General features: G+C 65.0%; 55 protein-coding genes and 1 riboswitch (1 of these 56 running past the window's edge). Of the genes, 32 read left to right on the top strand and 23 right to left on the bottom strand.

Annotated features, from left to right (window positions below):
- Positions 1–864, bottom strand: the 5' portion of a protein-coding gene (mltG, locus tag Q8O35_RS06235) for an endolytic transglycosylase MltG (RefSeq protein WP_305571770.1). It extends 345 nt beyond the left edge of the window; the window shows 864 of its 1,209 coding nt (coding positions 1–864); it begins with the start codon at positions 862–864; its stop codon lies off the left edge, out of view.
- A gap of 11 nt (positions 865–875) precedes the next feature.
- The gene (gene ruvX, locus Q8O35_RS06230; RefSeq protein ID WP_305571768.1) at positions 876–1,289 is read right to left on the bottom strand and encodes a Holliday junction resolvase RuvX; all 414 of its coding nucleotides are present in this window, start codon (positions 1,287–1,289) and stop codon (positions 876–878) included.
- 183 nt (positions 1,290–1,472) lie between these two features.
- Here ruvX and lepB point away from each other — a divergent pair, with 183 nt between their 5' ends.
- Positions 1,473–2,360 carry a signal peptidase I gene (gene lepB / locus Q8O35_RS06225; RefSeq protein ID WP_305571766.1) on the top strand — a complete coding sequence of 296 codons (888 nt, stop codon included), beginning with the start codon at positions 1,473–1,475 and terminating at the stop codon, positions 2,358–2,360.
- Positions 2,361–2,572: 212 nt separating this feature from the next.
- Here the strand turns inward: lepB and Q8O35_RS06220 are convergent, their stop codons facing one another.
- The 4 genes from Q8O35_RS06220 to malQ all read right to left on the bottom strand — a co-directional run bounded on the left by Q8O35_RS06220 (position 2,573) and on the right by malQ (position 8,460).
- Positions 2,573–4,486, bottom strand: coding sequence for an ATP-binding protein (locus Q8O35_RS06220; RefSeq protein ID WP_305571763.1), 1,914 nt, complete (start codon positions 4,484–4,486; stop codon positions 2,573–2,575).
- Positions 4,487–4,650: 164 nt separating this feature from the next.
- The gene (gene groL / locus Q8O35_RS06215; protein WP_305571761.1) at positions 4,651–6,303 is read right to left on the bottom strand and encodes a chaperonin GroEL; all 1,653 of its coding nucleotides are present in this window, start codon (positions 6,301–6,303) and stop codon (positions 4,651–4,653) included.
- Positions 6,304–6,410: 107 nt separating this feature from the next.
- Complete coding sequence (gene groES / locus Q8O35_RS06210) at positions 6,411–6,701, bottom strand: co-chaperone GroES (RefSeq protein ID WP_305571759.1); 291 nt, start codon at positions 6,699–6,701, stop codon at positions 6,411–6,413.
- A gap of 190 nt (positions 6,702–6,891) precedes the next feature.
- Positions 6,892–8,460 carry a 4-alpha-glucanotransferase gene (gene malQ, locus Q8O35_RS06205; RefSeq protein WP_305571757.1) on the bottom strand — a complete coding sequence of 523 codons (1,569 nt, stop codon included), beginning with the start codon at positions 8,458–8,460 and terminating at the stop codon, positions 6,892–6,894.
- A 100-nt stretch (positions 8,461–8,560) separates the two neighbouring features.
- Here malQ and Q8O35_RS06200 point away from each other — a divergent pair, with 100 nt between their 5' ends.
- The gene (locus Q8O35_RS06200; protein WP_305571755.1) at positions 8,561–8,848 is read left to right on the top strand and encodes a hypothetical protein; all 288 of its coding nucleotides are present in this window, start codon (positions 8,561–8,563) and stop codon (positions 8,846–8,848) included.
- 51 nt (positions 8,849–8,899) lie between these two features.
- Here Q8O35_RS06200 and Q8O35_RS06195 read toward each other — a convergent pair whose 3' ends face one another.
- The 4 genes from Q8O35_RS06195 to Q8O35_RS06180 form a co-directional block, all read right to left on the bottom strand.
- Positions 8,900–9,199, bottom strand: coding sequence for an isoamylase early set domain-containing protein (locus Q8O35_RS06195; RefSeq protein ID WP_305571753.1), 300 nt, complete (start codon positions 9,197–9,199; stop codon positions 8,900–8,902).
- 51 nt (positions 9,200–9,250) lie between these two features.
- On the bottom strand, positions 9,251–10,705 hold the full coding sequence (glgA, locus tag Q8O35_RS06190; protein WP_305571804.1) for a glycogen synthase GlgA: 1,455 nt from the start codon (positions 10,703–10,705) through the stop codon (positions 9,251–9,253).
- A gap of 68 nt (positions 10,706–10,773) precedes the next feature.
- On the bottom strand, positions 10,774–11,199 hold the full coding sequence (locus Q8O35_RS06185; protein WP_305571751.1) for an NUDIX hydrolase: 426 nt from the start codon (positions 11,197–11,199) through the stop codon (positions 10,774–10,776).
- A gap of 687 nt (positions 11,200–11,886) precedes the next feature.
- Positions 11,887–12,510, bottom strand: a complete 624-nt coding sequence (locus Q8O35_RS06180; RefSeq protein WP_305571749.1) for an L-threonylcarbamoyladenylate synthase — start codon at positions 12,508–12,510, stop codon at positions 11,887–11,889.
- Positions 12,511–12,595: 85 nt separating this feature from the next.
- Here Q8O35_RS06180 and Q8O35_RS06175 point away from each other — a divergent pair, with 85 nt between their 5' ends.
- The 4 genes from Q8O35_RS06175 to Q8O35_RS06160 all read left to right on the top strand — a co-directional run bounded on the left by Q8O35_RS06175 (position 12,596) and on the right by Q8O35_RS06160 (position 17,100).
- Positions 12,596–14,254 carry a glycosyltransferase gene (locus tag Q8O35_RS06175; RefSeq protein WP_305571747.1) on the top strand — a complete coding sequence of 553 codons (1,659 nt, stop codon included), beginning with the start codon at positions 12,596–12,598 and terminating at the stop codon, positions 14,252–14,254.
- A gap of 55 nt (positions 14,255–14,309) precedes the next feature.
- Positions 14,310–14,819: a hypothetical protein gene (locus tag Q8O35_RS06170; RefSeq protein WP_305571745.1), complete on the top strand. Its 510-nt coding sequence runs from the start codon at positions 14,310–14,312 to the stop codon at positions 14,817–14,819.
- 3 nt (positions 14,820–14,822) lie between these two features.
- On the top strand, positions 14,823–15,518 hold the full coding sequence (locus tag Q8O35_RS06165) for a cyclic nucleotide-binding domain-containing protein (protein WP_305571743.1): 696 nt from the start codon (positions 14,823–14,825) through the stop codon (positions 15,516–15,518).
- 190 nt (positions 15,519–15,708) lie between these two features.
- Positions 15,709–17,100: a glycerate kinase gene (locus Q8O35_RS06160; RefSeq protein WP_305571741.1), complete on the top strand. Its 1,392-nt coding sequence runs from the start codon at positions 15,709–15,711 to the stop codon at positions 17,098–17,100.
- Positions 17,101–17,131: 31 nt separating this feature from the next.
- Here the strand turns inward: Q8O35_RS06160 and cobI are convergent, their stop codons facing one another.
- The 8 genes from cobI to Q8O35_RS06120 all read right to left on the bottom strand — a co-directional run bounded on the left by cobI (position 17,132) and on the right by Q8O35_RS06120 (position 24,685).
- Entirely contained in the window at positions 17,132–17,842 is a 711-nt protein-coding gene (gene cobI, locus Q8O35_RS06155) for a precorrin-2 C(20)-methyltransferase (RefSeq protein WP_305571739.1), read from the bottom strand.
- Positions 17,839–18,834 carry an ABC transporter substrate-binding protein gene (locus Q8O35_RS06150; RefSeq protein WP_305571737.1) on the bottom strand — a complete coding sequence of 332 codons (996 nt, stop codon included), beginning with the start codon at positions 18,832–18,834 and terminating at the stop codon, positions 17,839–17,841. The genes cobI and Q8O35_RS06150 overlap by 4 nt, the downstream gene beginning before the upstream one ends.
- Positions 18,737–19,534, bottom strand: a complete 798-nt coding sequence (locus Q8O35_RS06145; RefSeq protein ID WP_305571735.1) for an ABC transporter ATP-binding protein — start codon at positions 19,532–19,534, stop codon at positions 18,737–18,739. Before Q8O35_RS06145 ends, Q8O35_RS06150 begins: the two co-directional genes overlap by 98 nt.
- Positions 19,531–20,652 carry an iron ABC transporter permease gene (locus Q8O35_RS06140; RefSeq protein ID WP_305571733.1) on the bottom strand — a complete coding sequence of 374 codons (1,122 nt, stop codon included), beginning with the start codon at positions 20,650–20,652 and terminating at the stop codon, positions 19,531–19,533. The genes Q8O35_RS06145 and Q8O35_RS06140 overlap by 4 nt, the downstream gene beginning before the upstream one ends.
- Complete coding sequence (locus Q8O35_RS06135) at positions 20,652–21,548, bottom strand: sirohydrochlorin cobaltochelatase (RefSeq protein WP_305571731.1); 897 nt, start codon at positions 21,546–21,548, stop codon at positions 20,652–20,654. Before Q8O35_RS06135 ends, Q8O35_RS06140 begins: the two co-directional genes overlap by 1 nt.
- A 130-nt stretch (positions 21,549–21,678) precedes the next feature.
- Positions 21,679–21,867, bottom strand: a riboswitch (cobalamin riboswitch).
- A 33-nt stretch (positions 21,868–21,900) separates the two neighbouring features.
- Positions 21,901–23,544: a chemotaxis protein CheA gene (locus Q8O35_RS06130; RefSeq protein ID WP_305571729.1), complete on the bottom strand. Its 1,644-nt coding sequence runs from the start codon at positions 23,542–23,544 to the stop codon at positions 21,901–21,903.
- Positions 23,541–24,272, bottom strand: coding sequence for a histidine kinase (locus Q8O35_RS06125; protein ID WP_305571727.1), 732 nt, complete (start codon positions 24,270–24,272; stop codon positions 23,541–23,543). The genes Q8O35_RS06130 and Q8O35_RS06125 overlap by 4 nt, the downstream gene beginning before the upstream one ends.
- 17 nt (positions 24,273–24,289) lie before the next feature.
- Positions 24,290–24,685, bottom strand: a complete 396-nt coding sequence (locus Q8O35_RS06120; RefSeq protein ID WP_305571724.1) for a response regulator — start codon at positions 24,683–24,685, stop codon at positions 24,290–24,292.
- Between the two features lie 135 nt (positions 24,686–24,820).
- Between Q8O35_RS06120 and Q8O35_RS06115 the strand changes: the two genes are divergently transcribed.
- On the top strand, positions 24,821–25,411 hold the full coding sequence (locus Q8O35_RS06115) for an RNA methyltransferase (RefSeq protein WP_305571722.1): 591 nt from the start codon (positions 24,821–24,823) through the stop codon (positions 25,409–25,411).
- 343 nt (positions 25,412–25,754) lie between these two features.
- Here the strand turns inward: Q8O35_RS06115 and Q8O35_RS06110 are convergent, their stop codons facing one another.
- Positions 25,755–25,898 carry a hypothetical protein gene (locus tag Q8O35_RS06110; protein WP_305571720.1) on the bottom strand — a complete coding sequence of 48 codons (144 nt, stop codon included), beginning with the start codon at positions 25,896–25,898 and terminating at the stop codon, positions 25,755–25,757.
- Between the two features lie 188 nt (positions 25,899–26,086).
- Between Q8O35_RS06110 and Q8O35_RS06105 the strand changes: the two genes are divergently transcribed.
- The 4 genes from Q8O35_RS06105 (at position 26,087) to Q8O35_RS06090 (ending at position 29,480) form a co-directional block, all read left to right on the top strand.
- Positions 26,087–27,061 (top strand): D-2-hydroxyacid dehydrogenase, encoded by a 975-nt coding sequence (locus Q8O35_RS06105; RefSeq protein ID WP_305571718.1) that lies wholly within the window; start codon positions 26,087–26,089, stop codon positions 27,059–27,061.
- A gap of 134 nt (positions 27,062–27,195) precedes the next feature.
- Positions 27,196–28,011, top strand: a complete 816-nt coding sequence (locus tag Q8O35_RS06100; protein WP_305571716.1) for a substrate-binding domain-containing protein — start codon at positions 27,196–27,198, stop codon at positions 28,009–28,011.
- Between the two features lie 18 nt (positions 28,012–28,029).
- Positions 28,030–28,743 (top strand): ABC transporter permease, encoded by a 714-nt coding sequence (locus Q8O35_RS06095; protein ID WP_305571714.1) that lies wholly within the window; start codon positions 28,030–28,032, stop codon positions 28,741–28,743.
- Positions 28,740–29,480, top strand: coding sequence for an energy-coupling factor ABC transporter ATP-binding protein (locus Q8O35_RS06090; RefSeq protein ID WP_305571712.1), 741 nt, complete (start codon positions 28,740–28,742; stop codon positions 29,478–29,480). The genes Q8O35_RS06095 and Q8O35_RS06090 overlap by 4 nt, the downstream gene beginning before the upstream one ends.
- Here Q8O35_RS06090 and Q8O35_RS06085 read toward each other — a convergent pair.
- A complete protein-coding gene (locus Q8O35_RS06085) occupies positions 29,454–29,951 on the bottom strand; it encodes a CBS domain-containing protein (protein ID WP_305571710.1) in 498 nt (165 codons plus the stop codon). The two genes, Q8O35_RS06090 and Q8O35_RS06085, sit on opposite strands and share 27 nt — an antisense overlap.
- A gap of 174 nt (positions 29,952–30,125) precedes the next feature.
- On the opposite strand from Q8O35_RS06085, the gene Q8O35_RS06080 reads away from it, so the two are divergent.
- The 21 genes from Q8O35_RS06080 to Q8O35_RS05980 all read left to right on the top strand — a co-directional run bounded on the left by Q8O35_RS06080 (position 30,126) and on the right by Q8O35_RS05980 (position 52,525).
- Positions 30,126–30,890: a DUF3108 domain-containing protein gene (locus tag Q8O35_RS06080; RefSeq protein ID WP_305571708.1), complete on the top strand. Its 765-nt coding sequence runs from the start codon at positions 30,126–30,128 to the stop codon at positions 30,888–30,890.
- The gene (rlmD, locus tag Q8O35_RS06075; protein ID WP_305571706.1) at positions 30,887–32,431 is read left to right on the top strand and encodes a 23S rRNA (uracil(1939)-C(5))-methyltransferase RlmD; all 1,545 of its coding nucleotides are present in this window, start codon (positions 30,887–30,889) and stop codon (positions 32,429–32,431) included. Before Q8O35_RS06080 ends, rlmD begins: the two co-directional genes overlap by 4 nt.
- Positions 32,432–32,532: 101 nt before the next feature.
- Complete coding sequence (locus Q8O35_RS06070; RefSeq protein ID WP_305571704.1) at positions 32,533–33,777, top strand: HD domain-containing protein; 1,245 nt, start codon at positions 32,533–32,535, stop codon at positions 33,775–33,777.
- A gap of 2 nt (positions 33,778–33,779) precedes the next feature.
- Positions 33,780–34,733 carry a ribosomal RNA small subunit methyltransferase I gene (locus tag Q8O35_RS06065; RefSeq protein WP_305571702.1) on the top strand — a complete coding sequence of 318 codons (954 nt, stop codon included), beginning with the start codon at positions 33,780–33,782 and terminating at the stop codon, positions 34,731–34,733.
- Positions 34,714–35,745, top strand: a complete 1,032-nt coding sequence (gene bioB, locus Q8O35_RS06060) for a biotin synthase BioB (protein WP_305571701.1) — start codon at positions 34,714–34,716, stop codon at positions 35,743–35,745. The genes Q8O35_RS06065 and bioB overlap by 20 nt, the downstream gene beginning before the upstream one ends.
- 3 nt (positions 35,746–35,748) lie before the next feature.
- Positions 35,749–36,540, top strand: coding sequence for a PTS system mannose/fructose/sorbose family transporter subunit IID (locus tag Q8O35_RS06055; RefSeq protein WP_305571699.1), 792 nt, complete (start codon positions 35,749–35,751; stop codon positions 36,538–36,540).
- Positions 36,541–36,581: 41 nt separating this feature from the next.
- The gene (locus Q8O35_RS06050; RefSeq protein WP_305571697.1) at positions 36,582–36,896 is read left to right on the top strand and encodes an HPr family phosphocarrier protein; all 315 of its coding nucleotides are present in this window, start codon (positions 36,582–36,584) and stop codon (positions 36,894–36,896) included.
- Positions 36,896–38,680 (top strand): phosphoenolpyruvate--protein phosphotransferase, encoded by a 1,785-nt coding sequence (ptsP, locus tag Q8O35_RS06045; protein WP_305571695.1) that lies wholly within the window; start codon positions 36,896–36,898, stop codon positions 38,678–38,680. The genes Q8O35_RS06050 and ptsP overlap by 1 nt, the downstream gene beginning before the upstream one ends.
- Positions 38,681–38,685: 5 nt before the next feature.
- The gene (smpB, locus tag Q8O35_RS06040; protein ID WP_305571693.1) at positions 38,686–39,165 is read left to right on the top strand and encodes an SsrA-binding protein SmpB; all 480 of its coding nucleotides are present in this window, start codon (positions 38,686–38,688) and stop codon (positions 39,163–39,165) included.
- Between the two features lie 42 nt (positions 39,166–39,207).
- The gene (locus tag Q8O35_RS06035; protein ID WP_305571691.1) at positions 39,208–40,611 is read left to right on the top strand and encodes an FAD-binding oxidoreductase; all 1,404 of its coding nucleotides are present in this window, start codon (positions 39,208–39,210) and stop codon (positions 40,609–40,611) included.
- Positions 40,611–41,822: a (Fe-S)-binding protein gene (locus tag Q8O35_RS06030; RefSeq protein WP_305571689.1), complete on the top strand. Its 1,212-nt coding sequence runs from the start codon at positions 40,611–40,613 to the stop codon at positions 41,820–41,822. The genes Q8O35_RS06035 and Q8O35_RS06030 overlap by 1 nt, the downstream gene beginning before the upstream one ends.
- Before the next feature lie 265 nt (positions 41,823–42,087).
- Complete coding sequence (secA, locus tag Q8O35_RS06025; protein ID WP_305571687.1) at positions 42,088–44,634, top strand: preprotein translocase subunit SecA; 2,547 nt, start codon at positions 42,088–42,090, stop codon at positions 44,632–44,634.
- Positions 44,635–44,777: 143 nt separating this feature from the next.
- The gene (locus tag Q8O35_RS06020) at positions 44,778–46,034 is read left to right on the top strand and encodes a response regulator (protein ID WP_305571684.1); all 1,257 of its coding nucleotides are present in this window, start codon (positions 44,778–44,780) and stop codon (positions 46,032–46,034) included.
- A gap of 116 nt (positions 46,035–46,150) precedes the next feature.
- A complete protein-coding gene (gene argJ / locus Q8O35_RS06015) occupies positions 46,151–47,335 on the top strand; it encodes a bifunctional glutamate N-acetyltransferase/amino-acid acetyltransferase ArgJ (protein WP_305571682.1) in 1,185 nt (394 codons plus the stop codon).
- Positions 47,336–47,469: 134 nt separating this feature from the next.
- Positions 47,470–48,153: an HD domain-containing protein gene (locus Q8O35_RS06010; RefSeq protein ID WP_305571679.1), complete on the top strand. Its 684-nt coding sequence runs from the start codon at positions 47,470–47,472 to the stop codon at positions 48,151–48,153.
- A gap of 195 nt (positions 48,154–48,348) precedes the next feature.
- A complete protein-coding gene (locus tag Q8O35_RS06005; protein WP_305571677.1) occupies positions 48,349–49,155 on the top strand; it encodes an ABC transporter permease in 807 nt (268 codons plus the stop codon).
- 12 nt (positions 49,156–49,167) lie between these two features.
- Positions 49,168–49,998 carry an ABC transporter ATP-binding protein gene (locus tag Q8O35_RS06000; protein ID WP_305571675.1) on the top strand — a complete coding sequence of 277 codons (831 nt, stop codon included), beginning with the start codon at positions 49,168–49,170 and terminating at the stop codon, positions 49,996–49,998.
- Positions 49,999–50,049: 51 nt separating this feature from the next.
- Entirely contained in the window at positions 50,050–50,493 is a 444-nt protein-coding gene (gene mlaD, locus Q8O35_RS05995; RefSeq protein WP_305571673.1) for an outer membrane lipid asymmetry maintenance protein MlaD, read from the top strand.
- Positions 50,494–50,528: 35 nt separating this feature from the next.
- On the top strand, positions 50,529–51,161 hold the full coding sequence (locus Q8O35_RS05990; RefSeq protein WP_305571671.1) for a phospholipid-binding protein MlaC: 633 nt from the start codon (positions 50,529–50,531) through the stop codon (positions 51,159–51,161).
- Positions 51,162–51,170: 9 nt separating this feature from the next.
- Positions 51,171–52,013 (top strand): VacJ family lipoprotein, encoded by an 843-nt coding sequence (locus tag Q8O35_RS05985; protein WP_305571669.1) that lies wholly within the window; start codon positions 51,171–51,173, stop codon positions 52,011–52,013.
- A gap of 32 nt (positions 52,014–52,045) precedes the next feature.
- Complete coding sequence (locus Q8O35_RS05980) at positions 52,046–52,525, top strand: metallophosphoesterase family protein (protein WP_305571667.1); 480 nt, start codon at positions 52,046–52,048, stop codon at positions 52,523–52,525.
- 30 nt (positions 52,526–52,555) lie between these two features.
- Here the strand turns inward: Q8O35_RS05980 and Q8O35_RS05975 are convergent, their stop codons facing one another.
- The 3 genes from Q8O35_RS05975 to Q8O35_RS05965 all read right to left on the bottom strand — a co-directional run.
- Positions 52,556–53,740 carry a murein transglycosylase domain-containing protein gene (locus Q8O35_RS05975; RefSeq protein WP_305571665.1) on the bottom strand — a complete coding sequence of 395 codons (1,185 nt, stop codon included), beginning with the start codon at positions 53,738–53,740 and terminating at the stop codon, positions 52,556–52,558.
- A gap of 4 nt (positions 53,741–53,744) precedes the next feature.
- Entirely contained in the window at positions 53,745–54,752 is a 1,008-nt protein-coding gene (locus tag Q8O35_RS05970; RefSeq protein ID WP_305571663.1) for a glycosyltransferase, read from the bottom strand.
- A gap of 9 nt (positions 54,753–54,761) precedes the next feature.
- On the bottom strand, positions 54,762–55,196 hold a 435-nt coding region (locus Q8O35_RS05965; RefSeq protein WP_305571660.1), incomplete at its 5' end, for a WcbI family polysaccharide biosynthesis putative acetyltransferase.

Raw genomic sequence — 55,196 nt, 5'->3', positions numbered from 1 at the left:
GGCCTTGATGGCCTCCAAGCCGGGGGAGCAGATGGGGCCTGGCGGCAGCCCTGCGCGGGCGTAGGTGTTGTACGGGTTGGCCGCGTCCTCCAGGTGAACGCGCTTGAGGTCGCCGTCAAAGGCCGGGCCCAGGCCGTAGATGGTGGTGGGGTCGCATTGCAGGCGCATGCCCAGGCGCAGGCGGTTCACGAACACCCCGGCGATGCGCGGACGCTCGGTGGCGTCGCCGGTTTCGCGCTCCACCAGTGAGGCCAGGATGACCAGGCGCTTGAGTTCCTCCGCCGGGGGCGGGCCCTGGGGCCAGAGTTTTTTTACCTGGCGGTCGAATTCCTTGAGCATGGCCTCCACGGCCACTGTGCCGTTGTCGGCCTGAGTGCGCGGCAGTTGGTAGGTTTCCGGGAACAGGTAGCCTTCGGCCGAGTCGCTGGGGATGGAATATTTCGAGAGCAGGGTGGCGTTCTTCATGGCCTGCTCAAAGCTGGCCTGATCGGTGAGTCCCTCAGCCTCGAAGAGTTTTGCCGCCGTCCACCAGGGAAGCCCCTCGCGCACGGAAACGCGGTGCTGGATGCCGCTGGTGGTGGTGATGACGCGCAGGATCTCCTGCGGTGGCCAGCCGGAGCTCAGGAGGAACTCGCCCGCCTTGGCCGATGTCAGGTTGCCGTGCACCTTGGCCAGCAGCACCATGGCCTGGGCGTTTCTGATGAGCCCCTGGGTTTCCAGCTCGCGGGCGATTGCAGGCAGCGTCATGCCTGGTCGGATGAGCACGATGGCTTCGCGGCCTGGCGCATCCGCCGGACCGAGGAAATAGATTGTGGCTCCGGCGAGAGCCGTCGCAACGGTTGCGACGAATCCAAGCAGGATCAACAGCAGGGGTTTTACGCGGGATTTTGGGCGATCCAGGTTTCCAGGATCTGCACCGCCGCCTGGCTGTCCAGGCGCACTTTTCTCTTCCGGCTGCACAGACCGGCCTCCTTGAGCTGAGCATCCGCCGCTGCGGAGCTCAAGCGTTCGTCCATGAGATGCACGGGCGCGGTGATGCGCCGGGCAAGGCTTTCGGCGAAGTTCCGGGTCTGCCGGGTGGTCAGGGAGTCGCCGCCGTCCATGGTCAGGGGCAGGCCCACAACCACGGCCTCCACTCCCTCGGCCTCAATGAGCGCCTTGAGCGCTTCGAAGAGTCCGTCGCGGGTGGTGCGCGTCAATGCGGGCCGGGGGAAGGCCATGCGGCCTTCGGGGTCCGTAAGGGCCAGGCCCACGCGGACCTGTCCGTAATCAATTCCGAGCACGCGCATGGTGGTGTCCTTTCGCCCCGGCGCAGACCATGCGGCACAGAGGCGCATGCGAAGCCGGAGCGGGCGGAGTGTGGGGCAAAGGCCGGGTTTGTGTCAAGGGCGCGGACGGCGCGAGCAGGCGGCCCGTGGCATATTTCGCCCCCTTGCAACCCTTTGCCTCCTGGGGCGTCATCTGCTAAAGACATGAAGAGAGCAACCAACGAGGCGCGAGCCATGCATCTGAACGTCCTGCCCCGAAACTCCGGCGTGTCCGCCGGACCTCCAGCCAGTCCGCGAAAGCCCTGGCTGGCGGCCTTGCTTTCCTTTTTGTGGCCTGGCCTTGGCCAGGTGTATAATGGCCGATTCCGCAAGGGCATGGTGCTGCTCGCCTTTGCCGCCGCTTGGCAGCTGCTGGGCATCGGCGCGGCGGAGACCTTCCGCTGGTGGGTATCGTCCCTGGCCGGCTACCTGCTGCTCTCTCTCTACGCCGCCTGGGACGCACGGCGCGTGGCCAAACTCCTGCACGACTTCATCCCCGGCCCGCGGAACACCCCGGTGGTCTACCTGGGCATCATCGTCGTCATGGCGACGGTATCTGTCGTCGCGGGCCAGGCCGAGCGCTGGGCTTTTCCCATCTATAGCGTGGCCCAGACCTCAATGCGCCCCACCTTGCGCTCCGGCGACCGCTTGCGCTGCGCCGCCCTGCGCCCGCGCGACATCATCCGGCGCGGCCAGCTGGTGGTGTTCCAGTATCCGTCCGAGCACTCGCTGATCTTCGTCAAGCGCGTGGTGGGCCTGCCGGGCGAGGTGGTGGAGGTGGAGGACGGTCTGGTGTACATCAACGGCGATCCCATCGACGAGGGCTATTACGCATCGCGCTGGCCGGGGGGCAAGAGCCTGGACATGTCGCCCGCACGCCTGGCGCCGGATGAGTATTATGTCATGGGAGACAACCGCCACGCCTCGTTCGACTCGCGCAGCTACGGGCCGGTGAATCGCGCGCGCATGCTGGCCACGCCGCTTTACGTCATCATGTCAATGGACGAGCGCGGAAGGTTGCACCTGGACCGCACGGGCCTGCCCGCCAGATAGCTGCGCGGGCGCAATGCCCTTTGTGAGGCTGGTCTGCGGCGTGGGGAAGTATTGCAGAGCGCGCTTTTCTTCATTCCAGCAGCACACTCTTGGAGCCGACGTGGCAACGCGTCGGCTTTGTGGTTTGAGGGCTGAAAGAGCTTCCGCCGGGCCGATTGGGGGGCAGGTTGCATGGATAGCATTGCCTCGCCACAGAAAGCCGATCTTCGGGACTAGGTTTTGGACAGAGGCTCCAGCGCGGGAAGGCCAGCGGCTTTGGCCCTGCGCAGGGCCATGAGCAGGGCCTCTGGCTGCACCGGCTTGGTCACGTAGTCGTCCATGCCGGAGGCTATGAAGTGCTCGCGGTCGCCGGGCAAGGCGTAGGCGGTGAGGGCGATGATGCGCACGCGCGGCCTGCCCTCCTGCTCCTCCAGGGCTCGGATGGTCTTGGTTGCCTCCACTCCGTTCATGATCGGCATCTGAATGTCCATGAGGATGCAGTGATAGCGCCCCTGCCGGAAAGCCTCCACCCCGGCAAGACCGTCCTGGGCGCTGGTCACATCGTGCCCCATCCGCGTGAGCAACACCTGGACTGAGATTCTGCTCACCTCTTCGTCTTCCACCAGCAGCAGGCGCAGGGGCTCCGAGGCCGCACCAGGCCCAGGGCGTTGGGACCCGGCGGGTTGTTCAGAAAGCGGCGCCTGCGGCAGCGCAAGGGGAATCTGAAGTAAAAAGGTGGTGCCCGTCCCTGGCTCGCTGTCCACGTCGATGCTGCCGCCCATGAGATCCATGAGGCGCTTGACGATGGCCAAGCCCAGCCCCACGCCCTGGTAGCGCCGGGTGTAGGAGCCGTCTACCTGGGTGAACCGTTCGAACACATGCCCGAGCTTGTCCTCTGGAATGCCGATGCCCGTGTCGCTGATGGATAGGAAGAAGCGCACCTCGGCGGAGTTCTTCACGCTGGAACTGGCCCAGGCTTCGATCGTCACCGAGCCCTTTGGGGTGAACTTTACGGCGTTGCCCACAAGGTTGAAGAGCACCTGACGCAGGCGGGCCTCATCGCCCACCAGAATCTCAGGCAGAAGGGGATCCGGGGTCACGATGAGCTTCAGGCCGTGCTTGGCGCATGCGCTCTGGAACATGGTTGCCACGGTATCGAGCAGGTCGCGGGGGTTGAAGGGCTGGCGCTCCAGCTTCAGTTGACCAGCCTCCACGCGGGAGATGTCGAGGATGTCGTTCAAAAGGGCCAAGAGCCTGGTGCCGGAGTCATAGGCCATGCCTATGTAATTGGACCGTTCCTTGGGCGCGTTTTCTTCCTTGAGCAGTTGCAGCATGCCCAGCACGCCGTTCAACGGGGTCCGGATCTCATGGCTCATGTTGGCCAGGAATTCGCTCTTGGCCATGTTGGCTGCTTCCGCTTCTTTGCGGGCTTGGTGCTCCTTCTGGATGCTTTGCATGAGCTTCCTTCCGCCAAAGATGGCCAGCCCGATGCCGAAGGCCCAAACGAGAAGATGCCCAACGGCGGTTTTGGCGGCGTATGAGCGAAACGCCATGACCTGCGCCTCAACCGGCAGGGCCACGCTGATGCCCCCTCTGATGTCACCCTCGGCGTATCCCTGCTTGGCGTGACACTTGAGGCAGGGCTTTTCGGTGATCATGGGTCGCATGAATCGGAACTGGTTTTGCCCTTCAACCTCCACAAGTGCGTATGCTTCTGTCGCGCCGCGTTCAAAGGACTCCAATGCCGCGCGTTCCCAGGGGGTCGGGGCATTCTGCGGGCGTATGGGCTTCAGGCTGGTGATGTGTCCTTGCACGCCTGAGCCGTCCTGTTGAATTTCGTGGGCCTGACGTGTCATGTAGGCCGGGTTGATCATTGTCAGGTGCTTGCCCGTATCGGTCCGCAGGTCGCGGTCAGGAACATCAAGGTAGGGATTCGGCTGGTTGTTTTCGTTCACTTCCACGTAGACGCCGCCGTGAAAAGCGTTCCAGAGTCGGAAGGTGATGTCCTTTTCAAAGGCCATTTGCGCTGCTGCGCGGAACTGCTCCTGCATTTGCCGGTGGTTCCCGCTGATGATCAGTCCGGCAGACAGGACGGCGAGCAGAGTCCAAACCAGGCAGGCGATTATGATGTGCTTGGGTTTGGGCATGGCGGGTTTTCTCCTGCTCTGTGAGATCCGAGGAGCTGGCTCCCGATAATTCTCAGGAGATAGTTAAAGGTAAGCCATTGTTGACGGTGATGTAAAGCGGCAAGAAAAAAGGCCGGAGCCCTTGCGGACTCCGGCCTTGGTGAAGCTGGGATTGTGAGCTTGGGCTAGTACATTCCGCCCATTCCGCCCATGCCGCCCATGCCGCCCATGCCGCCGGGCATGGCCGGAGCGGAGCCCTTGGGCTCGGGCTTGTCGGCGATGGCGCACTCGGTGGTGAGCAGAAGCCCCGCAACGGAGGCGGCGTTCTGCAGGGCGATGCGGGTCACCTTCTTGGGATCGATGACGCCGGCCTTGATCAGGTCCTCGTACACGCCGGTGCCGGCGTTGAAGCCGTAGCCGTCCTTGCCGCCCTTGACCTTCTCGACCACGATGGAGCCTTCGAAGCCCGCGTTGGCGGAGATGCAGCGCAGGGGCACTTCAATGGCGCGGCGGATGATGTCCACACCGGCCTGCTCGTCGTCGTCCACAACCTTGATGCCTTCCAGAGAGTTCTGGCAACGCACCAGGGCCACGCCGCCGCCGGGGACGATGCCCTCTTCGACAGCCGCGCGGGTGGCGTTCAGGGCGTCTTCGACGCGGGCTTTCTTTTCCTTCATCTCGGTCTCGGTAGAGGCGCCCACGTGGATGACGGCGACGCCGCCCACGATCTTGGCCAGGCGCTCCTGGAGCTTCTCCTGGTCGTAGCTGGAGCTGGTTTCGGCGATCTCGGCGCGGATCTGCTTCACGCGGGCGGTGATGTCGGCCTTTTTGCCCTTGCCGTCCACGATGGTGCAGGATTCCTTGTCGATGACGATGCGCTTGGCCTGGCCCAGCTCGTTGACGGTGATGGACTCAAGACGCACGCCCATGTCCTCGGACACGCAGGTGCCGCCGGTCAGGATGGCGATGTCCTGGAGCATGGCCTTGCGGCGGTCGCCGAAGCCGGGAGCCTTGACTGCGACCACGTTCAGGGTGCCGCGCAGCTTGTTCACCACCAGGGTGGCCAGGGCCTCGCCCTCGATGTCCTCGGAGATGATGACGAGCGGCTTGCTCATCTTGGCCACCTGCTCAAGCACGGGCAGCATGTCCTTCATGGAGGAGATCTTCTTCTCGCAGATGAGGATGAGCGGATCGCTCATCTCGCAGGTCATCTTCTCCGGGTTGGTGACGAAGTAGGGGGAGAGGTAGCCGCGGTCGAACTGCATGCCTTCGACGACGTCCAGCGTGGTCTCCAGACCCTTGGCTTCCTCAACGGTGATGACGCCTTCTTTGCCGACCTTGTTCATGGCCTCGGCGATGATGCCGCCGATGGTGGGGTCGTTGTTGGCGGAGATGGTGCCGACCTGGGCGATTTCTTTCTGGTCGCGGGTGGGCTTGGTCATCTTGCCAAGCTCGGCCACAATGGCCTCAACAGCCTTGTCGACGCCGCGCTTGATGGCCATGGGGTTGCGGCCAGCGGCCACGAGCTTCACGCCCTCGGCGAAGATGCCCTGAGCCAGGATGGTGGCGGTGGTGGTGCCGTCGCCAGCCACGTCAGAGGTCTTGGAAGCGACTTCCTTGACCATCTGGGCGCCCATGTTCTCGAACTTGTCCTCAAGCTCGATCTCCTTGGCGACGGTGACGCCGTCCTTGGTGATGAGCGGGGAGCCAAAGCTGCGGTCGATGACCACGTTGCGGCCCTTGGGTCCCAGGGTGACCTTCACGGCATTGGCCAGCTTGTCCACGCCGATCTTCAGCTTCTCACGCGCCTTGGCGTCGAAAATGATTTCTTTGGCCATGTGTCGGACTCCTTGAAATTTATGCCCTGTGGCGTTTTTGTCAGGTGGCGGGCGCTCGCGGAGATGCTCCTTGCGCCCGGTTCAAAGGCAAGTTTTGGCGTCGGCCCTTACTTCTCGACGATGGCGAGGATGTCGTCCTCGCGCAGCACCAGGTGCTCGTCGCCGTCGATCTTGATCTCGGTTCCCGCGTACTTGGTGAAAAGCACCACGTCGCCAGCCTTCACGGCCATCTTGACCAGCTTGCCGGCTTCGTCCAGCTTGCCGGGGCCTGCGGCCACGACTTTGCCCTTCTGGGGCTTCTCTTTGGCGCTGTCGGGGATGATGATTCCGCCGGAGGTCACTTCCTCGGACTCCAGACGCTTCACCAGAACACGGTCATTGAGGGGCTTCAACTTCATCTTGTACGTCCTCCGCAGGTGTTATGTGTGTTTCTTGCAGCGGCCAGCGCGGGTTTTCCGCGTTAGAGCGGCCGCCGCCATTGTACGATGGAAAAGCCCCGCTGGCGAAGGCGGGGCGTTCGTAGCATTGCATACATAAACATGGACGGCCCTGTGTCAACACGGGGCTGGAAAAAAATGCGGGCTAGCTTCAAGGGGCGTCTTGCGCCTCCGGCTCCATTTGCGGAGTTCTGCCGTAAAGCTCGCACTGGCCGCGCAGGTTCTCGGCCAGGGCGTGGCCGCCGCCGCACAGGCACAGGGCGTTCTCGGGCGCACGCCAGCCCCAGTTGCCTTCGGACAGGCCCGGAGTGTTCATGCGCGCGCCTGCGCCCAGGTCCAGCAGGTCCTGCGCCGTGAGCACGGCGTCCTTGGCCGGGCTTGAGAGCGCCACGCGGATGAGTTCGCGCACGATGGTGTCTTCCGTCATTCTGCGGCCCAGGTAGCGGGACAGCGCCCGACGCGCCGGGGGCGTGGCCTCGGCCTCGAACCAGCCGCGCGTGGTGTTGTTGTCGTGGGTGCCGGTGTAGACCACGCAGTTCATCTCGTGGTTGTGCGGCGAGTCCGGGCTGGCTGGCGTGTGCGGCCCAAAGGCGAACTGCAGGATCTTCATGCCCGGCAAGCCGAAGCGCTCCTTCAAGGCCACCACGTCCTCGGTGATGATGCCCAGGTCCTCGGCGATGATGGGCAGCGAGCCATGGGCGGCTTTGACCGCCTCAAGCAGCTTTTCTCCCGGCGCGGGCGCCCAGCGGCCCTTTACGGCGGTCTCTTCTGCTGCCTCGATTTCCCAGTAGGCGCAGAAGCCCCGGAAATGATCCAGGCGCACGAGGTCGAAGAGCCCGAAATTGTGCCGCAGGCGGCGAATCCACCACTGGAAGCCGTCTTGCTCCGCAGCCTCCCAGTCGAACACAGGGTTGCCCCAGTGCTGGCCGGTCTTGCTGAAGTAGTCGGGCGGCACCCCGGCCACGAAGAGCGGCTGGCCCGCCTCGTCCAGCTTGAACAAGCTGCGGTTGGCCCAAACCTCCGCCGAGTCGTGGGTGACGTAGATGGGAACGTCGCCCACCAGTTCGATGTCGAGCTTGGAAAGCTCCCACCTGAGCCGCCCCCACTGGCGGAAGAACAGCCACTGGCAGAACTGATGGTAGGTGATTTCGCGGTGGAGCCGGGCGCCGTACTCGCGCAGGGCCTCCTCGCGCCGGTCGCGGATTTCCTTCGGCCACGCGGTCCAGGCCGCGCCGCCAAGGCTCTCCTTCACGGCCATGAACAGGGCGTAGTCCGGCAGCCAGGCGGCGTTGTGCCCCCGGAAGGTGGCGAAGGACGCGTCGTTCTCCAGGGTGCCTCCGCCGTTTATCGGCATAAGGCGGTCGAAAATTTGTCTCAGCAGGGCCGCGCGCGCGCGCTCCACTGCGGGGAAGTCCACGCGGTCGCTCCAGGGCACGGCCAGGCGGTCCAGTTCCCGGCGCGGCAGCAGGTTGTCCTCGCACAGCCCCTCCGGGCTGATGCACAGGGTGTTGCCTGCGAAGGCGGAAAAGCTGGAGTAGGGCGAGTTGCCAAGGCTGGACGCCGTGGGGTTCAGGGGCAGCATTTGCCAGCGGCTTTGCCCCGCCAGGGTCAGGAATTCGGCGAAGCGCAGGGCCTCCGGCCCCAGATCGCCGATGCCGAAACGCGAGGGCAGGGAGGTGAGGTGGAGAAGTACGCCGCTGGTGCGTCTATGCGGGGGCATGGGGCCTCCTGTGAGCTGTCAAGGGTTGGCCGGAGGAGATCACTCTATACGTCTTTGCGCCGCGGCGGAAGGGTGTAGCGGCGCAGGTTCCCACCAGGAAATGGCACGCAAGGCGCATCACAGGGCTCCGGCGGCGCTTGATGCGGCTGGCGGCGCTCTGCCCGAGCTGGATTACGAGGACTTGGCGCTCACGGCTGCGGGCATGCGCCTGGTGCGCAGGGCGGCCCTGGACCTGTTGCGGCGCTTCGGCGCGGTGGACGAGGGCGAGGTGACCTTGGCGCTGGCCCTTGGGCTGTTCCTGCTTCACGTGTTTTGGGAGGAGCGCAGCGGGGGGCATCCTGTGTGCGGGCTTCCCGGGCCAGAGCTTCTACCTGCCCATTCCTCGTGACTGGTGGGGCCTCAAGGTCCGTGCCGGTCCGCGCAGTGGGCCGATCGTTCTCTACAGCAGCACCACGGAGTTGTCGGCGTCTGCGAAGGTGTTGAACACGTAGCAGTCGGCCTCGGTGTCGTTGAGCCACACGCCTTCGCCGGTGATATAGCGGTACTGGTAGCTTGCACCAGCGGGGAGTTCGAGGCTCAAGGAGAAGGCCCCCTTGGACTTGCGCATGGGCGCTGGCGCCCAGGCGTTGAATTCTCCGGCCAGGAACAGCTTGCTGGCGTTGCCCGCGAATTCCTCCGGCAGGGAAAATCCCACCTTGCACATGGCCTTGTCGCTCGAATACTTCTTGGTCAGCGGCATGTCATCCCCCTTGATGGTTCCCCTGCCCAGGGCGGCGCGTGACAAGGTTCCCTAGACCTGGGCTCCCAGGGAACGGTACAGCTCGATATACTTCGCGGCGGAGTGCTCCCAGCTGAAGTCCTGGGCCATGGCCCGTTCCACCATGCCCTTCCAGTAGGGCTTGTTGTCGCGCCACAGGTCAAGGGCCTGGCATATGGTTGCGTGGAACTCCTCGGCGGTGGCGTTCTGGAAGGTGAAGCCCGTGGCGCGTGGATCCGGGTAGGGCACGATGGTGTCGCGCAGGCCGCCCACCGCCGTGGCCACTGGCGGCGTTCCGAACCGCAGGGCGTACATCTGCGTCAGCCCGCAGGGCTCGTAGCGCGAGGGCATGAGGAAAATGTCCGACCCGGCCTGGATGCGGTGGGCCAGATCCTCGGAGTAGCCTACGATGACGCGCAGGCGGTCCTGGTGAACTTCGGCCAGCTCCTGCAGCCGGGCCTCGTGCTCAAGCTTGCCCTCGCCCAGCACGATGAGCCCCACCTCCTGCTCCATGAGCTTCGGTATGATGTCGATGAGCATGTCCACGCCCTTCTGCCCGCGGAAACGGCCGATGAAGCTGAGCACCGGCTTGTCCTCCAGCTGGTCGGGCAGGTGCATTTCCTTCAAGAGGGCGTTCTTGCAGTCCTGCTTGCCGTCGGCGCAGCCCGCCCGGTAGATGCAGGGCAGGTACTTGTCGTCGCGGGGGTCCCACACGGTGTAGTCGGCCCCGTTCAGGATGCCGCGCAGCACGCCGCGCCTGCGGCCCAGCATGCCCTCCAGCCCGCAGCCGAACTGGGGTGTGAGGATTTCCTCGGCGTACGATGGGCTCACCGTGGTGACGGAATCGGCGTAGGCGATGCCGGTCTTGAGCAGGTTGAAGTCGCCGTAGAATTCGGCCCCGTCCATGTTCCAGGCCTCTGCCGGCAGGCCCGATTCAAAGAAAAGACGCGAGGCGAAGCGGCCCTGGAAGGCCAGGTTGTGGATGGTGAGCACGGTCTTCGTGTCGCGCCAGAAGGGGTCGTTGCGTCGCCAGAAGTGCAGGTAGGCGGGCACAAGCGCGCTTTGCCAATCGTGGGCGTGAATGACCGCCGGGGCCCAGTCGAGGCGTCTTGCCCATTCGAGGGTGGCGCGGCAGAAGAAGTTGAAGCGTTCGCAGTTGTCGAAATAGTCGCCCGAATGAGTATTGTAGAGGTTCCTGCGGTCGAAGTATTCGCCGCGGCCCACGAAGTACACTGGCATGCCGTAATAGTCGGCCTGATAGATCTCCGCCGTGATGGGCGCCCAGGGGTAGCCCACGGGGCAGCGCTCGGTGAGCAGGCGCAGGCCGAACTCCGAGGTGTTGAAGCGGCCATATAGCGGCGTCACCACAGCGGTGTTCACGCCCATGCGGAAAAGAGTCAGGGGCAGCGCGCCCAGAACGTCGGCAAGGCCGCCGGTCTTGGAGAAGGGGTACATCTCCGAGGTCATGAACAGGACGAGCGGCTTGATGCCCATGCTATCCCTCGAAACAACCGGCCGGATTGCTCCGGCTCGGGTCAGTTCTGACATGCCTCGCCCTAGGGGCGCAGGCGCGAAAGCCCGGCCTGAAAGTCCTGAACGATGCGCCCGTGGTCGAAGGCCAGGGGGGGCAGGTCGTTCAGGGCGAAGAAAACGGCCTGGGCCGCGTCGTCCCCGGCCTGGACCCGCAGCGGGTCCAGGGCCTGGGCGGTGTAGACAACACTTATGGTGTGGCCGCGCGGGTCGCGGGCCGGGTCGGAGTACACGCCGAGCAGTCCGGTGAGCACCACGTCAAGCCCGGTTTCCTCTTTGGCCTCGCGCTGGGCCGCAGCCTCGCAGGTCTCACCGTAGTCCACGAAGCCGCCCGGCAAGGCCCAGCCCAGGGGAGGATTCCTGCGCTCCACCAGCACTATTCCGCGCACCGGATCGAAGATCAGGACATCCACGGTAGGAGCGGGGTTGCGGTGCTGATCGGGGCCGGACATTGGTTTACCTTTACTGATAACTAGTGTTTTTTTGCTGTCGCTTGTGATGGAGCATTTCCTGGATAGGCGATTTTACTCGTAGTTACAAGAACAATCGTGTGACATGCTGGTGAGTTCTTGAAAACGTGTGTGCAGGATCCGCAACATGTGTGGCGGGAGCGCCTAGCGTGAAGGGGCTGGTATAAGTCTTTGGACTGACGCAATGCGCAATGCGCGCCGGTCACGGACGGCATATTCGGGCTTGTCGTGCGGCATAACGCAAAATATGCGCGCGGAAACGTGCAGGCAGGAGAACCGTACTCGTGGAAAAGATGAGGCAATGCGGTGTGTTGTCTGTGGAAGTGAAGGATGCGTGGCGGGGGGGGAATCTCTGACCCCCCAAAACGAAATCAGCTTCCGTGGGACCACCCCAGGGAAGCCGACTTCAGCAAAAGAAGGAAGGATAAACAGAGTAGAGCAAGAGCCGGGCCAAACAAGTCCGGCCCGTAAAAATAAAAAATAAACCTTGTTTATTCAGCGTGTTGGATCGTCTAATTTTTTTTGCTGGCTGCTGCCGAGAGCGTTTTTTTGGGGAAAACGGTTTAAGGTTTTATACTTGGAGGGCTGGTTCACGTGGTTTCGCGGGTTTTGTGGTTCAGGATTTTTAACGGCCCGGCGCAGGGGCGGGGTTTGGGCGCTGCGCTGGGCTCAAGAAATTATGCGGAACACCTGGGAGAGGGCGTCGGCGCTCACCGCGCCTTGGCGCAGGATGTTGATGCGGTCCTGGCCCAGCAGGCGAACCAAAGTGGAGGGCGCCCCCCCGGCAGGCCAGGGTGGCGTCAGCACCGAGGCGTCGGCCCCGGCCAAAAGCGCGGGGTCAAGTTCCGCCGGATGGGCTGTGGCGGGCTGGCCGCTGCGGTTGGCGCTGGTTGCCACAAGGGCCGGACCGGCGCGCAGGCACAGCTCCCGGGCCGTTGGGTGCGGGGTGATGCGCACGGAAGAGAAGCCTTCGTCGTCGCGCACGAGGCGGGGCAGGTGGTCCTTGGTGCGCACCAGCACAGACAGCGGTCCGGGCCAGAAGCGATCGGCCAGGAGCAGCAGGTCTGACGGCATCTCTTGGGCTATGGCCGCAAGGCCGTCCATGTCGCCCAGCACCAGCGGAAAGGGCTTGGTCTCGGGCCGCCCCTTGAGGGCGGCGATGCGCGCGCAGGCCTCGGACCGGTGTGCCGCGCAGCCCAGGGCGTACAACGTCTCCGTGGGATAGAGCACCACGCCTCCCTGGTTGAGCGCAGCCTCGACGGCGTCCAGCCCTCTGTCCAAATCCCTGTTCATGAAGCTCCTTGCGCTGCTTTTCATCCGCTGGCACATGCACTACACTGCGTACTGATTTTCCCGTTCCAACAACAAGCGAGGCTTCATGTTCCGCCCCATCGGCTTTCCGACATTGACCATAGCGCCCCCGGCCCTGGCTGACAAGCTGCGTCCGGTTCTGCCCCAGTGGGTCATGGGGTTGGAGGAGCCCGGCCTGGCCCGCTACCTGACGCTTGCGGCCCTCGGCTCCGGCGATGCGGATCTGGTGGCCTGTGGAGCAGGCCTGGGGTTATGGTCCTGGCAGCGCGCCCCCTTTGACCGGCAGCGCGTAGAGATTCTTGCCCAGGCGCTGCCGGGGGTTCCGGCTGGAGTCTTCGCCGCAGAGCTTCTGGCGCGCATGCAAGGGGGGCCAGACACGGATGATATGTCGGCCCTCACCGCCTCGGGCGATATGGGCCAGATTTTGCGCGTGCTTTTGCCGCGCCTGCGCGACGCCGCAACAGGCCTGGCCTGGCTGGCCCCGGCCTGGGAAGGCCTCTTGCGCCTGGGCTCGGCAGATCTGCTCCTGGCGGCCCTGGACGCCTGCGTTTTGCCCGCCGGGCTTGCGCCCCTGCGCGCGCGCCTGGTTGCGGAGACGAAATTTTTGTACGCTCCCGCTGAGGACGCCCTGTCCGCCCTGGACGCCCTCGACGCCGCAGACCCGTCCGCACTCTTTGGGGCCTGGTCCGCCTACCTGCGCGCGGAACTGCTGCTGCGCCTGGGGCAGGTCCAGTCCGGACGAGAGGGATTGGCAGCGTTATTCGCCCAACTGCCCTGGCACACGCATCTGGGGCTCAAGCTCCACGATCTCGCTGGTCCGCAGCCCTTGGCCACGCAGGAAGACACCGCCCGGGCCGTGATTCTCGTCTACTCCTGGAACAAGGCCGACCTCACCCGGCAGACGCTGGAGAGCCTGGCCCGCACGGACTATGGGCAGGCGCGGGTCCTTGTGCTGGACAACGGCAGCTCCGACTGCACTGGCGAGGTCATGGCGGCCTGCGCGGATCTGTTTCCGCAGGGGGCCCTGCGGGTCATCCGCCTGCCGGTGAACGTGGGCGCGCCCGCCGCGCGCAACTGGCTCATCAGCCAGCCCGAGGCGCAGGGAGCGGAGTTCGCCGTATTTCTCGACGACGACGTGCTGCTGCCCGAGCGCTGGCTGCGCCGCCTGCTGGGCGAAGCCCTGGCGCATCCAGAGGCCGGGGCGACGGGATGCCGCATTGTTTCCGCCACGCCGCCGCCCTGCCTGCAATCCGCCGACTATCAGCTCTTTGCGCCCTCAGGCCGGGCCGGAACCATCCGCGACCTGCCGGAGCATGTGAACGTGTTCGACAACTGCGCCGGGGCGCTGGATTTCGGGCTCTTTACCTACGCGCGGCCTGCGGCGCACGTGTCCGGCTGCTGCCACGCCCTGCGAGTGGATGTCCTGCGCGAGCTGGGCGGGTTCGACATCCGCTTCAGCCCCACGCAGTTCGACGACCTGGACCGCGACCTGCGCAGCGCTGCGGCGGGCCGCCCGGCCAGGTATGCGGGCGATGTGGGCGTGGCCCATGTGCAGCACTCCAGTCTGGCCAGGGCCAAAGGCCCGGCGGCCATGGGCCAGGTCTTCGGCAACAAGATCAAACTGGAGGGGAAGCACCGGCGGGAGGACATGGACGCCGTGTTTCGCGCGGGCTTGGGAGCCCTGTGGGATGACCTGGGGCGCAAGTGGCGCGCCCTTTCCTGTTGAACCCCGGCGCGAAGGTATTATTTGCATCCTGCGAGGTTTGTGGTAAATCTAAGCTATGAATAAAGGGAAGAGCCTTACTGCTGCACTCTGCGCCGTGGCCCTGGCCGCAACGACGCTTTTTTGGGGCTGCGCCCAGGCGCCCATGAGCGCCGCGCACCTGAAGCGAGACCCCTGGTCCCTTGAGGAGCCGCGCTCCCTGGTGACCAACTTCATGCGCTTCGATTACCAGGTGGTGCCCGTGGGCGACGTGGCCGGCATCAAGGGCTGGGCCTACCTTGACACCAGGAAGCTTCCAGAATGGGCCAAGTGGGCGGAGTCCCTCAAGTTCACCGCCTATCTTTGCGACCCCGAGGGCCGCGTCATGGCCCAGGACACCCGCACCTTCCTCCCGCGCGAGGCGCGGGCCGACGAGGGCATCGGCTTCGAGTTCTCCCTGCAGCCGGAGGAGTGGGGCAAGCGCCCGCTGTTCATCGCCTTCGGGTATCGCCTGGTGCTCACCGAGGGACGCGAAGCCCAGGGCGGCAAGGCACCCTTTTTCGCCAGCGAAGACGCCACAACGAGGTGATGCATGCCCCTGCCAGGAAGCCGAGACAGCTCCGTTGTCATGAAGCGCGTGAGCCAGGGCTCGTTCCTGCAGCGCACCGTGCTCAAGCATAACGTCATTTTCACCGAGGGCAGCAAGGGCGAGGAGGCCTACATCCTTGTGGAAGGCAAGGTGGAGATCTCCGGCAACGTGGATGGCCGCAAGAAGGTCTTCGCCGTGCTCCAGCCCGTGTCCATCTTCGGCGAAATGTCCCTGTTCCTGGAGAACCATGGCCGCACCGCAACGGCCATCGCCCTTGAGGACTCCAAAGTTGTCGTGCTGAACGGCGACGACCTGGAGGGCTACATCGCTTCCGCGCCGCCCACCATTCAGGCCATCCTGAACGTCATGGTCACGCGCCTCAAGAACACCACCAAGAAGGCCCTGCGCGCGCCCAACGTGCCCATGGGCATCGTGCGCATCCTCGACCTCTTCGAGACCAACGGCAAGACGGAGATCCTCTACGACTCCGCAGTGCGCAACCTGTCCGACATCTTCGTGTGCAGCGCCAGCACCATCGAAGGCTACCTGCAGGGCCTGGTCACGCAGGGGCACCTCAGCATCGACGTGAGCGGGGCCAGCGGACCTGCCGCCACTGGAAGGCGCGTCATCCACATCCAGACCCCGCACCTGCTCCAGGCCGTCATGCTGTGCGGCAAGACGGAAAAGAGCGAGGATTAGGAACGCCGCTCCTGAGCAAAGGGCTAAAAATGATTTTTCTGCGCACAGGGGGGCCGGGTTCGAACATGCTCGAACCCGGCTGTTTCGTTTGGGGCGCGGCTCAGGCGGCCTGCGCGCCGGGCGAGAGCAGGGGCTTGAGTCCGCCGGGCAAAACGCCTAGCCTAGAATCCAGTCCAACCCCGGAGGCCTTATGCACAACGAACCCCAGTTCCAGACCCTGAAGCGCATCTTCGAGGCCGCCCTTGTGCGCATCGATCCCTACGGCATGCTCAAGGACCGCATGCGGCTCAAGGGCTCGGTGCTGGAGATCGAGCTGGAGCAGGAGCGCCACGAAGAGGATCTTTCGCGTTTTTCGCGCATTCTGGTGCTGGGCTGCGGAAAGGCTTCCGCGCGCATGGCCAAGGCCGTGGAGGAGATCCTGGCCGACCGCCTGCCCGCTGGCGTGACATTTGAGGGGTTGGTGTGCACCAAGTACGGCCACACCGAGGAACTCCGGCACGTCGAACAGGCCGAGGCCGCGCACCCGGTGCCGGATGAGGCCGGTGTGCAGGCGGCCCGGCGCATTGCCGAGCTTGCGCGCGGCGCGGACGAGAACACCTTGGTCATCAACCTCATCTCCGGCGGGGGATCGGCCCTGCTGCCCTCGCCCATGACTTATCTGGACGGCGGGCGCGAGGTGGTGCTCACCCTGGAGCACAAGCAGGCCGTCACCCGCGCGCTCCTCGCCTGCGGGGCGGACATCCGCGAGATCAACTGCGTGCGCAAGCACCTGTCCGAGCTCAAGGGCGGGCGGTTCCTGCGGCTTCTTGCACCGGCAACCAGCATTTCACTCATTCTTTCCGACGTGGTGGGCGACCGGCTGGACACCATCGCCTCGGGCATCACCAGCGCGGACGAAAGCACCTACGCCGAGGCTCTCGGCATCGTGCGCGGCTACGGCATAGAGGCAGGCGTTCCGCAGGAGGTGCTGCGGGCCCTTGAGCTTGGCGCTGCGGGCGACATCGACGAGACGCCAAAAACCGGCGACGCGGCGCTCTCCCGCGCCACGAACCTGCTCATCGGCACCAACCACGCGGCGCTCCTGGCCGCCTGCGAACAGGCCCGCGAACTTGGCTACAACGTGGCGCCCCTCACCTGCCTGCTGACCGGGGAGGCGCGGGAGGTGGCGCGGTTTTTGTCCGGCATCGGCCAGGACGTGCGGCGCACGGGCATGCTTGTGGCGCGCCCGGCCTGCGTGATTCTGGGCGGGGAGACCGTGGTGACGCTGACGGGCGAGGGCAAGGGTGGCCGCAACCAGGAAATGGCCCTGGCCTTTTTGGCCGAGATGGAGCGCGACCCTGAGGGCGGGCGCGGCATCGCGTTCTTGTCCGCCTCCACGGACGGCACGGACGGCCCCACTGACGCCGCCGGGGCCTATGCCTCGCCGGGCATGCTGGCCCGCGCGCGGGAGGGGGGGCTGTCCACGGCAGAGGCCTTGCGCGCCAACGACTCGTACCATTTTTTCGAGGCCATCGGCGGGCTGTACAAGACCGGGCCAACGCGCACCAACGTGTGCGACCTGCACATGCTGCTGGTGGAATAGACGCTACGCGCCAATACGCGCGAGTGAGGCGCTAACGCTCTTTGCGCACCAGGATCAGCGAGAAGTAGCTGGGTTTATCCGGCGCCTGGTCCAGGCTTTGGATGACCTCCTGGCCCTCGTGCCCCAGGCGGGTGACGAACACGCTGGCGTCGGTGAGGCCCAGGTTCGCCAACACCTTCTTGATCACCGGCATGTTCTTGTAGGCCTTGAGGATAACTGCGCACTGCGCGCCGGAAAGCACGCGCGTCAGCTCTTCCTCGTCCGCCACGCCCGACACCACGGCCAGGCTTTCGCCGCTCTCCACCAGCACCCGGCCCGTATGCGCCGCCGCGGCCTGATAGCTCGTGATGCCCGGAATCACCTGCACCGGAATCTCGGCCAGCAGGCCGTTCAGGGTGCGCAGCAGGTAGCCGAAGGTGCTGTAAGTCAGTGGGTCGCCCAGGGTCAGGAAGGCGGCGCTTTTGCCCTGGCGCAGGATGCCCGAAACCGTGTCGGCGTTGGCGCGCCAGGCCTTGTCCAGCACGGCCTGATCGCGGGTCATGGGGAAGTCCAGGCGCACCACCGCCGCGCCTTCGCGCAGGTGGGGGCTGGCGATGGACAGGGCCAGGGAGGCCTCGTTTTTGGTGGAGGCCGCAGCCAGCACCACGTCCACCTTCTGAAGCGTCTTCACGGCCTTGAGCGTGATGAGGTCCGGGTCGCCAGGGCCGACGCCTATGCCGTACAGTGTTCCAAAACGGGTCATTTCCTGTCCTTTTTTGCGCCCTTGGCGGGTGCTGATTGCTTCTGCGAAATCTCCGGGTGCAGCAGCCCGGCCAGTTCCTCGGCAGCGCCGACGCTTTGCGGGCCGGGGCGGGAGTACCTGCGCTCGTCCACGAACCAGGTCTTGCCGTTGGCGGCGGCGGGGATGGTCCTCAGGCGCGGGCGCTTGGAAAGGGGCAGGGGCGCCGGGTTCATGGGGCCGCGCTGGATGAGGTACGCCTCGGGCGCTAGACGCACGATCTCCTCCTCGCTCAGGCGCGCGAACTTGACGCGCTCCTCCACGCAGTTGACGCCCCCGGCGCGGCGGATGATCTCGGCCACCAGCCCCGTGCGTCCGGCGCCCAGCATGTTGGGCGAGCGCACCTCGTAAAAGACGCGTGGCCGCTGCTGCGTGGCTGCGACTTTTGCATCCAGCGTTGCCAGCCGGGCCTCCATGCCGCGCACCATGTCATCGGCCTGGGCTTCGGACCCGGTGAGCACGCCCACCCGGCGGATGACGCTGAACAGCTCCGCAAAGCTGGCGGCGCGGAACACGGCCACGCGCAGGCCGCGCTTCCTCAGCGCGTCCACGGGCAGGGATGCCTCCTTGCGGCCCGCCATCTGGAGCACCAGGTCAGGCTTCTGGGCCAGCACGGCCTCAATGTTGGGCCGCATGTGCGTGCCGATGACCGGAAGAGTGGCTATGCGCGTCGGGATCGTGTCCGCGTTGGTGCGCGCAACGATGACGTCGGCTTTGCCCAGGCCGTCCAGAATCTCGTTGAACGCCCCGTATAGCGCGATGACGCGGACCGCCGGGCGGTCCAGGACGATCTCCTGGCCCGCGTCGTCCACCACGCGGATGGGCACGCGGGCGGGCGCGCGCACCTCGGCCTGTGCGTTAGCGCAGCAAAGAAGCGTGAGCGTGAGCGCCAGGCACCAGATGCGCCTGGGGCGCGCCGGTGACAGGGTGCGGAGCCACGCGAAGGTCCGTGTCATAGATGTCCTTGAGGTTCGCTTCCGTGAAAACGTCACTGGTGGGGCCGTCGAGCACGATGCGCCCGGCCTTGAGGAACACCAGCCGCGGGCAATACAGCGCGGCCAGGTTCAGGTCGTGGGCGGCGGCGAACACCGTGCTGCCGGCCTTGTGCTGCCTCGCCAGCAGGTCAAAGGCCTCCACGCGCCGGGCCAGGTCCAGGGCCGAGGTGGCCTCGTCGAGCAAGAGCGCCCGGCGGCCCTGGCACAGGGCGCGGGCCAGCAGCACGCGCTGGAACTCCCCGCCGGATAGCTCGGCAGCTTGCCGTTCGGCCAGGTCCAGACAATGGGCATCGGCCAGGGCGGCCTGCGCGGCATCGTCGTCCTGCGGGCCATAGCCGCCCAGAAATCCCGTGTGGGCGTAGCGGCCCATGCGCACCAGCTCTTGCACGCTGTAGCCTGCCGGGGCCGCAGCGCCCTGGGGCACGCAGGACACCAGCAGGGCTCGCTCGCGGGCGGAAAGGCCGGAAATGTCGCGGCCCGCAAGCTCCACGCCGCCGCTCAATGGAGGCAGCAGTCCGGCCAGGGCCAGGAGCAGGGTGGTCTTGCCCGAGCCGTTGGGCCCCAGCAGGGCCGCAAATTCACCTGCCGCCAGATGCAGGTCCACCCCGCGCAGCACCTCGTGGCCGCCGTAGCCGCAATGAAGATTCCGCGCCCGGATCATGCTTCGCCTCTGTTCTTCAGGCCCTTGCGCGCCAGAATCAGGCAAAAGAAGGGCCCGCCGATGAGCGCGGTCACAACGCCAACGGGCAGCTCGGCCCCGCCGGGCAGCACGCTGCGCGCGGCCACATCGGACCAGATGAGCAGAAGCGCGCCCAGAAGCGCCGAGGCTGGCAGAAGCCTGCGGTGCCCCGCGCCCAGCACAAGGCGCACCAGATGCGGCACCACAAGCCCCACAAAGCCGATGACGCCGGAGACCGCCACAGCCGCGCCGGAAAGCAGGCTGGCGGCCAAAAGCAGCCACAGGCGGGAGCGCCCGGCCTCCAGGCCCAGCATGCGCGCCTGGGTTTCGCCCAGGGCCAGCACGTCCAGCTCCCGCGCGCGCCAGAAGACGATGGCCGCGCCCACGAGCATGTACGGCCAGGCCAGCTCCGCGTGCTCGAAGCCCCGGCCCTGGAAGCTGCCCATGATCCAGAACACGATGCTGGCCACGGATTCTTCGTCCAGGCTTTTCAACAGCGAGATGAGGGCGGAAAGGAAGGTGGACACCACGATGCCCGCCAGGACCACGGTTTCGCGCCGCAGGCCGGAGAGCGGCCCGCCGCCCGCGCGTGAAAGGCCAAGCACCAACGCCAGGGCTGTCAGCGCCCCGACAAGGGCGCAGGCGGGCAGGGCGCGGGCGTCGCCGGAAAGGGCGGCCTCCCCGGCCATGCCGCTGATGATGGCCACCGAGGCTCCGAAGGCCGCGCCGCCGGAAACGCCCAGGGTGAAGGAGTCGGCCAGGGGGTTTCTGAGCACGCCCTGGAAGGCCGCGCCCGCAATGGCGAGGGATGCTCCGGTGAGTCCGGCCAGCAGCACGCGGGCCAGGCGGATGTCCACGATGACCACGGAGAGGCTCGGGTCCACGGCTTCGCCCGCCGCGAAGCCCGCAGCCTGCAGCAGCGCGCGCAGGGACTCGCCCACCGTGGACGGGTAGCTGCCCACGGCGCAGGCCAGCACCACGGTCAGCAAAAGCGAGACCAGCAGGGCGGAAGCCAGGGCGCAGGCGCGAAGCCAGGCAGGGCAAACATCCCGCCGCTTTTCGCACTCTTTCGCGCCTGGTATTCCGCCCTGCTGCATCATTACTGGTCCAGAGCCTTTACGGCGTCCTTGAGATGGTCGATCCACAGGCGGGACACGGCCGGGCGGCTGCCCAGGCCCGTAAGGTCGGCCTTGGGGATGAAGCCCGCTGCCTTGAGCTTGCTGGCCCACGAATCGGCTTCCGGGCCGGCCATGTCGTTCCGGGCATGGTCGCCCGCAACGCTCATGAGCGGTGTCAGGTGCACGGTGCGCGCGCCCAAGCGCATGAGGTCCGGGATGATCTCGTCGAGGCCGGGGGTGTCTTCCACCGTGGCGATGAACACGCTCTTGTCCTGCTTCCACAATGCCAGTTGGAGCGCTGCGTAGGCGGCGTTGGCCGGGTGCTCGGTGCCGTGGCCCATGAGCACCACAGCCTCGCCCTTGCCGCGCTTGGGCAGGGAGGCGAGGATGGCTGCTGCTGCGGCCTTGATGTCGTGCGGGGTGGAGAGCAGCGGCAGGCCCATGGTGATCTTCCCGATGCCCTTGGGCATGCCTTCCATGGCTCTGGCTGTGGATACGATGTCGTGGAACTCTTTGCCGGGGATGGCATGCAGGGATTGCACGGCCACCTCGGTGAAGCCCTCGGCGGCCATGTCGGCCAGGGCTTGGGCCGGGGCGCGTTTCGCTATGCCCTCGCCAGCGATTTTGTCGCGGATGATCTTGGATGAGTAAGCCATTCGCACAGGCACGCCGGGAAAGGCGGCCTCGGCCTGCTGCTTCAAGGAGTCGATGGCGGTGACGGCCTCGGGCACGCTGGTGCCGAAGGCCACCAGCAGGATGCCGCGCTTGGGCGCGGGGGATTGTTTGCCTTCGCCTGCCAGACAGGGCTGGGCCAGGGTCAGCGCCAGTGCGGCGAGGAGCATGGCGCGCAACAGCGCGGAGAAAGCGGATGAACGCATGAAGACCTCCAAAATGGAGGGCGGTGCGGGGGAATAAAAAAACCCTTCCCGCATGCGTACGCGGAAAGGGAGTTCCGTATTCGTCCCCTTACAAGTCCCGTCGGACAATAAGCCCTCGTTGCCGACGAGAAGCCATGACACTCAATCCGGCAGGTCTTCCGACTTGCCCCATCGGCCCCGGCCTTCCCAGGAGAGTACTCCCAGTGGCGCGCTAGGGGGCCGACCGTTTGCGGGGCTCACGGCGGCGGGTCCGCTCCCGAATTCCACGGGATTCCCTCTTCACCCCGAAAAACGGGGCACCGGACGAATGTGCTCGATAGTATGGGGGGCAGGGGGTGTCAAGCCTGGGGCGTCATCCCTGGGCGGGCGCGGAGACCTCGGCCAGGAGCTTCTCGATGTCCAGCACCAGGGCGTCGCTTTCGCCCATCATGCCGAAACCCAGGATGGGCAGGGTGTAAATGTCCTGCACGGGCACGGTGAAGCCCGTCACCACCACCTGCTGCTGGCGCAGCACCTCGTCCACAAGCAGGGCGGCGGATACTTCGCCCATGCGCACGGTGATGATGAGTCCCTTTTCGATGCCGGCGCAGGTTTCGCCCAGTTGCAGATGGCGGCACAGGCGCAACAGGTGGAAGATCTGGCCGCGCACGCTCACGGTCTCGCTGCCGTCGGGCAGGGCCACCAGGTCCTCGGCGTGTGGCGCGAAGATTTCAAGCACGTCTCGGGAGGGCACGATGAGCAGTTCCGGCCCCACGCGGCACACCAGGGCGTCCACGATGCCCTCGTTCACCGAGCGCGACAGCGGAATGGACAGGGTGAAGCGCGAGCCCGCGCCGGGCAGGTTCTCGATGGTGATGTCGCCGCCGAGCTGCATGCGCACGGCGTTGGCCACCGCGTCCATGCCCACGCCCCGGCCCGACACGTCCGTGACTTTCTCTGCGGTGCTGAAGCCAGAGGCCAGGATGAACTGGATGATCTCCTGCTCGGTGAGCTCCTGGTCCGGCTGCACCAGGCCGCGCTCGCGGGCCTTGTCGAGAATTCTCGCGGCGTTGAGCCCCCGGCCATCGTCGGAGACTTCGACATAGGCCGTGTCGCCCTTGCGGAAGGCGTTCAGGAGCACTGTGCCGGTCTCGTCCTTGCCCTTTTCCGTGCGCTCGTCGGGCAGCTCCAGGCCGTGGTCCAGGGCGTTGCGCAGCAGGTGCACCAGGGGTTCGTTCAGGCTCTCCACAATGGTTTTGTCCAGGGCCAGCTCGTCGCCGGTGATGGTGAAGCGCACCTTTTTGCCCATCTTTTGGGAAAGGCTCTGCACCAGGCGGTTCATGGGCAGGAAGATCTGCTTCAGGGGCACCAGGCGGATGGCGTCCACCTGAGTTTGCAGGCCGGTTATCACCGTGTCCAGCTCCGACAGGGTGGAGGCCGAGAGAGTGGCGCCGCGCGTGCCGCTTTGGGACAGCACGGCAAAGGTCACCATGAGCTTGCCCACCAGCTCGATGAGGCTGTCGAGCCGCTCTGTTGGCACGCGGATGCTGGTGATGCCCTGCTTGCTGGCGGCCAGCACTTGATTGGCCTGGGCCTCCGCCACATCGGGGTGGGCGGCGTCGGCACGGGCTGCGCCGGGGTGGGCGGCGTCAGGGGGCAGCGCGCCCGTCGCCGGAACATCCGAACATGCCTGGGCTGTCGCTGGGGCTGGCATCTCCAGTTGCGGCGGGGCTGCTGCGGCGCGGGGCTGGTCGAGCCCGCCGGCCAGGGCGTAGAGAAATTTCTTGTGCGCCTCGCACAGGCGCAGCAGGGCGGTGATGATGCCCTCGTTCACCGGGGTGATGCCGTCGGCCAGCATGTCCAAAAGCGAAATGACCTGGGCCGAGGCCAGCTTCAGGTGGGTGAGGCCCAGGGCCTCCAGCACCGGGGTCACCTCGTTGCTGGTGGGGCGGCCTTCCTCCAGCTTGAGGACGCTCTCCTCCAGGGGGGCGATGCACTGGCGGATGTGATCCTTCATTTGGCCTCTTCGCCGGGGCTGGCTGCCTCGGGCTCCAGGGCGAACACGGCGTCGAACTCCCAGGCGTAGAAGGTTTCGCGGGCCGCGCCGGAGAGCCCGCGCACGCGGAGGGTCCACATGCCCGCCAGACCCGCCAGATCCTCCCAAATTGAGGAACCGCAGCTTCGCACGGCAGAGAGGTCCAGGGTCACCGGTTCCGTTTGCGGCAGGGACAGAATCGCTCCCACCAGCTGGTCGGCCTGGGCCTTGAGGTGCATGCGCGCGCAGGTGAGCCGGAGCACCGGTCCGGCTGGACCCTGCTCCTGCAGCAGGCAGTTGGCCGAGCTGGCGCCGCCGCTTTTTTGCGCGCCTCCGGAGGCCGCCTCAAGCACCTGGCAAACGGCGTCTATCTCGCCCTGGTCCGGCGCGCCCTGGTCGCGGATCTGCTCGATGACGGCGAAGACGGAGTTCACGCCGTAAGCGGCCAGGGAAATGTTGTCTGCGCTGTGGGGCAGGGTCACGGCCTGGAGCTTCTTGAGGAAGCTCTCCACCTTGTGGGTCAGGTGGCTGGCGGCTTCAAAGCCGGGCATGAACCCGGTGACGCCCTTGATGGTGTGCAGGGGCCTGGCCAGGATCTCGATGCCGGAGGCCACCTCGCCCGCGCCGATTTTTTCCAAGCCTTCGAGGACTTGGGGATAGTATTTGTCGCCTACTTCAGCGAAAAATTCTTCGGACAGGGCGTCGCTCAAATGGTGACCTCGCGGCGTTAGGCCGTGATGAATCCGAGTTTCTTGAGTTCTTCGAAAAGCTTGTCCTTGCGCACGGGCTTCACGATGTAGCCGGAGGCCTCACCATCGTGAAAGGAGCGGATGACGGTCTTGGGATCGTCCAGGGCCGTGGTCATGAGGGCCTTGGCCCGGATGCGGCCAGGGTGTTGTTGTTCAATGGCGCGGATCTGCTTCAGGGCCTCAAGCCCGTCCATCTCCGGCATCATGATGTCCATGAGCAGAAGATCGTAGGGGCGTCCCTCCTTGTGCGCGAGTTTGAAGGCCTCCACGGCCTCAAGCCCGTTGACCACGACATCGACCTCGAACAGGGTGTTCAGGAAGACGGAGAGCACTTTGCGGCCCAAAAATTCATCTTCGGCGACCAGCGCGCGCATACAGAAACCTCCGAAGCGGAAAATCCGCATGGTGTAGCAGCTTATCCGCAGAAGCAGTTAAAATGTCAACAGCAGACCCGCGAGTCGAAGATCCCGCACTTGCGCGGCGGCCCGCATGGGGGTAGAAGCCCGCCCATGCGAGGATTCATCACACCCGAGCGCCTGGAGCGCATCAAAACCGTTCTGGCCCACCGGCAGAAGGACGTCACGCTGGTCATGGACAACATCTGGGACCCGCACAACGTCTCTGCGATATTACGCAGTTGCGACGCCTTCGGCCTGCACCGCGTGCATCTTTACTACACCACGGAGAAGTGGCCGGACCTGGGCAAGAAGTCTTCGGCCTCGGCTAAGAAATGGGTGGAGCGGGTGCGCCACGACAACGCGGTCGAGATGCTGGAAGGCTTCAAGGCCAGCGGAGTGCAGGTCATTCGCACCGGGTTTTCGGATACGGCCAAGCCGCTTTTCGACTTCGACTTCACCCGGCCCACGGCGGTGATCCTGTCCAACGAGCACCGTGGCGCCACCCCGGAGCTTGTGGAAGGCGTTGACGAGGAGCTGTACATCCCCATGCAGGGCATGGTGCAGAGCCTGAACGTCTCTGTGGCCGCCGCAGTGATCCTTTACGAAATGTTCTCCCAGCGCAGGCGCGCGGGGCTTCTGGATTCCCCGGCCTTTACGCCGGAGGAGATGGAGCGCCTGACCCTGGAGTGGAGCGACCGCTAGCCTGTTCCCCACACGATGCGGGGTTTGCACTCAAGAACCCGCAAGGGGCTGTGGGTTTGCGAAACAAGAACGGCCCTGGAAGCGCTTCCAGGGCCGTTCTTGTTTCGCGTCCGGCGCGCTGTGTTTTGGCCACTGGGGGCAGGGCTAGGAGCGCTGACGAAAAGGGGCAAGGCACGGCCAGGATGAGCCAGGGGACGCGGAAAGGAATCGTTGCGGAGATATTTTTTCTAGGTCGCTTCTGGTGTTGAAACAAGAAAAGCCATCCGGGTCGCACTCGGCGACCCGGACAGCCGGTTCTTTTTGTGATGGGCCGGGGGGCATCCCGGCGTGGGCGAAATTCGGCCTAGTGGTGGCCTTCTTTCTTGCCCTGCTGGATGCGGATGAAGGCCACGGTGATGATCCAGGCCAGGTAGATGAAGATAAGGGAGACGCCAACGGTTCCCTGGGCGCTGCTGTGGGCCATATCTTTCAAGAGTTCGCCGAACATGGTCGTTCCTCCAAAATTTATTTTCCGGCGCATTTCGCCGGGGCGGGTCTATTTCACCGGAACGCCGGGAAATGTCAAGGGGGGTTGGCGCAGTAGCTTGCCGGGACAGTCTGTGGACATGTCCCCTCTTGCCAGCAAGTCGGCCCAGACGATACCGTGCGCCTGCATCAAAAAATTCGGAGGACTGCATGAGCAAAAAGCCCCGCATCGTCGCATTAGACGCCTTCACCATGGGCCAGGACATTTCCTGGGAACTCATAGCCGAGCAGGGCGAGCTGGTGCTTTACGACCGCACCGATCCCGGCGAGCTGCCGGAGCGCGCAAAGGGCGCGCAGGTGCTGCTCACCAACAAGACCGAGTTGCTGGCCGAGGATCTGGACCTCTTGCCGGACCTAAAATGCATCTGCGTTCTGGCCACCGGCTACAACGTGGTGGACGTCAAGGCCGCCGCAGCCCGTGGGATTCCCGTGTGCAACGCGCCGGGCTATTCTCCGCCCGCCGTGGCCCAGCACGTCATGGCCGTGACTCTGGAGCTCTTCGGCAAGGCCTGCCGCCACGCGCGCGCCGTGGCCGAGGGCCGCTGGCCCGCCCAGCCGGACTTCTGCTTCTGGGACGCGCCCATTGTGGAGCTGGCTGGCAAGACCTTCGGGGTGGTCGGCTTCGGGGCCATCGGCCAGCGCGTGGCCGCGTTGGCCCACGCCTTTGGCATGAACGTTTTGGCCCACGCGCCGCGTCCCAAGGAGCTGCCGCCCTACGGGCCTTTCGCCTTCGCCAGCCTGAACGACCTGTTCGAGGACTCTGACGTGGTGAGCCTGCACTGCCCGCTCACGCCCGAGAACGAGAACATGGTCGACGCGCGGCTGCTTGCGCGCATGAAGCCTACGGCCTTTCTGGTGAACACCGCGCGCGGGCAGCTGGTGGACGAGGCCGCCCTGGCCGAAGCCCTTGAGTCCGGCAAGCTCGCCGGCGCGGCTCTGGACGTTTTGAGCCGGGAGCCCATCCGCCCGTACAATCCCCTGCGCTCCGCACCCAATTGCCTCATCACCCCGCACGTGGCCTGGGCCAGCGTGGAAGCCCGCAGACGGCTTCTCGGCATCACCGCCAGGAACCTGCGGGCGTTTTTGGAAGGCAGCCCGCAGAACGTGGTCAATGGCGTGGAGTAGGCGCCGGCAACGGCTGCGGTGCCAAAAGCGGATTGTCCCGGCGGGTCTTTACAGCGGCGTTGGTCTTATGTCATTTGTGGCATGAATCAATGATGACATATGCCACTTCTGACCCCCAATCTGGAGGAATGCACATGCGTAAACTTACTGTCACCCTGACCCTGCTGGCCCTGCTGGCCTTTACCGGCAGCGCGCTGGCCGCCGAGACCATCCTGGTGGGCACCACCACCAGCACCGCGGACACCGGCCTGCTCGACTACTTGGCCCCGAAAGTGTTGAAGGACGCTGGCCTTGAGATGCGTTGGACCGCCGTAGGCACGGGCAAGGCCCTGGAGCACGGCAAGAATTGCGACGTGGACGTGCTCATGGTCCATGCTCCCGGCGCGGAAAAGAAATTTATCGATGACGGGCACGGCATTCTGCGCAAGGAATTCATGTACAACGACTTTATCATCGTCGGCCCTGCCAAGGACGCCGCCAAGATCAAGGGCAAGGGCGCGGGCGATGCGCTCAAGGCCATTGCCGAGACCAAGGCGTCCTTCGCCAGCCGCGGCGACGACTCCGGCACGCACAAGCTGGAGCTTGGCTTGTGGAAGGCCGCCGGCCTGTCCCCGGACAAGGAATCCTGGTACATCCAGGTGGGCCAGGGCATGTTGACCACCCTGGGCATGGCCGCCGAGCGCGGAGCCTACACCATCACCGACCGCGGCACCTGGATCGCCTATGAGGCCAAGCACCATGGCAAGTCCGGCCTGGTGGTCCTGTCCGAGGGCGACCTGACCCTGCGCAACCAGTACAGCATCATCCTGCTTTCGCCCAAGTGCGCAAAGATCAAGCACGATGCGGCCAAGAAACTCATGGGCTGGTTCCTTTCCCCGGTGGGCCAGAAGGCCATTGCGGACTTCAAGGTGCAAGGCAGGCAGCTCTTCACACCCAATGCAGCCAAATAACAAGGAAACGTAAAGCAGGTGGACTATTTCAGCGAGGGCCTGACCAAGGCCGTGGCGCTTTTGCTGGCCCTGGACCCCGAGACCTTCTCGGCGGTCTGGGCCACGGCCAGCGTCACGGCCTTGGCCCTGGCCGCAAGCCTTGTTTTGGGATTGCCCCTGGGGTTCGCCCTGGGGCACTTCCGCTTTCCTGGCCGCCGCGTGGCGCGGCTTTTTGTGGATTGGATGCTCTCCCTGCCCACCGTGGTCATCGGGCTCATGGTTTACGCCCTGTTCACTTCGCGCGGTCCGCTGGGCGAGTGGGGGCTTCTGTTCTCCCTGCCGGGCATGGCCATCGGCCTCACCCTCCTGGGTCTGCCCATCATCATCGCCATGACCGCCACGGCGGTGGAGTCCACCGACGTGCGCCTGACCCAGACCGTGCTTTCCCTCGGCGCGGACCGCATGCAGTTGCTCTTCGCCACCCTCTCCGAGGCGCGCTTCGCCATGGCCCTTGCCGCCGCCTCGGCCTTTGGGCGCATCGTCAGCGAGGTGGGCATCGCCATGATGGTGGGCGGCAACATCAAGTGGCAGACGCGCACCATCACCACGGCCATTGCCCTGGAGACCGGCAAGGGCGAGTTCGCCAGCGGCATCGCTCTGGGCATTGTGCTCATGCTGGTGGCGCTTGTGGTGAATCTCGTGGTGGGGCTGCTGCGCTCGCGCGCGGCTGCGGATTACCGGGGGTGCGCATGAACGGGCCGTTGTACCGGCTGAAGGACATCGAAGTCGCTTATGGTGCAGGCGAGGCCGTGCTGCGCGTTTCTGAGCTTGAGATCGCGCGCGGCGGCATTCTGGGCCTAGCGGGGCACAATGGCAGTGGCAAAAGCACCCTGCTGAAACTTTTGGGTTTTTTGCTGGCGCAGCGCTCGGGCAGCTTGGAGTTCGATGGCGTCCTGGTGGACGCCTGCGCGCATGGCGGCGTGCACTTGCTGCGCCGCAAGGCCGTGCTGCTGGGGCAAGACACCTGCCTGCTCTCACGCTCGGTTGCGGCCAACGTGGCCTATGGCCTCAAGCTGCGCGGGCTGCCAGCGTCCAGGGAGGCCATTGCCAACGCCTTGGCCCTGGTGGGGCTCGACGCAGGCGAATACGCGGGCCGCTCCTGGCGGCAGCTTTCCGGCGGCGAGGCCCGGCGCGTGGCCCTGGCCGCGCGGCTGATATTGAAGCCAGCAGCGCTGCTGCTTGACGAACCCACAGCCGGACTGGACCGCGCCAGCACGGAGTTCGTGAAGGCCGCCGTCATGGCCGCGCGCGCGGCCTATGGCACGACGCTGGTCCTCTCCAGCCACGACTTGGGCTGGCTGGATTCCTGCGCGGATGCGGTGTTGACCCTGGACGAGGGCCGCATCATCAGCGGAATTGAGCAGGGGGGGTCCGGAACTGCGCGTCCCGGACCCGGAAGTGATTTAGAAGGCGGCCACCATGTCCGCTGAAAGCTCGCGGTACAGGTCGGCCACCAGGATGACGCCCAGGACCTTGCCATTTTCCTGAACCACGGCCCAGCCGCGCTTGCGGCGCAAAAACAGCTCCAGCACCACGGGCAGGGGGTCGTTGGGCTTCAGCGTCGGCACGTCCGGGTCCATGTGGCCGGCAAGGGACGTATGGGTGCATACGGCGCTGGCCCGCGCAAAAGTCTTGTCGAAATCGCTTTCCTTGACCACCTTGAGGTCTGGGTCGCGCAGGACGCATTCATCGAGTGCGGTCAACACTGTCCACACGGAAACCACGCCCTTGAGCACGCCCTCCTTGCTGCCGGTTTTGCCCATGACCAGGACGATGTTGTTTTCCGGCGTTTTCTTCTGGCTCTCGCGCAGGGCGCGCACGGCCTCGGCCAGACTGGCGGATTCGTCCACCGTGGCAAACTCATCGCGCATCAAATCCCAGGCCCTTTTCCGAAACAGCATGCGGCACTCCTCTGAGGATTGTAGCCCGCCCACAAGGGGATGAACGCCGGGCGGTTGCACTCACCATAGCCCGGTCTGGCCGGGCTAGGCAAGCGGCCAGGCGCGCATGAGTGAACCATGGGCCAAGGTTGCCCAGGCTTGACAATCGCCGTGCCAGACCGCACTCTGACATATATGAAGCGTATTCTGGCCCTGACGGTCCTTCTGGTCCTCGTGTGGGGCGCTCCGGCCCGGGCCGGCATCCCCTTCGGCCCTGGCGAGAAGCTCAGCTACAACATCTACTGGACCTTCATCCTGGCGGGCTCCGCCACCCTGGAGACCCTGGAGTCCGGGCCTGTGGAGGGCCGCCAGGCACTGCACTTCCGGGCCTTGGCGAAAAGCACGCCCTTTGTGGACACTTTCTACAAGGTGCGCGACTCCATCGAGTCTTATGTGGACCCGGCGGTGACGCATGCCATTCTGTACCGCAAGGACCAGAGCGAGGGTGATTACGTGCGCAACTACGTGGTGCGCTTCGACAAGAACGGCAACGTGGCCTACCGCTACAGCAAGGGCGCGTTGAAAAGCGCCGTGGTCATCCCCAATGGCACCTTCGACCCCCTGTCCATGCTGTTTTTGTTCCGCACCAAGCCGCTCAGCGTGGGCTATGATTTCTATGCGCCCGTGACCGACGGCGAGAAGAGCATCACCGGCAAGGCCCGGGTGGTGCGCCGCGAAAAGATTAGCACCCCGGCGGGCGAGTTCGACACGCTGCTTGTGGAGCCGGATGTGCGCGATATTGGCGGGGTGTTCCGCAAGAGCCCCAATGCGACCCTTCAGGTCTGGATCACCAACGATGCCCGGCGCATTCCCGTGCGCGTGAAGAGCAAGGTGGTGGTCGGCCATTTCTCCATGGAACTTACCGGGTATGAACCCCCGAAAAACAAGGCGGCACAGTGAGCAACTCCAAGTCGAAAAAGACCCCGAAACGTTCCGCACCCTCGGCGCGCAATGGACGCGGCGCGGCCCGTCGCGGTCCCGGCCAGACCCGCAGCGGCGGCCAACACCAGCGCACGCTTAAGGAGCGCGAAGCCCATCCCCTAGAGGGCCAGACCCTCACCTTGACCATCGACACCCTGGCCCTGGGCGGCGCGGGCGTGGCCCGCATGCCCGAAGGACAGGAGGGCGCGGGCATGGCCGTGTTTGTGGCCAGCGGCCTGCCCGGATCAATCGTGAGCGCGCGCATCACCCGCATGCACCGCCGCCACGCCGAAGCCGTGGCGGTCGAGGTGCTTACGCCTTCGCCAGACGCAGTCGAACCCCTGTGCCCGCATTCCGAAGTCTGCGGCGGCTGTCCGTTGCAGACCCTGGCCCCGGCCCGGCAGCTCTACTGGAAGGAGCGCCAGATCCTTGAGGCTCTGAAGCGCATTGGCCGGGTGGAGCCCGCCACTGTGCTGCCCGCCCTGCCTGCGCCCAGCAGCACCGGCTTCCGCAACAAGATGGAGTTCGCCTTCCAGGGCATGGGCGATTCCCTGCGTCTGGGCCTCTACAGCAAGGCCGATCCGGGCCGCGTGTTCGACGTGTCGGCCTGCGCCATCTTTCCGCAGGAAGGTTACGAAATAATGGACGCCGTGCGGCAGGCCTGCCGCGAGGCGGGCTTTGCGGCCTATGACCGCCGCACCGGCCTGGGCCTTCTGCGGCACCTGGTGCTGCGCCACAGCGTGCACCAGGACAAGTACCTTGCCCAGCTCATCACCGCGCCGGTCCCGGCGGACAGCGCCCCGGCCCTGGCTTTGTTCAGCCTGGGCGCGGCGCTTATGCAGCGTTTCCCCAAGGTTGTTGGCTTCGTCCACGCCGAGCGGGGGCGCGCCGACGGCCTGGCCCTGTCCGAGCGCACGGTTCTGGCCCTGGGCGAAAGCGCCCTCATCGAGGGCCTTGAGGACGTGCGTTATTCCGTCAGCGCCGACGCCTTTTTCCAGACCTGCACCGGCGGGGCTCTTGGGCTGTATTCCGGCCTGCGCGAACTGGCCGACCTGGCGCCCAAGGACGTGGTCTACGACTTGTACTGCGGCGGCGGCGGCATCGCCCTGTTCCTGGCCGGCCACGCAGGCAAGGTGCTGGGCCTGGAGGCCAACCCGTCCGCCGTGGCCGACGCCGAGGCCAACGCCCGCGTGAACAAGGTGGAGAACTGCCGCTTCATCCGCGCGGATCTGACCGGCGAAAGCGCCGTGCCCGAGCGCCTGCCAGAGGGCTACACCAAGGCCGACGTTGTGGTGGTGGACCCCCCGCGCGAGGGCCTGGACAACGGGCTCATCGCCTGGCTGAACCGCACCAAGCCTTCGCGGCTGGTCTACGTGTCGTGCAACCCGGCCACCCTGGCGCGCGACGCGGGCCTGCTGGCCGGCGAGGGCGGCGGTTTCGATCTCGCGGTGGTGCGCGCCGTGGACCTGTTCCCGCACACGGCCCACGCCGAGTGCCTGGCCTTGTTCACGCCCAGATAGTCGGACGGCGGCGATCCGCCTCATGTCCCCGCCTCCCCCCCTTGCAGTCCGGGGGGGAAGCGGGGTAGGCTTTCCACCACGTTCACCCCTGGAGGGATCTGATGTCGACCGTTATCCGCAAGAGCTTGCTGCAGCTTGTGTTCTCCGGCGCGTTCATGAAGCGCTGGAACGACCGCCTGCGCCCCATGGAGCTCATGGAGGTGGACAAGCAGGCCCACAAGATGATCGTGGCCTGGATGCTGCTCACCCGCGTCACTGCGGGGATGGAGCAGGCCGAACGCCTGGCCTTGGTGGAGGAGACCATCGAGGGCGGGCTCTTCGACTATTTCTACCGCCTGGTCATCACCGACATCAAGCCGCCGGTGTTCTACAAAATCAAGGCCAACCGCGAGGACTACCAGAAGCTCACCCAGTGGGTGCTGCCGCAGCTGAAGCCCAGGCTGGCGCCCCTTGGCCCGGACTTCTGGGAGCGCATGACCGAGGCGCTCATGGAGCCGGAGGAGAAGACCCTGTCCCGGCGCATCCTCATGGCGGCGCACCTGTACGCCTCCTACTCCGAGTTCCGGGTGCTCAAGCCCCTGAATCCGCAGGACGAGGAGATGCCGGAGATTGAGGAGAGCTTCCAGACGCGCCTGCGTGGATTGACGGACATCCCAGGTGTTGCGGAGCTTCTGAGCGGGGATAACGAGTTCAGCCGCTTCGCTGCGCGTGCGGGTCAGCTGCGCTTCCAGAAGCGTTGGTCGCAGACCCCCCGCGTGCCGGAGACTACGGTGCTTGGGCACATGTTCCTGGTTGCCACGTATTCCTGGTTTTTCAGCGTGGAGGCCGGGGCCTGCCAGGCAAGGCGGCACAACAATTTCTTCACTGGCCTGTTCCACGACCTGCCGGAGCTGCTCACCCGCGACATCATCTCGCCCGTGAAGACCTCCGACGCCTCCATCGGCGAGCTTATCAAGCAGTACGAGACGCAGGAGCTGGAGCGCAAGATCATCGGTCCGCTCAAGAGCGGCGGCTGCGAGGATCTGGCCGAGCGCCTGGGCTATCTGCTGGGCCTGAGCGTGGGCTCCGAATTCATCGCCACCGTGCATGAGGGCGGAGAGGTCCGCCATGTCACCGAATCCGATCTGCGCGGGCCGAAGAACCTGGACGAGCTGGATCCCAAGGACGGGCCGCTGCTCAAGATGTGCGACCGTCTGGCCGCCTTCATTGAGGCCGACACGGCGCTGAGGAACGGCATCAACAACGAGCAGCTGCACCAGGCCCGCTGGCGCATCCGGCAGATGTACGAGCACCGCCCGGAGGTCATGGGCATCCAGGTGGGCGCGCTTCTGGCGGACTTCGACTAGGCATGGCGCAGCTCGACGACGCCTCCGCACCTGCCGCCAGCCCGGCGGCTCCGGCTTCTTCCGCTCCGCCTCCGGCGCTGACGCCCCTGGCGCCGGGCCTGTATCTGGTGGCTACGCCCATCGGCAACGCGGGCGATCTTTCGCCGCGCGCGGCGCACGTGCTGACGCGCGCCCACGTGGTGCTGGCCGAGGACACGCGCCGGGCTGGGCTTTTTTTTCGCCGCCAGGGGCTTGTGCGCGCCGGGCACGCGGGCTTTTTCAGCCTGCACGAGCACAACGAGGCCGGGCGTATTCCCCAGGTCATGGAGATGATCGCGGGCGGACAGGCCGTGGCCCTTATCTCCGACGCAGGCACTCCAGTGCTCTCCGACCCCGGCTACCGGCTGGTGCGCGCCTGCCGCCTGGGCGGCCTCCTGGTCACGTCCCTGCCTGGCCCCTTCGCCCCGGCGGTGGCTCTTTCGGCCAGCGGTTTGCCGCCTGCGCCCTTTACTTTTCTTGGCTTCCTGCCCAGGCAGAAGGGCCAGGCGCAAAAGCTGCTTGCCCGCCATGCGGCCACGGGCGCAAGCCTGATCTTTTTCGAGCGCAAGGACCGCCTCTCCGCCACCCTGGCCTTGGCCGCCGGGGCGCTGGGCGACCGCGAGTTCGCCGTGTGCCGGGAATTGACCAAGCAATACGAGGAGTTTATCCTGGGGCGTCTGGGTGCGTTGGCTTCCGCGCCGTTGGACGTTTTGGGCGAGGTCACGGTGATCATCGGGCCGGAGGCTTTCGGGCCGCTGCCGCAGGTGCCCGGACAGGCAGCCGGACAGGGCGCTGCTGCTGATCCCAAGGCTGTTCTGGAGGCCGTGCTGGCCGAGGAGCGCGAGCGTGGCGGCAAGCCGCGCGAGGTGGCCCGGCGCGTGGCCGAGCGGATTCCCGGCATGGGCGTGAAGGAAATTTATGAGCTGCTCAAGCGCTGAAAACCAGCAGGACTCTCTGGACAGGGCCATCTCCCTGGCCTTGGAGAGCCGCGCCCTGGACCGGGACGCCCTCTGCGCCGTGACAGGCTGCGCCGGGAGCGATCTGCCGCGTCTTTTTGAGGGCGCGCGGGCCGTTCGCGCAAAATATTTCCGCCAGGACCTGCACCTCTGCGCCATCGTCAACGCCAAAAGCGGCGCCTGCACAGAGGACTGCGCCTTCTGCGCCCAGTCTTCCCGGCACAAGACCGACAGCCCGCGCCACGCCTTTCTGGACCCGCAAGAGATCGGGCGCGCTGCAAGCGCCATGAAGGCGCGCGGAGCCTCGCGCTTCGGCATAGTGTCCAGCGGCCTTGCGCCCACGGAAGCCGAGTTCGCCCAGCTCCTTGAGTCCGTGCGCCTGGTTCGCGAGGCCGGGCTGGCCGCGGACGTCTCCGTGGGCGTCCTGAGCCGCGAGCGGCTGTCGCGCCTAAGGGACGCGGGACTTTCCGGCGTGCACCACAATCTCGAAGTGGCGCGCAGTTTTTTCCCGCAGATCTGCACCACCCACGACTACGAGGAGGACGTCGAGGCCGTGCGCCTGGCCCTGGCCGAGGGGTTCTTCGTGTGTTCCGGCGGCATCTTCGGCCTGGGCGAGAGCTGGGAACAACGCGCGGAGCTGGCCCTGACCCTGCGCGAACTGGGCGTTTCGAACGTGCCCATGAATTTCCTCATGCCCATCGCGGGCACGCGCATGGAGCACCGGCCTGTGCTTTCGGCTGCCGAGGCTCTGCATATCCTGGCCCTGTTCCGGCTCATGCTGCCCACGGCCAACCTCCGTGTGTGCGGCGGCCGGGGGCCTGTGTTCGGCCCGGCGGGCGGGGAGGGCCAGCAACAGCTTTTCGCTTCCGGGGCCAGCGGGCTCATGATCGGCGACTACCTGACCCTTGCGGGCTCTGCGCCCGAGGCCGACCTCGCCTTGGCGCGTGAAATGGGCCTGCGCATCGTGGACTCCAGCGTGGAGCCGGAGGCCTAGGCCATGTACGGGGTGCGTGCGAAGTTCTGGAGCGAGCGCGGCAAGGCGTACCTCAAATGCTTCCTGCGCACCTATCTGGTGGGCGCGTCCATGAACCCCCGCGGGCTCATGAGCGTGGGCATCCTGTACGCCATGCAGCCCGGCCTGTGGATCATCCACAAGGAGCCCAAGGCCAGGGAGCAGGCCCTGAAGCGCTATGCGAAGCACTTCAGCTCGCATCCGTTCTGGGTGCCTTGTCTGGTGGGCATTTTTCTCTCGGTGGAGGCGGACATCGCCGGCCGAAGGTTGCCGCCGGACGCCCTGGAAAAAGTCAAAAACACCACGAGTTACACGTTGTCAGCCGTTGGCGACTCGGTGTTCGCCGGGAGCGTGCTCATTTTCTGGGCGCTCCTGACTTCGTGCCTGCTGCTCATGGGGCAGCGCGTATTGCCTTTCGGTATCGGGCTTTTCTTTTTTCTTGGATTGCAGGGCTTCCGCGTGTACACTTTCCTTGGAGGCGTGCGAAGGGGCTTCAGCTTTCTGGCCGCTCTCAAACGCTGGGATCTCATCAACTGGGGTCGGCGCATCAAGTTTGTGAACGCGGCCCTTTTGTTGTGGCTTTGGACCATACTGTTCCCCAAAGGGGACGCGGTTTCGTGGGGCTGGGGAATGGGCGCGTTCGCCCTTGCCGGGGTTCTTGCCATCCGGCCCGTGCTGCCCCGCTGGGTGGTGGCCGGAGCCGTGCTCGCCACGCTTGTGGCCATACCCTGGCTTATGCAGCGCGCCAGCGGCCTGCCGCCTTTGGGCATGCCGTAGGGCCAACATCGCATGACGGACAACGACAGCGGCTGGAGATCATGACCGAGAGCATCGCTTCATCGGATTGCGGGGCCAGCGCCGGAGGCGAGAGCGTGCGGCAGGTGCTGGTTGCCAACCAGCTTGGCCTGCATGCGCGGCCCGCAAGCCAGATAGCCCGTGAGGCCCAGGCCTTTGCGGCCAGCATCAGCATCACCGGCACAGGTCAGACCGTGGATGCCAAAAGCATCCTGGATGTGCTGACCCTTGCGGCCGGGCCGGGCAGCACCCTTGAGATCCGCGCCAGCGGGCAGGACGCCGAAATGGCCGTGGAGAAGATCTCACAACTTTTTGCAGCGAGATTCGGGGAGAAGTAGTGGCCAGAGCCATAGTTCGCGGCATTTCGGTGTCCACGGGCTTCGCCATCGGCAAGGCAGTGTTCGTCAACCGCAGGCACCACGCAGAGGTGCCGCGGCAGAGCATCGGCCTCAGCCTGGTCGAGCCCGAGGAGGCTCGGCTGCGCCAGGCTTTCAGCGACGTGGAAGGCGACCTGGCCAGCGCGCGCGACCGCATTCCGGCTGAACTCGCCGAGCATCGCCACATCCTTGAATCGCACCTGATGATCCTGAAGGATCCCAAGCTTTGCGGAGCTGCGGCCAAGCACATCCGCGACCTCGGCGTCAACGCCGAATGGGCGCTGGAAAAGGCCGTGGCCGAGCTGGAGAAGGCCTTCGGCCAGCTTGACGACCTGTACATCCGCGAACGCCTGCAAGACGTGAGGGTCATGAGCGACCGCGTCATGGCGCGGCTTCTTGGCACCGTGCGCACGGAGCTGGCCGTGGAGGGCCGGGTCATCATCATGGCCCACGACCTGACCCCCGCCGACACCGTGATGCTTGAGGTGGGCAAGATCATGGGCTTTGCCACGGCCCAGGGCGGCAAGACCTCGCACACCGGCATCATGGCGCGCACCCTGGGCATTCCGGCCCTGGTGGGGGCTGGCGAGCTGGAAGAACTGGTGGGCGACGGCGATCTGGTGATTCTGGACGGGGTGGGCGGCCGCGTGCTGGTGGACCCGGACGAGGACGAGCTTGCAGAGTTCAACGAGCTGGCCGACCAGTTCGAGGACTATCAGCGCCGCATCTACCGAGGCTGCCAGCTTCCCGCAGAAACCATCGACGGCTACCGCGTGCAGGTGCTGGCCAACATTGAGCTCATCGAGGAAGTGGCGGCTGTGCTGGACAACGGCGGCGAGGGCATAGGCCTGTACCGCACGGAATACAGCTACCTGAACCGCCTGGACCTGCCCGGCGAGGACGAGCTGGCGGACAAATATTCGGACCTGGCGGCCATCATGAGCCCGCGCAAGGTCATCTTCCGCACCCTCGACCTCGGCGCGGACAAGTTCATCACCAGCTTTGGCGCATTGGACGAGGCGAACCCGGCCATGGGCCTGCGCGCCATCCGCTTCTGCATGCAGCACCCGGAGCTGTTCAAGACGCAGCTCAAGGCCATCGCCCGGGCCAGCGCCTACGGCAACGTGAGCATCATGTTCCCCATGATCTCCGGCCTGCGCGAGGTGCGCCGAGCCAAGGCCAAGCTGCGGGAGGCCCAGGAGGAGCTGCGCGCCGAGGGCAAGCGCTTCAACGCCGACATGCCCGTGGGCATCATGATCGAGCTGCCCGCTGCGGTGATGATCGCCAGCATGCTGGCCGAGGAAGTGGACTTCTTCAGCATCGGCACCAACGACCTCATCCAGTACAGCCTGGGCATCGACCGCACCAACGCCCACGTGAGCTATCTGTACCAGCCCTTGCATCCGGCGGTGCTCAGGAGCATAAAGCACGTGGTGGACGCCGCGCACCAGGCCGGCATCGAGGCCAGCCTCTGCGGCGAGGTGGCCAGCGACCCCTTCTGCGTCCCCATTCTCATGGGCATGCAGATCGACTGCATCTCACTCTCGCCCCAGGCAATTCCTGGCATCAAGCGCATCATCCGCCAGGCCCGCATGAGCGAGTGCAAATCGCTTTTGCGCGACGTTTTGGCTTGCCGCACTGTTGGCAAAATCAACCGTCTGGTGCGCGACACAATTTTCCACAAGTACCCTGAAGAACTCAATTTCTTTGCGTCGCTTTTGGACAACGACGACCTCGGCGGTTAAATCCCATGTCTCAACCAAATCGCCATGCGGGCGAAAAGCTCATCGCCACCAACAAGCAGGCGCGGCGGCTCTACGAATTCCTGGAGGTTCTTGAGGCCGGTCTCGTGCTCATGGGCTCGGAACTCAAGAGCCTGCGCGAGGGCCGCGTGAACTTCATGGACGGCTACGTCCGCTTCTACAGGGACGAGGCCTGGCTTACGGGCGTGCACATCGCGCCCTACGCCAACGCGGGCATGGATCCCCACGACCCCACCCGCGACCGCAAGCTGCTGTTGCATCATCGCGAAATCGACAAGTTGCAGGCCCTGGCCGCGCAAAAGGGCCTCACCGTGGTTCCTGTGCGGCTGTACTTCAAGAATGGCCGGGTGAAGCTTGAAATCGCGCTGGGCAAGGGCAAGAACGTCCACGACCGCCGCGACGACATCAAGGCCCGCGACCTGAACCGCGACATGGCCCGGCAGTTGGCCGACTTCAAGAGAAAATAGCCCCGCCCAACCGCTGGGCGGGCCTTTTCGGATACCCTCCCCATGAAGAGCAGCACCAGCCTCGCCACAGCCCTCACGCCCGCCCACCTGCGCTTCCTTGAATCGCTCTTTCCCGGCGAGGGGCTTGTCACCGATCCCACGCAGATGGCCGTGTACGGCGCGGATTCCAGCCGCCGCTCGGCCATGCCCTGGGCCGTCGTGCGCCCCCGAACGGAAGAACAGGTCGTAGAGCTGCTCACGTGGGCGGAGTCCGAACGCGTGCCCCTGGTGCCCCGCGCCCGCGGCACGGGCATGAGCGGCGGCGCGGTGCCCGCCTTTGGCGGCGTGGTGGTTTCCAGCCTGTGGCTGAACTGCGTGCTCGACATCGACGCCGACGACTTCTGCGCCGAGGTGGAGCCCGGCGTGGTGACCGCCGAGTTTCAGGCGCTCACGCAGAAGCAGAAGCTCTTCTACCCGCCGGACCCGGCGAGCCTCAAAATTTCCACCCTGGGCGGCAATGTGGCCACCTGCGCGGGCGGCATGCGTGCGGTGAAGTATGGCGTGACGCGGGACTACGTGCTGGGCGTGCGCGCAGTGCTGCCGGGCGGCAGGATCGTCAACGCCGGAGGCCGCTCCCACAAGAACGTGGTGGGCCTCGACCTCGCGCGGCTCTTCGTGGGCTCCTGCGGCACCTTGGGAATATTCACCAAGCTGACCCTGAAGCTGCTGCCCCTGCCCGAGGGCTCGGCCACGGTGCTGGCGGCCTTCCCCACCCTGGCAGATGCGCTCTCCGGGGCGCGCGGCGTGTTCCGCGCCGGAATCTTGCCCACGGCCATGGAGTTCATGGACGCCAAGGCTTGCTGGGCAGTGGGCCAGATCAAGGACGTGCCCTGGCCGAAGGAAACCCAGGCTGTGCTGGTGCTGAAAGTGGACGGCTCAAACGCCTCGCTGGCGGCGGAGCTTGCGCGCCTTGAGGTGGCCCTTGCGCCTGCGCACCCCCTGTGTCTTTTCAAGGGTCTGGGCGCGCAGGAGGAAGAGCCCCTGTGGGAGCTGCGGCGGCTGGTGAGCCCGGCGGGTTTCCGCCTGGGGCCGGACAAGCTGGGCGAGGATGTGGCGGTGCCGCGCGGCAGCACCGTGCAGGCCGTGGAGGGCTTTCAGGCCATGGGAGCGGAGCAGGGCGTGCAGGTGGCCTGCTACGGGCACCTGGGCGACGGCAACATCCACGTGAACATTTTTTACGATGCATCAGACGCGGACCAGCGCAGCCGCGCCCAGGCCTGCAAGGAGACCGTGTTCCGGCTGACCCTGTCGCTGGGCGGCACCATCTCGGGCGAGCACGGCACGGGCATCACCAAGGGGCCGTATGTTTCGTGGCAGCTTGGCGAAGAGGAGCGCGCCCTCATGGCGGGCATCAAGAACGTGTTTGATCCCAGCGGCATTTTGAATCCCGGCAAGGGGTGGTCCTAGTGGCCGATGCGCCGAAATCGCCGGACTGCGTGCTCTGCGGCTGCTGTCTGGAGGGTTGCCCGCTGTTGTCGGCCACCGGGCGCGAGGAATTGTCGCCCCGCGCCAAGGCGCTTTTGGCCGGGCCTTCCAAGTTCATGGACGCCAGCCTGCCCGAGGCCGACGTGGCCGCCCTCACGGGGCTGTGCCTGGCCTGCGGCCGTTGCGAGAAGCTGTGCCCGCAAGGGGTGCAGGTGCCGGCCCTCATGGCGGCCATGCGCGCCAGCCACCCGGATTTCAAGCAGTGGATGTGGAAGCAATGGATCACCCGGCTCGGCCCGTACTGGTCCCTGGCGGCCAAGGGCGCGGCCCTGACCCCGGACGCCTTTGTGCCCGCGTCATTGGGCCTGGCGCTCAAGGGATTGAAGGGACTGCGCCCCGGCGGTGGATTGCGGCCCTGGCTCGGCATCACAAAATTTCCGCGCGAAGCCTTTGGCGCCAAATACGGCCAGCGGCCCGTTGTTCTTTTTGACGGGTGCGTGGGCAAGGGGCCGCGCGGCGTGTGGGCGGAAACGGCGCGCTTTCTGCTGAACGGTCTGGGCGCCAAGGTCGTGGAGGGGCGCTTTTCCTGCTGCGGCTCCACCCTGGGCGTGGCCGGATTGCCGGGCGATCAGGCCCACGCGCGGGTGGCCAACATCGCGGCCTGGCGCGAGGCCGGGCGGCCACTGGTCGTCACCTACTGCGCCACCTGCCGCAAGGGGCTGGCGGATTACGTGGGCTGCGGGCTTTTCGCCGATGGAGACGAGGAGCGGCTTTGGCGCGATTCCCTTGCGCCGCTTTCCGCGCTGCTCATGGGCGCAGGCGCAAAGGCCGGGCGCGGCGCGCCGACCGTGGCGGGCTATCACCGGCCCTGCCACGCGGATTTGAACGACGGCCTGGGCGACGCTGACTGTAAGCTTTTGTCCAGCCTGCTGGGCGCACGGCTGCGCACCCCGGCCAAGGGCGGCTGCTGCGGATTCGGCGGCATTTTGCAACTCTCTGCGCCCGAGCTTTCGGCCACAGTGGGGCGGGGCTGCTGGGACGTCTTGGACGCAACGCTGGGATTCTCGGCTGCGCCGGAGGTGACGCCAGCCTACGTGCTCACAGGTTGCAGCGGCTGCGTTATGCAGCTTTCGGCCACGGCTCCGCAAGGGGCGAGGGTGGGCCATTGGCTGGAAGTCATAGGCCGCAGCTGACGCCAGGGCGTGGGCATCTCTTTGCGGAGATAATTAGACAGTGAAAGAAAGCGCGGAGTTGCGGGTTGACGAACGGCAAGCGGGCGTTATCTCAATACCACAATTTGACGCGGCCCCGGAAATATCCGAGAACACCCCTGCGCCACGATCGGGGGAGTGACCTGGTTTGGCGTGCCCGGCCTGGAAGCGCAGCTTCAAGAGCCTAAAATGAAGACGAAATACGCTGGCAAGGCATGCCGTTAGCCAGCTTGAGGAGTTTGTGCCCATGTTCAGCGATATCCTTAAGAAGATCCTTGGTTCAAGCAACGACCGCTTTTTGAAGAAGCTTGACCCTGCTGTGGCCGCCATCAACGCCTTGGAGCCGAAGATGCAGGCCCTGGCAGATGAGGACTTCCCGGCCAGGATCGCTGCCTGGAAAGAGGAGGTGGCCGCAGGCCGCAGCCTGGACGACCTTCTGCCCGAGTGCTTCGCCCTGGTGCGCGAGGCGGGCAAACGCGTGCTGGGCATGCGCCACTACGACGTGCAGCTGGTGGGCGGCATGGTGCTGCACCAGGGGCGCATCGCGGAAATGAAGACAGGTGAAGGCAAAACCCTGGTGGCGACGCTGCCCGTGGTCCTGAACGCCCTTTCCGGCAAGGGCGTGCACCTCGTCACGGTCAACGACTACCTGGCTAAGCGCGACGCGGGCTGGATGGGCAAGCTGTACAATTTTCTGGGCCTCTCCGTGGGCGTCATCGTCCACGGCCTGAACGACGAAGAGCGCCAGGTGGCCTACGGCTCGGACATCACCTATGGCACCAACAACGAGTTCGGCTTCGACTATCTGCGCGACAACATGAAGTTCTACAAGGAGTCGCTGGTCCAGCGGCCCCTGAACTACGCCATTGTGGACGAGGTGGACTCCATCCTCATCGACGAGGCGCGCACCCCGCTCATCATCAGCGGCGCGGCCGAGGAATCCACCCAGCTGTACCGCAAGGTCGACGCCATCATCCCCATGCTCACGCGCGGGGAGAAGTCCAAGGAAGAGGGCGTCGAGCCCACGGGCGACTTCGAGGTGGACGAGAAGGCGCGCAGCATCGCCATGACCGAGCGCGGCGTGGGCAAATGCGAGAAGCTCCTCGGCGTGGACAATCTCTACGACCCGGCCAACGCCACCCTTCAGCACCACGTGCTCCAGGGCCTCAAGGCGCACCACCTGTACCGCCGCGACGTGGAGTACATCGTCAAGGAAGACCAGGTGGTCATCGTGGACGAGTTCACGGGGCGCCTCATGCCTGGCCGCCGTTTTTCCGACGGCCTGCACCAGGCACTGGAAGCCAAGGAGAACGTCAAGGTCGAGGCCGAGAACCAGACCCTGGCCTCCATCACCTTCCAGAACTATTTCCGCATGTACGAGAAGCTCTCCGGCATGACCGGCACGGCCGACACCGAGGCCGTTGAGTTCAAGGAAATCTACAATCTCGACGTGTCCGTGATTCCCACCAACCGCGACATGGTGCGCGTGGACAACGCGGACATGATCTTCAAGACCCAGGCCGAGAAATACCACGCCATCGCCGACGAGATCGCCGACTGCCACAAGCGCGGCCAGCCGGTGCTGGTGGGCACGGTCTCCATTGAGAAGAGCGAGCTTGTCTCCGCCATGCTGAAAAAGCGCGGCGTGCCCCATAGCGTCCTGAACGCCAAGCAGCACGAGCTTGAGGCCGAGATCGTGGCCGAAGCCGGACAGACGGGACGCGTCACCATCGCCACCAACATGGCCGGACGCGGCACGGACATTGTGCTGGGCGAGGGCGTGAAGGCCTTGGGCGGTCTGCACATTCTGGGCACGGAACGTCACGAGTCCCGGCGCATCGACAACCAGCTGCGCGGCCGAGCGGGCCGCCAGGGCGACCCCGGCACCTCGCGCTTCTACCTGGCCCTCGACGACGACCTCATGCGCCTGTTCGGCAGCGACCGCATCGCGGGGCTCATGAACACCCTGGGCCTGGAGGACGGCGAAGCCATCGAAAACCGCATGGTCAGCCGCGCCATCGAGGGCTCCCAGAAGCGTGTGGAGGCCCACAACTTCGAGATCAGAAAACAGCTCCTCGACTACGACAACGTCATGAACCAGCAACGCGAGGTCATCTACACCCGCCGCCGCGAAATCATGTACGCCGAAACCCTGGACGAGATCGTGCAGGAGTACGTGGACGAGTTGCTGGACGACATTTACGCCCCCCTTGAACACATGAAGGGCGGCGTGGACGAGGAGACCGCAGGCATCATGTCCTCCCGTCTGGACGAGATGTTCGACCTGTCGCGCTTCCCCGGCTTTGCCGCGGAACTGCCCAGCCGCGAGCAGTCCGAGGAGTGGATCGCCGAGATCCTGGGCACCCTGCAGGCCGCTTCGCCTGACAGCTACCAGGAGATCCTGCGCTACTTCATTCTGGAAACCCTGGACCGCAACTGGAAGGACCACCTGCTCTCCATGGACCACCTGCGCGACGGCATCGGCCTGCGCGGCTACGGCCAGAAGGACCCCAAGCAGGAGTACAAGCGCGAGGGCTTCGACCTGTTCCGCGCCATGCTTTACGCCATCGCCGAGAAGTCCATGAGCCTCATTTGCCGCCTGCGCATCCAGAAGGAAGTGAAGGAGGAGGAGTTCCAGCACAAGGAGACCGTGGCCGAGGTCGAATACCAGGGGCCGTCCACCTCTGCGGAACCCAAGAAGAAGCAGCCCGTGAAACGCGCAGCAAAGGTGGGGCGCAACGATTCCTGCTCCTGCGGATCCGGGAAAAAATTCAAGAATTGCTGTATGAAATAACCAAGCCGGGCTCTGCCCGGCTTTTTTCTGCCTTGTAAGCTATACTGGCAATATGTAAAATGTGGTTTGGCGGCGCTGCCGACGGACGGAGCGCGGTTTCGCCTCCATATGTAGGTCCTCGGCTTGCCTGCCAGGGGTGTTTAATGACGAAAGTGCTCATTGTTGAGGACAGCCGCTCCTTTGCCGCCCTGGTGGCCAAGCGCGTTCGTCTGGAACTGGGCTTCGAGACGCATGTGGCCCACGACCTGGCCGCCGCAGTGGAGTATATCGGCCAGGGCACGGACTACCTTGCGGCTCTTCTCGACATAAACCTGCCCGACGCTCCCCATGGCGAGTCCGTTGACCTCGCAATCGCGTACTCCATTCCCGCCATCGTCTTCACCGGCGAACTCTCCGACGCCATGCGCGAGAGCTTCTGGAACCGCCATATCGTCGACTACGTGCTCAAGGACGGCCAGGAGAACGTGGACTACGTGGTGAAACTCCTGGCGCGGCTTCAGCGTAATCCGGAAACCAAGATCCTGGTGGTGGACGATTCCCGCAGCTACCGCCACGCCGTGACGCGGTTGCTGGCCGCCCATCGCTACCATGTGCTTGAGGCTGCAACGGGCGAGGAAGCCTTGGCGGTTCTGGAGGAGCACCCGGCCACGCGCCTGGTCATGGTTGATTACAACATGCCCGGCATGGACGGCTTCACCCTGACGCGCGAAATCCGCCGCCGCTTCGGCAAGGACGTGATGGCCGTCATCGGCGTGTCGTCCATGGGAGGGGCCAGGCTCTCGGCCCGGTTCATCAAGAGCGGGGCCAACGACTACCTGAATAAGCCCTTCCTGGTGGAGGAGTTTTACACGCGCATTACGCAGAATCTTGAAATGCTTGAGCATATCGCCATGGTGCGGGACATGGCAGAGCGGGACTTCCTCACCCGCGTGTACAATCGGCGCTACTTTTTTTCCGCAGGCGCGCAGTTGCACGGCCTGCTCACCCGGCGCAGCCAGCCCATGACCGTGGCCATGCTGGACATCGACCACTTCAAGAACGTCAACGACACCCTGGGCCACGAGGCGGGCGACGCAGTGCTGCGGCAGATGGCGCAGCTTTTGTCCTCGCGCTTTCGCGTGTCCGACATCGTGGCTCGCCTGGGGGGCGAGGAGTTCTGCGTCCTGGCCTCGGACATCACCTCCGACCAGGCGCAGCTGCTTTTCGAGGATCTTCGCGCCACCTTCGAGGCCACGCCCGTGATTTTCGGCGACACGACCGTGTCCTACACTGTGAGCATCGGCCTGTGCAGCGAGCCGGGGCTCAGCCTGGACGAAATGCTGCGCGAAGCCGACCGCATGCTCTACCGCTCCAAAAGCGCAGGCAGAAACTGCGTCACCCGGTACAAACCGGACGCCTGAGCTAGCCTAACCACACTCCAAGACAGCCTTTGAAACCCGGCCCGGCCTGTGCTAGGCAAGTATTGCGCGTCTGGCCTGGGCCTTGCCGCGACGATATTATTTCGTGAGGTGCGTCCATGACCATAATGCCCAAGGGATTCAGCTTCGCAGTGGCCGCCGCCGGTTTCAAGCGCGCGGACCGCAACGACCTGGGGCTCATTGTGAGCCAGGGAACTGCCGCCGCCGCCGGGGTGTTCACCAGGAACCGCTTTCAGGCCGCGCCGGTGCTGGTGTGCAAGGAACTGCTCGCCGAACGCCCCCTCGCCCGCGCCCTGCTTGTGAACTCCGGCCAGGCCAACGCCTGCACCGGGGCCGAGGGTCTGGCCAACTGCCGCGCCACCCTGGAGCTTGCGGCCAAGGCCGCAAAGATCGCGCCTGTGGACGTGCTGCCCACGTCCACCGGGGTCATCGGCGCGCAGCTCAAGATGGACAAGTGGGCGGCGGCCGCGCCGCTTCTGGGCCAGGGCCTGGGCAAGGCCACGGCCATGGACGTGGCCAAGGCCATGATGACTACGGATTCTTTTCCGAAGCTCTCGGCCAAAACGCTGGCTCTGCCCGGGGGCGAGGTTCGCGTGCTCGGCATGTGCAAGGGCGCGGGCATGATCTGCCCCAACATGGCGACGATGCTTGGCTTCATCCTCACCGACGCCGACGTGGACCCCGTGGCCTGGCAGGATATTCTTTCGTACGCGGCGGACCGTTCTTTCAACGCCTTGACCGTTGACGGCGACACCAGCACCAACGACACGGTGCTGGCCCTGGCCAATGGCGCGTCCCGCGTGGCCGCACGCGACGCCAAGTCGCTCAAGCTGCTGCGCGACTGCGTCACCGCTGTCTGCCAGGAGCTTTCCTATCGCATTGTTCAGGACGCCGAGGGCGGCACCAAGGTGGCGCACATCACCGTGCGCGGGGCCAAGAGCGCTGGCCAGGCCGAGATGGCCGCCCGGGCCATCGGCAACTCGCCCCTGGTCAAAACCGCGCTCTTCGGCTGTGATCCCAATTGGGGGCGCATTGTGGCGGCCCTGGGCAGGAGCGGAGCGGACTTTGAGCCGGACGCCGTGGTGCTGACCATCGGCGGCATCCTGGTGTTCGAGAAGGGCCAGCCTTCGCCCGAGGACCTGGACGCGTTGCTTGCCCCGTGCATGCGCCACCAGGATGTGGAGATCGTCCTTGATCTGCACGCGGGGCGCGGCTCGTTCACGCTGCTCGCGTCCGATCTTACCAAGCGCTACGTCGAAATCAATGCGGATTACCGGACTTAAGACCCGGCCCTTTCAACCAGCCAGAACAAAACCACCCACCCCTTGACCGGGGTCCAGGGGGATGAAATCCTCCTGGCGGGGATGGTCCGGGAAGGGGCAGCGCCCTTTCCTGGCCGCCGGAGGCTCATCAGATCATGTCACGACTCAATGCACGCTCCCGCATGACCCGCCTGGCCGACTTCCTGTTCGAGTGCGGCATGCTTCGCAAGACGCCGCGCTCCGGCTATCAGTTCCTCGGCACCGGCCAGGAGAACGTGGCCGAGCACTCCTTCCGCACCGCGGTCATCGGCTTTGTGCTGGCGCAGATGGCCGGGGCCAACAAGGAGCGCACGGCCATGCTGTGCCTGTTCCACGACCTGCACGAGGCTCGCACCGGCGATTTCAACTACGTGAACCGCATCTACAACACCAGTTCCCGCACCCAGGCTCTGGCCGACTGCCTGTCGGGCACGGGCCTTGGCCCGGACCTCATGCCCATGTGGGAGGAGCTGGAGGAGACGGCGAGCATTGAGGCGAAGCTGGCCCAGGATGCGGACCAGCTGGATTTGATGCTGAATCTGAAGGAGCAGTCCGACCTGGGCAACAAGTACGCGGGCAAGTGGCTGGCCGCAGCGACCGAGCGCCTGCGCACACCCGAAGGCCAGGAGCTTGCGCGGGCCGTGCTTGAGACGGATCATACCGAGTGGTGGTTTCTGGGGCCGGACCAGGCCTGGTGGGAGCGCAAGAACGGCTCCCGGAAGAATTTGCCAAAGATCGACGTGGACGCGGCCCAGGCCGCCAGGGCTGCGGAGGACGCGGGGGACGAGGACGGACAGTAGGCTTGCCGGCGGCGCCGACGCGTTGTGCCTATACGCTTTTGTTTAAAATGCGCAGCGTGGAACCGCAATGTCTTGCGAGGTCAATGCGCATGTGCTAGTTGATTGCGTGTCACCTTTAGCCGCCAGCGCGAACCAGACGCCCGTCGCCGGGTCTTGACAGCCTGCGTGCTGCCGGAAAACGAGGAATAGCAACCGATGATCGAGGCACGACGCGCCCAGCTTCCACCCATCGCCCGTCTGGGCGACTTTTTCTTGCGCCATGTGGGTGAGATTGGGGCCATGGCATTGTTTCTGTTGGAGTCCTTCGGGCGCATCTTCCGGTCCTGGGGGCAGTTCAACAAGGCCGTGCGGCAAGTCTACTTCATCGGCGTCAAGAGCATCAGCGTCATCACCCTCATCAGCCTGTTCACGGGCATGGTCATCGGCTTGCAGATGTACTACGCCCTGGCCAAGTTCGGGGCCGACGGCTTCCTCGGCGCGGCGGTCTCGCTGTCGCTGGTGCGCGAGCTTGGCCCCGTGCTCACGGCCATCATGATCACCGGTCGGGCTGGGTCTTCCATGACCGCCGAAATAGGCGTCATGCGCATCTCCGAGCAGGTGGACGCGCTGCAGGTCATGGACATCAATCCCGTTGGCTATCTGGTGAGCCCAAAGCTGGCGGCCAGCATCATCTGCTTCCCTATCCTCACGGCGTTTTTCGATCTGGTGGGAATTGTGGGCGGCTATATCACCGGCGTGCTGCTTTTGGGCGGAAACTCCGGCGTGTACTGGTACCGCGTCAGCGCATACCTCAAGATGAGCGACATCACCGGCGGCTTCATCAAGTCTCTGGTGTTCGGCGTCGTGGTGTGCACCATCTGCTGCTACATGGGGTACTACACGCATTTGCGGCGCGATTCCGTCGGACCGGAGGCCGTCAGCCAGGCCACCACCTCGGCTGTGGTCACCTCCTGCGTGCTGATTCTCCTGGCCGACTACATTTTGACTTCGCTGTTGTTCTAGGAGCATGACCGCATGACCCAGCAGACCACCACGGACATCCGCCTGGAGGGCCTCACCATCGGCTATGGCGAGCACGCCGTGGTGAGCAATATCGACGCGGTGCTGCCCGGCGACAAAATTTCGGTGATTCTGGGCGGGTCGGGCTGCGGCAAATCCACGCTCTTGAAGCACATTTTGCGCCTGCACCCCGTGCTGGCTGGCCGCATCGTCATTGGCGGGCACGACCTGACTTCCCTGGACCGGCGGGGCATGCACTGTTTGCGCCAGCGCATGGGCGTGCTGTTTCAGGACGGGGCGCTTCTGGGCTCCCTCACCCTGGGCGACAACGTGGCTTTGCCCCTGCGCGAGCACACAAAACTGCCCGAAAAGGCCGTGCGCGAACGCGTGCTGGCCAAGCTGGGGCTTGTGGGGTTGGCTGATTTTTACGACTATTATCCCAACGAGTTGTCCGGCGGCATGCGCAAGCGCGCGGGCTTGGCGCGGGCCATGGTCATGGACCCGCCGCTTTTGTTCTGCGACGAGCCCACCAGCGGGTTGGACCCCGTTACCGCTGCCGAGCTGGACCAGCTGCTGCTGGAGCTTAAGCGCAGCTTCGACATGACCCTCGTGGTGGTGAGCCACGATCTGAACAGCATGCGCGCAATCGCCGACCACGTGCTGGTATTGGGCTCTGGCAAGGTGCTTTTCCAGGGCTCGCTGGCCGAGCTGGACGCCACGCAAGACGAGTATCTGCGCCGTTTCCTGGATCGCCAGGCGGCGGAGCGCAACTCGCCTCGGTTGACCATGCCGCCCCTTGATTTCAAGCTGATGAAGCGCGACTGCTCCGGGTATCTGGGCGAATAACTGCCGCAAGGCCAGTCCCGCCCCATGGGGCAAGACCAAACGAGGTGCCGGATGAAGAAATACTCCAAGGAAACGCAGGTGGGCTTGTTCGTGCTGGTGGGCTTCATGGCCATCGCCTACATGAGCATCAAGCTGGGCAACGTGCATTTGTTTTCGGACAACGACTACGCCATTACAGCCAAATTCAACGATGTCACCGGACTCAAGGTCAACGCGCCGGTGCAGATGTACGGCGTTGAAATGGGCTTTGTGGAAAAGATCGGCATTGACAACCAAAATGGAATGTCCGTAGTGACTCTGCGTATTCGCAAGGATGTGCAGCTCACCGACGACACCATCGCCTCGGTGAAGACCAGCGGCCTTATCGGCGACAAATACATAAAGATTTCGCGCGGCGGCGGCGACCCTATTAAAGAAGGGGCTGTGCTCCGCGACACGGAATCGTCTATTGACCTTGAAGAGCTAATAAGTAAATATGTGTTTGGCGGCGTGTAATCGCGCGCTCTATTCAGCTTGATAGGACATGTGAAATGAAAAAAATCTTCTGCGTATTCGGTTTGTTTCTTCTGATGTTATCCTTTTCCTCGGCTGCCCTTGCAGGCGAGCCCCAGGACCGCCTCAAGGGCGGCATCGACAAAGTCATTTCCATTTTGTCCGACCCCGCCTTGAAGGGCGCCTCCAAGCGTACGGATCGTCAGGCCAAGCTGCGCGCCGTGGCGGACAGTTTCTTCGACTGGCGCGAGCTTTCCAAGCGCGCCGTGGCCGAGAACTGGTCCAAGTACACCCCCAAGCAGCAGGATGATTTTGTCGGCAGCTTTTCTGAGCTGCTGCAGAAAACCTACATCCGCAAGCTTGAGAAATACAATAACGAGAAGGTCAACTACACCAAGGAGCAGATCGAGGGAAACCAGGCCTTCATCAGCACCGTTGTAGTCATGAAGGACAAGAGCATTCCCATCAACTACGTCATGATCAAACGCGACCAGTGGATGGTTTACGACGTGGTTGTTGAGGGCGTGAGCCTGGTGAAAAACTATCGCAGCCAGTTCGCCAAGGTGCTTTCCAAGGAGAGTCCTGAGGCTCTGTTGCAACGCATCAAGGACAAGATCAAGGCCCTTGACGATGGTAAGAACGTCGATGATATTGTCGGCAAGGAAGGCTAGGGGGACGGCATGAAGAAACGCAGTGGGTTGACTCTCCGGGGCATTGCCCGGCATGTTTTGGCTGCGGCAGGCCTGATGCTGCTTTTGAGCGGCGTTTGCCTTGCTTCGGAGAAGGCTCCCGGGCTCAAGCCTGCTGGACCGGTTCTGCTGGCCTATGGCGATGATGACATCTGGGACGAGACCGGTCAGATCGTTAAGAAGACTCCCGGCGCCGCCATGAGCGTGGCCGACCAGGTCGCCGAGACGCCGGACCCGCTTGAGGGCTGGAACCGCGCGATGTTCACCTTCAACGACAAGCTGTACTTTTGGGCCGTTAAGCCTGTGGCCCAAGGCTACAGCTTTGTGGTGCCCGAACGGCCTCGCCTCTGGGTCCACAATTTCTTCCACAACCTCATGTATCCGGTTCGCTTCACCAGCCTCATGCTCCAGGCCAAGTTCGACGCCGCAGCGGTGGAAACCTCCCGCTTCATCGGCAACACGGCCTTCGGCCTGGGCGGCTTCGCAGACATTACGGCTGACAGCAAGCCCTACAAGCCCATCCCTTCCGTCGAGCAGGACCTGGGCCTGACCTTCGGCTACTGGGGCGCGGGCAACGGCTTCTATCTTGTGTGGCCCTTCATCGGCCCCTCAACTGGCCGCGACACCCTGGGCTACGCGGGAGACTACTTCCTGACTCCGGCCACCTATCTGAACCCCTGGTACTGGTCCATGGGCACCAAGGGCTACGACAAGGTCAACGAGGTCTCCATGCGCATCGGCGATTACGAGGCCCTGAAGGAGGCCAGCGTGGACCCCTATGTGGCCCTGCGCGACGCCTACCTGCGGATGCGTTACAAGAAGATGAACGACTAGGCCGCCTGCGGGTCTGCACGTAAGTAAGTTCCATGCGTCTGGCCGTCATATCGGACTCGCATCTGAGCGGTCCCGACGAGCGCTTCTGCGCACTGTACGATGAATATCTCGCGCCCACCGATGTCCTGCTTCATTGCGGAGACATGGTGGGCGCGTCTTTGTATCATTACCTTTCCCGGCACAAGCGCTTTCTTTGCGTGCGCGGCAACTGCGACCACTTTGCCCTTGACCACGAGCTGCCTTTGACCCTGAGCCGGGAGCTGGAGTTGCCCGGCGGTGGACTCAAGGTGGGCATCGCCCATGGATGGGGCGAGCGCAGTACGGTATGGAAGCGAGTGGCCGACACTTTTCCCGCACACGACCTCGTCTGCTTCGGGCACACCCACCGCCGCCACTGGGCCGAACACCAGGGTTCGTGGATGCTCAATCCCGGCAGCCTGGCCGAGGGCTCCTTGGCCCTTCTGGATGTGGCGGACGACGGCACACTCTCCTGCACCTTCGTGGATATCTAGCGCCTTTCGCGTCCCATCAGGCCTGCGGGCCTACAATCCAACAAACTGCTTCTTGGCTTCCAGCACCTTCCGCAGGTACTGGCGGGTTTCTTCCGCGGCGTGCTTCTGGGTGATAGTGTCGTACACTGCGGTCGGCGGGCGGGAGTTGATGGCGTGCAGCGCCTGTGAGCGGTCGCGGTTGAAGGTCTTCAGAAGCGCGCCGGATCCGCCATTGTATGAGGCGATGACGCAGTATTCCCGGCTGATGGGGTCAACCACGCCAGGCAGGTGGCGGGTGTACAGCAGGTGCAGGTAGGCCGTGCCGTAGACCACGTTGTTGTCCGGCTCGAAGAGGAAAGCCTTGCTTGGTTCGCCGCGTCTCTGGGTGAGGAATTCGTGAACATCGGACCCTGCGGTTTGGGGTACCACCTGCATGAGCCCTACTGCTGGAACGGTGTTGATGGCGTAAGGGTTGAAGTCGCTTTCCACGCGGATGATGGCGTAGACCAGCGTGCGCGAGATGCCGAAGCGCCTGGCCGCGGCCTCCACCTGGGGTCTGAATTTTGATGCGCGCACCTGCAAATGATCCCCGGCCATGGGAATGGACACGTAGTGCACGGTCTTGCCAGCAACGGACGCCGGGCGCTCCTCGGGTCCCTGGGCCAGCAGGTGCCGGGCGAAGGCCTCGGCCTGGTCCTCCGTGCGGATGTTATGCCCGCGCTGGTCCTTGACCTCCCCGAGCAGGAACGGGGTGCCGCCAAGCTGCACCGGCCCGCTGGAGTACATGTCCACGGCGCGGGGGTCGTAGGGCGTCAGCAGGGTGGTGACGATGGCCTCGCGCAGGCTCTTCACCGGCGCGTCCTGGTCCAGGGTCTCCACAAGAATGCGGCCATTCTCAAAATCGACGCTGGCGCGGGAAAGATAGTTCTGCGTGTACTTAACGTACTGCTTGGGTTCGGGCTCGCGTGCGTCGTCCTTGCCCCAGTTTCCGCTGACCGCGCGGCGGAAGGTGCTGAGGATGCTCTTGAAGCGCTTGTAATCCGCTTCGATGGCGCTTGGGTTGGCGGCGTAGCGAACAGCCTTGCTGCGCGCCATGCCGATGGCCGCGCTGGTGTCGCCGGAGGCCACGCGGGCGATGCTAATGGCGTCTGAGGCCGAGCAGGAGTTCGCGCAGAAGCACAGGGCAAGCAGGGCCGCACAGGCTGTGCGGGGCGAGCGCTGGACGTGCCGTTTCATGGTCTTACCCGCGCGCGCCCAGGTTTTTTGCCTCATGGAGGTGGCGCGCAGCCAGGGCCGCATCGCCGCAGTTTTCTGCCCAGTGCAGCCACATTAGCCGCAGTGCCGCCTTGCGACCCTGGTGTGGCGCTGCCAGGCGCTGCCCTGGCTGATCGTCGTCAAATCCTTGGCGCAAAAGTTTCGCAAAGGCCTCGGCCCTTTGCCATGGCCGATGAGAAGCGTTCACCTGCGCAAGGCCGGCCTGGGCCAGGGCTTCACGGCGGTTGGCGTCGGCCAGCAGTTCACGGACCTTGGCCGCACAGTCGGCTTCGTCATCGCCCGTGTAGGAAGCAAAGTGCTCACCGTCGTGGAACAACTCGCCCTGCCCGTGGGCCAGTCCAGGGGTGAGCAGGCAGCTGCCGCAGCCCAGGGACTCGAAGACTCGGAAATTCAGGTCGCCGCGCTCGGCGATGTTCAGCACGACCTTTGCCCGCGGCATGAGTTCGCGGAAGTCGCCCTGGCGAACTGTGAGGCCGGGGCAGAGAGCGCCCAGGCGGTTCAGGAAGTCGCAGCGCTGGGGCGTGGTTTCGGGGTTCACAGTGCCGACAAAGAGCAGGTCGAAGTCCTTATCCGCCTGTCGCGGTTGGTAGTAATCGTCTGCATAAGGCGGCAGCCAGATGGCTCGGCGGGGCGAAAGCTCGCGCGCGAAGCGTTCCACGTGGTCGCGGAGGCTCACGGCGCAGAGGTCGAAGGCCCCGGCATACACCGGGTACCAGCTGTGGATGTGGGAATCGATGCAGTAGAAGGCCGTGAGGCAGGGGAAGCGCTCCACCCCCAGAAGCGGCGGGGGCAGACTGCGGTCGGTATAGACCACCGCGTCCGGCACGCAGCCGCAGCGCTCGGTGATGTCCTCAAAGGTCAGCGCCTCTGGCTTGGTGAGGGGGATGCGGATGGGGCGCAGGCCATGGGCCTGCATGTGCTCCATGAAGAAGATTCCGCCCACCCAGGCGATGACTCTCTCGCTTGTGCTCATTTTGCTCCCCTAGGCCAGTTGCAGGTAGCCGATGAAGTCGTTGATGCCCGCCTTGCGGCAGCTCACGTAGGCTGCGGCATACTCGGAGAAGGTCCGCGTCCGGCCATAAACCGGGTAGCTGGCCGCAGGGCCACCATAGGCCAGGCCGTAAAACTCCGCCACCTGCGGATGGATGGGCAGGAAGAAGTCTTCGTAGCCCGATTCGAGGGCGGACAGGGCTTGCGCATCTGCCGGGGCCAGGTCCAGTTCGCGCAGGATGCCACGTGCGGCATGCGCCAGAAGCTCTGATGCGGGGTGGTTCACGCTGAGGAAAAGCGGACGCCGCTTGTAGTTCTCCAGCACGAAGTCGAGGTAGGGAACCGGAGTGCGGGCCTGGCGCGCGCGTTCAAGTCCGGTGGTTTCCTCAAGCAAGGCCGCAAGGTCGTACTTGGCAGCAAGCGGTGT

Origin of the sequence: Humidesulfovibrio sp. (assembly GCF_030689645.1) — a bacterium.
GTDB lineage: Bacteria > Desulfobacterota > Desulfovibrionia > Desulfovibrionales > Desulfovibrionaceae > Humidesulfovibrio.
Note: the sequence above shows the minus strand (reverse complement) of the source record. Positions and strands in the feature narration are given on the sequence as shown.

Bases quoted from the DNA above. Each gene is read 5' to 3' on its own strand.
- Q8O35_RS06065 (WP_305571702.1), top strand. From the start codon at position 33,780: ATGGCGCAGCTCGACGACGCCTCCGCACCTGCCGCCAGCCCGGCGGCT.
- malQ (WP_305571757.1), bottom strand. From the start codon at position 8,460: ATGCCCCCGCATAGACGCACCAGCGGCGTACTTCTCCACCTCACCTCC.
- groL (WP_305571761.1), bottom strand. From the start codon at position 6,303: ATGGCCAAAGAAATCATTTTCGACGCCAAGGCGCGTGAGAAGCTGAAG.
- Q8O35_RS06035 (WP_305571691.1), top strand. From the start codon at position 39,208: ATGAAGAGCAGCACCAGCCTCGCCACAGCCCTCACGCCCGCCCACCTG.
- argJ (WP_305571682.1), top strand. From the start codon at position 46,151: ATGACCATAATGCCCAAGGGATTCAGCTTCGCAGTGGCCGCCGCCGGT.
- Q8O35_RS05990 (WP_305571671.1), top strand. From the start codon at position 50,529: ATGAAAAAAATCTTCTGCGTATTCGGTTTGTTTCTTCTGATGTTATCC.
- Q8O35_RS06150 (WP_305571737.1), bottom strand. From the start codon at position 18,834: ATGACACGGACCTTCGCGTGGCTCCGCACCCTGTCACCGGCGCGCCCC.
- Q8O35_RS05980 (WP_305571667.1), top strand. From the start codon at position 52,046: ATGCGTCTGGCCGTCATATCGGACTCGCATCTGAGCGGTCCCGACGAG.
- Q8O35_RS06005 (WP_305571677.1), top strand. From the start codon at position 48,349: ATGATCGAGGCACGACGCGCCCAGCTTCCACCCATCGCCCGTCTGGGC.
- Q8O35_RS06180 (WP_305571749.1), bottom strand. From the start codon at position 12,510: ATGAACAGGGATTTGGACAGAGGGCTGGACGCCGTCGAGGCTGCGCTC.
- Q8O35_RS06170 (WP_305571745.1), top strand. From the start codon at position 14,310: ATGAATAAAGGGAAGAGCCTTACTGCTGCACTCTGCGCCGTGGCCCTG.
- Q8O35_RS06055 (WP_305571699.1), top strand. From the start codon at position 35,749: ATGTACGGGGTGCGTGCGAAGTTCTGGAGCGAGCGCGGCAAGGCGTAC.
- Q8O35_RS05985 (WP_305571669.1), top strand. From the start codon at position 51,171: ATGAAGAAACGCAGTGGGTTGACTCTCCGGGGCATTGCCCGGCATGTT.
- bioB (WP_305571701.1), top strand. From the start codon at position 34,714: ATGAGCTGCTCAAGCGCTGAAAACCAGCAGGACTCTCTGGACAGGGCC.
- Q8O35_RS06010 (WP_305571679.1), top strand. From the start codon at position 47,470: ATGTCACGACTCAATGCACGCTCCCGCATGACCCGCCTGGCCGACTTC.
- Q8O35_RS06085 (WP_305571710.1), bottom strand. From the start codon at position 29,951: ATGCTGTTTCGGAAAAGGGCCTGGGATTTGATGCGCGATGAGTTTGCC.
- groES (WP_305571759.1), bottom strand. From the start codon at position 6,701: ATGAAGTTGAAGCCCCTCAATGACCGTGTTCTGGTGAAGCGTCTGGAG.
- Q8O35_RS06130 (WP_305571729.1), bottom strand. From the start codon at position 23,544: ATGAAGGATCACATCCGCCAGTGCATCGCCCCCCTGGAGGAGAGCGTC.
- Q8O35_RS06105 (WP_305571718.1), top strand. From the start codon at position 26,087: ATGAGCAAAAAGCCCCGCATCGTCGCATTAGACGCCTTCACCATGGGC.
- Q8O35_RS06145 (WP_305571735.1), bottom strand. From the start codon at position 19,534: ATGATCCGGGCGCGGAATCTTCATTGCGGCTACGGCGGCCACGAGGTG.
- Q8O35_RS06100 (WP_305571716.1), top strand. From the start codon at position 27,196: ATGCGTAAACTTACTGTCACCCTGACCCTGCTGGCCCTGCTGGCCTTT.
- cobI (WP_305571739.1), bottom strand. From the start codon at position 17,842: ATGACCCGTTTTGGAACACTGTACGGCATAGGCGTCGGCCCTGGCGAC.
- Q8O35_RS06185 (WP_305571751.1), bottom strand. From the start codon at position 11,199: ATGTCCGGCCCCGATCAGCACCGCAACCCCGCTCCTACCGTGGATGTC.
- Q8O35_RS06110 (WP_305571720.1), bottom strand. From the start codon at position 25,898: ATGTTCGGCGAACTCTTGAAAGATATGGCCCACAGCAGCGCCCAGGGA.
- Q8O35_RS06220 (WP_305571763.1), bottom strand. From the start codon at position 4,486: ATGCCCAAACCCAAGCACATCATAATCGCCTGCCTGGTTTGGACTCTG.
- Q8O35_RS06200 (WP_305571755.1), top strand. From the start codon at position 8,561: ATGGCACGCAAGGCGCATCACAGGGCTCCGGCGGCGCTTGATGCGGCT.
- Q8O35_RS06165 (WP_305571743.1), top strand. From the start codon at position 14,823: ATGCCCCTGCCAGGAAGCCGAGACAGCTCCGTTGTCATGAAGCGCGTG.
- smpB (WP_305571693.1), top strand. From the start codon at position 38,686: ATGTCTCAACCAAATCGCCATGCGGGCGAAAAGCTCATCGCCACCAAC.
- ruvX (WP_305571768.1), bottom strand. From the start codon at position 1,289: ATGCGCGTGCTCGGAATTGATTACGGACAGGTCCGCGTGGGCCTGGCC.
- Q8O35_RS06135 (WP_305571731.1), bottom strand. From the start codon at position 21,548: ATGCGTTCATCCGCTTTCTCCGCGCTGTTGCGCGCCATGCTCCTCGCC.
- Q8O35_RS06160 (WP_305571741.1), top strand. From the start codon at position 15,709: ATGCACAACGAACCCCAGTTCCAGACCCTGAAGCGCATCTTCGAGGCC.
- mlaD (WP_305571673.1), top strand. From the start codon at position 50,050: ATGAAGAAATACTCCAAGGAAACGCAGGTGGGCTTGTTCGTGCTGGTG.
- Q8O35_RS06020 (WP_305571684.1), top strand. From the start codon at position 44,778: ATGACGAAAGTGCTCATTGTTGAGGACAGCCGCTCCTTTGCCGCCCTG.
- Q8O35_RS06175 (WP_305571747.1), top strand. From the start codon at position 12,596: ATGTTCCGCCCCATCGGCTTTCCGACATTGACCATAGCGCCCCCGGCC.
- Q8O35_RS05970 (WP_305571663.1), bottom strand. From the start codon at position 54,752: ATGAGCACAAGCGAGAGAGTCATCGCCTGGGTGGGCGGAATCTTCTTC.
- Q8O35_RS06140 (WP_305571733.1), bottom strand. From the start codon at position 20,652: ATGATGCAGCAGGGCGGAATACCAGGCGCGAAAGAGTGCGAAAAGCGG.
- Q8O35_RS06000 (WP_305571675.1), top strand. From the start codon at position 49,168: ATGACCCAGCAGACCACCACGGACATCCGCCTGGAGGGCCTCACCATC.
- Q8O35_RS06070 (WP_305571704.1), top strand. From the start codon at position 32,533: ATGTCGACCGTTATCCGCAAGAGCTTGCTGCAGCTTGTGTTCTCCGGC.
- Q8O35_RS06115 (WP_305571722.1), top strand. From the start codon at position 24,821: ATGCGAGGATTCATCACACCCGAGCGCCTGGAGCGCATCAAAACCGTT.
- Q8O35_RS06195 (WP_305571753.1), bottom strand. From the start codon at position 9,199: ATGCCGCTGACCAAGAAGTATTCGAGCGACAAGGCCATGTGCAAGGTG.
- lepB (WP_305571766.1), top strand. From the start codon at position 1,473: ATGAAGAGAGCAACCAACGAGGCGCGAGCCATGCATCTGAACGTCCTG.
- secA (WP_305571687.1), top strand. From the start codon at position 42,088: ATGTTCAGCGATATCCTTAAGAAGATCCTTGGTTCAAGCAACGACCGC.
- Q8O35_RS06080 (WP_305571708.1), top strand. From the start codon at position 30,126: ATGAAGCGTATTCTGGCCCTGACGGTCCTTCTGGTCCTCGTGTGGGGC.
- Q8O35_RS06090 (WP_305571712.1), top strand. From the start codon at position 28,740: ATGAACGGGCCGTTGTACCGGCTGAAGGACATCGAAGTCGCTTATGGT.
- Q8O35_RS06120 (WP_305571724.1), bottom strand. From the start codon at position 24,685: ATGCGCGCGCTGGTCGCCGAAGATGAATTTTTGGGCCGCAAAGTGCTC.
- Q8O35_RS05975 (WP_305571665.1), bottom strand. From the start codon at position 53,740: ATGAAACGGCACGTCCAGCGCTCGCCCCGCACAGCCTGTGCGGCCCTG.
- Q8O35_RS06050 (WP_305571697.1), top strand. From the start codon at position 36,582: ATGACCGAGAGCATCGCTTCATCGGATTGCGGGGCCAGCGCCGGAGGC.